Below are 42,737 nucleotides of genomic sequence, written 5' to 3' on the forward strand. Positions count from 1 at the left end.
ATATAGCAATCCTAAATAGGTTGTGAAAAATCAAAAGAGAGACTTAATATCAATCATGGCGAAATCGTTGGTGTGCGTTTAGCGAAGCCATGCCGCAGGCTTTGCATCTTGCTCGCTACTAATACCCAATTTAAATGCATGACAGCTTACCTAAACGAAAGTGATATAATAGAGTATTATCATTATAAAAACCATATCAGAATCATGTTTAAAAAACTTCTATCCAGAGTAGGAATTGGTGCCGCCACCGTTGATACTCGCCTATCAGTAGCGTCTTTGGTTCCGGGTGAAATGCTCACGGGAGATGTTCATATTACAGGTGGAGAGTCTGACCAAGAGATTGATGATATTTACCTCTACGTTGAGACGGAATACAAACGGGAATATGAGGATACAACAACGACAGAAACCTGCGAATTGGTCAAGTATTGTCTGAGTGAGCGCTTTGACTTACAACCCCAAGAAACCAAAGTTATCCCCTTTTCTTTCCCACTTCCTTATGAAACTCCACTGACCCTGGGATATCAACCCGTTTATGTGCGAACTGGGTTGGATATTTCTATGGCAATTGATCCTAAAGACACTGATTATATAGAGGTGCGTCCCCATCCTTTAATGCAATTGGTGCTGGAAGCTTGTCAAAATCTAGGGTTTCAACTTCACAAAGTTGATTGTGAGTATAATCCTTATTTCAGTGGAAATGTTCCCTTTGTCCAAGAGTTTGAATTTCGACCGATTGGTCAATATCAGGGACAGTTAGATGAATTGGAAGTTGTGTTTTCACTCCAGTCAGATGATTTATTAGATGTTTTCTTAGAAATCGATAAACGGGCGCGGGGTTTTGGTGGTTTTCTACAAGAAGCCTTTGATATAGATGAACGTTATGCCCGTGTGCAAATTTCATCGGATTATTTGACCAGTCCGCTAACGGATGTTGAGGCTATTTTAGATAGTACGATTCAAAGTTATTTAAGTTAAGACAAGAAGGCAGAGGGCAAAGGTTTAAAGCCTTTATCGGTGAAAAACCTGCCTAATAGCGAGAGAGGCTCAGCGAGCGAGACGCTCGCACTACTCTTCCCTCCTGCCTCCCGCCTCTTCCCCCCACCAAAAGTTTTTTACTGCTACGTAGTCGTTTGAGCCATTACGAATGTCCTAACACTACTGGCGATAGCTATAATTTCTTGACTCATCGGACAAGGAAGGTGTGTTTGCTGGAGGGCGTCGAAACTGGGTTGCTTGTTCATAAGCGTAAGCAAATCCCAGCAATTCTTGCTCAGTATAAGGAGCGCCAAAAAAGGTCAATCCTAGAGGTAATCCCTGCTCAGTAAAGCCCATCGGTACAGAAATTCCTGGAAAGCCAGAGACGTTAGCTAAATACCCTGGTGTATAGGGATCGTCTACGTTGCACTGGTAAGTTGGATCATTTTGTATCGTGTATAAAGGACTAGCCGGACAAAGCATCGTCGGGAAAACGATCGCATTAAGCTTTTGAGCTTGCATAATGCCCAGAATCTCTTGACGGACTTGGGGAAACTCAAAATGGATGATACTGAGGTATTCAATATCAGCTAATTCTCGGTGTTCTAGCGATTCCTTAAAGCTGTGAATGCGACCAGGATTTAATGCCTGCATTGAATTAGCAATCTGATTAGACAAGCTCAAAGAAATCATGCTCTCTAAGTTGTCGGGAAACGAAGGGTTAAGAGTCTTAAGATAGTTTTCGATCTGCGGTTCAAATTCCGCCGCCGTCACCTTCTCCATTAAAGACCAAAGATTTTCTAGCTTGGGTGAAAAGTCTACAACTTCCACCGTTGCACCGAGTTCCCTCAGCTTAGCAACCGCCGCCTTGGTTAAGGCGTCTACTTCTGGGTTTCCCCCTTGGAAATCAATAGCCACCCCAATTCGAGCGCCGTTCAAAGCCTCTGCCTTGAGAAATGGGGTGTAATCCTGGTGTGACTTGCCTTGGCTTTCTAAAGTACGGTAATCATTGGCATCAACGCCTGCCATAATGCCAAGCGCGATCGCAGCATCTCTCACCGTTCGCGCCATGGGTCCGGCGGTATCGAAGGAAAGGGTAAGAGGGATAATGCCATCCCGACTGACTAGCCCTTGAGTCGGCTTGATACCCACAATACCAGTAACTGCTGCCGGACCGCGAATCGAGCCGGATGTATCCGTTCCCGTTGCCAACATCGCGAAGTTAGCCGCGATCGCAGCCGCACTACCACCACTTGAGCCGGAAGGATTGCGACTTAAGTTATAGGGATTTAAGGTTAACCCGCCTAAAGAGCTATACCCAAGCCAGCCATCCGATGAAGCGAACTCGCTCATGTTGGCTTTGGCGAGAATAATCGCCCCCGCTTGCCGTAGCTTCTGGACTGTAAACGCATCGTCTGGTGGCACAGAGCCTTTGAGCAAAACCGAGCCTGCTGTAGTTGGCATATCGGCTGTATTATAGTTATCTTTGAGGATAATCGGGATTCCGTGCAACGGGCTACGCTTGCCTTTCTCTTGCCGTTCTCGATCAAGTTCTTTTGCCTCAGCCAATGCATTGGAATTGATAGAAATTAGCGCATTAATCCCAGCATTTTTATCCTCATAAGCTTGGATGCGGTTTAGATAGAGTTGCACCAATTGCTCAGACGTCAAGTGTCCACTATCAAACGCTTGGTTAACATCCGATACCGTTGCTTCCCTCAGTCGGAAGGTTTCAGCTATTGCCGACAGGGGAAACCCGCTGAAGCCAATGACTGACAAAATAGCAATGGCTTGATTCGTGAGTTTTGATAAGTTGGAGGAGTGTTTTTTCATTCATTGTCGTTTTTTCTTTCGCTGAATATTACCATAAGTCGTCGGATTTTCATTAAAATTAACGGTTGAGATTAGGGAACAGGGAATAGTAATGGGTTCAGGCATTGTCTCTAGGACGGTAAATCCTCATTCTCCAACTAAACTTACACAGATGGTTGTTCCCTTACCCGGAATACTTTCAATGGTTAATTCTCCCCCATGTAATTGAGCTAAACGCTGGGCGATCGCTAACCCTAATCCTGAGCCTTGTTGTTCATAGAGTTTGCGCTCAAACTGCATGTAGGCTCCCAGATTGGCGATTTGCTCCGATGTCATCCCCCGTCCCTGATCAGTAATGGTGAGAATGACCCGATTTTGCTCGACGCGATCGCAGATGCTGACGGCTGTTCCTGGTGGGGAAAATTTAAACGCATTATCAACCAGTTCTTCGATCAATTTCCGCAGATTTGCTTCCGACATATAAATCTTGGTTCCTTGCAGGTTTAACTCTAAATCTGCTTCTCGATCGACTTGTTTGGCTTTCTGATGAACGACCTCAAAAATTAGGGGTTGACTGTCCGTTTTGACCTCACGACTTTGTAGTGCTTGCAGCCTTGCTGGATCATTTGCCATTAATTCCAGTTCAGCATAGAGTAAGAAGTTCTTAGTCAGCCGATATAAACGTTGACTTGATGTGTGAATATCTTGTACAATTTCCAGAGCTTCATCTCGGTCAATATCATCGTATTCATTAATAAAAAAGCTAGATGACGCGATAATTCCATTTAGGGGTGTATACAATTCATGGGGAAGAGAGTGGCAGATTTGACCGCGTAACTCATCCAACTTCTTTTGGGATTGTCGTTCCAGAACACCCTGTTTCTCAAATCGCGCCGCGATCGCTCTTAGCAACGCCTCTCTCGTAAACGGTTTACTTAAATAATCATCTGCGCCGGATTCCATCCCCTGACGCAGATCCGCTTTGGCGGATTTAGCGGTAAGAAAAATAAACGGAATGGCTTCAGTGGAGAGATTTTGGCGTAGCTGTGTTAACACTCCATATCCATCCACTTCTGGCATCATAATGTCACATATAATTAAATCGGGTCGTTGCTGTTGTGCCAATTGGATACCAGTTTTACCATTTTCTGCCAAAATTACTTCAAAATCTTCTGCTGATAACAGTTCATAAATGTTCTCTCGAATACCTTCTTCGTCTTCAATAATTAAAATTGTACTCATTCATCTCACCTTTTAAAATTTTCTACTTTTATCAAAAATCCGACTTCAACAATCAATGATCAAATACCCAGAACTACAGTAAACGTTGTACCCACACCGACTTGGCTCTCAACGCTGATTGTACCTCCATGCATATCAACTGCTTTTTTGACAATGGATAGTCCCAAGCCTGTCCCGGAAATATTTCCCACATTTGTGCCGCGATGGAATGATTCAAAGAGGCGTTGTTGGTCGGCTTGAGAAATACCTATTCCTTTGTCTTTTATGCGAAAAATTAATTCTTTACGGCGACAAATGAGTTCCAGACAAACCGGACGTTCAATCGGGGAATACTTCAGCGCGTTTGATAATAAATTGCCGAGGATATGGCGCAGTAGTTTTTGATCAAGGGAAACTGGAGCCAACTGACCCTGATGGGTAAAGCATAACGAATGTTGGCGACCAATTCCCTGTTGAAACTCCTCAACCAACTGTTGACAAAATTGCCGCACATCCATCGGAGCGGGTTTAAAGTCTAATTTCCCGGCTTCGGCTTTACCCAACAAGAGGATATCATTCAGCATCTGAGTGATATGATGCACATTCGATTGAATTCGCTCAAAATGAATCTGTTTTTTCTCTTCTGTAAACTTCGAGGAATAATATTTAAGTAATTCGGTAGAACTGAGAATTGTGGTTAAAGGGGTGCGAAACTCATGGGAGGTCATCGAAATAAAGCGGGATTTGAGTTCATTGAGTTCCTGTTCCCGTGCTAAGGCTTGGCGAATCTCCTGTTCGGCTTGCTTATACTCGGTGATATCTTCGGCAATTCCCACAATCCGATAAACTTGTCCAGACGCATCATAAACCGGAAACGCGCGATCGCGAATCCAACGCTGTTCACCTCCCGGCTGGATAATCCGATAGTCTTCGTGATACTCCCCCCTAGCCTGTTTCGCAAACGCCGCTATCACCCGTTCTCGATCCTCTGGATGAATCGTTTCGACAAAGGATAAAGGATTGTCATAAATACTTTCACAACTACGACCCCAGATCTGTTGATAGGCTGGACTAACATATATCATCTGAGACTTTGCCACATCTGTAATCCAAAACACTTCATGAATGTTCTCAGCAAGCTGGCGAAACCGTTGCTCACTCTCCTGTAGCGCTGCTTCTGTGTCCTTGCGATCGCTAATATCTTCGATCACACCGACAAAATAGTCCAATTCCCCTGTAGACTTTCGCACCAATGAACCCGTGAGATTCACCCAAACGATTGAGCCGTCTTTGCGAATGTAGCGCTTCTCCATGGAGAATGTCTTAATCTCACCCGCTAACAACTGGTTAACGTAATGTTTATCTCCATCAACGTCATCGGGGTGGGTAATATCCACAAAGGTTTTCGTCAACAATTCATCCAGCGTATATCCCACGATATCGCAAAAGGTTTGATTAACCCGCAAAAAGCGATCGTCCCATCCGGTATGAGTAATTCCTACCGTCACCTGTTCAAAAGTTGAGCGGAATCGTTCTTCACTGGCTCTTAGCGCCGCTTCCGTTTGCTGACGTTGGGTAATATCGCGACAGATACAAATAAAATTACCCTCTGGAGTCAACGTTAGGGAGACTTCCTCAGCAAACGTACTCCCATTTTGACGTAGCGCCACCGCTTCACCGCGCCAATACCCCTGTTGCTGCAAAATGGTAAAAATATCGCGCTCAAATCGCGTGATTTCCTCTGGAGGATACAGGTGTCGCCAAGACTTCCCCAGCAACGCTTCCGAGGTATCATATCCAAACAGTTGAACATGGGCGGGGTTTAGATAAGTATACTCCCCCTTAGCATTAAGAATCGCAATTCCTTCTGTGGTGGCTTCAATCGCTGCTAACTTTTGTCGCAATTGGGTTTCTACCTGTTGACGTTCGGCAATTTCATGCTGTAATTTTTGGTTACTTTGCTGCAATTGAGTCGTGCGTTCTTCAACCCGGCGTTCTAGTTCTTGTTTCACCTGTTGCAGTTCTAATTCCACTCTTTTACGTTGGATGAGTTCCGTTTGCACCTGCTCAAATAGACTAGATTGTTGAATCCCAATTCCTACCTGTACAGCTAACTGTTGCAGTAACTCAATTTCTGACGTTTGCCACTGTCTAGGTGCATGACACTGTTGAGCCGTCAGCAGTCCCCATAATTCATCGTCTTTAATGATAGGAACCACTAAGTTGGCGCGAACTTGTAAGCTGGCTAAAAGTTCAACATGACAAGGGGTGAGTCCAGCGGTATAAATATCGGCTGTGGCTTGGAAACGACCGTTTTTGTAAGACTCAACACTTGTTTTTTCAAAGCAGGGATCATGAACAACCACGCCAGACAGGGACTGCCATTCAGCACCCACCGATTCCACCATCACAGTACCACTCCAGTCAGAGTGAAATCGATAAATTAGTACCCGGTCAACTTGAAGCCATTCTCGTACTTCTTGCAGGGTGGTTTTGAGAATGTCTTCAAGGTGCAGAGATTGACGAATTCGCGACGATATCCTGTAAAGTAGATGTTCTTTTGCTGAGTGTTGAGTGTTGATTGTTGACCCTTCGCCACCCTGATAGGGAACCTGGTTTGTAGGGGCGGGTAATGAAACTTTCTTTTCGCTATTGATGGTATCGTTTGTACAAAACCCGCCCTGACTGAGTGTTAACTGCGACTGGGTATCAGTTTGAGGAGTCAGTTCAGCATTAGCTGGAGAAATAGAGGGCAAAATTGGATTGAGAAACGAGAAGGTTTTGCTATTCAGGTTTATCGCCCGCAACAAGCTGTCTTGGTCAATCATTCCCTGCCATTCTCCCTGATTCCCTAAGACGATCAATTGCTGAGTGTGCCACTGTTGCATCCGTTGATATGCCGTACCTAAAAAATCATCAGCACGAATACTAAACCACGCCGAACTCATTAGCGTTTGGGCATCAAGCTGTTGAAAATCTAATGGTAATGTTTGAAACTGAACAATATCGTCGGCTGTAACAATTCCCATGGGAATAGGGGATTGACGAAACGATAAAACAGAGGAAAAGTCTAAATCTGTAACCGTCTCCCCTGTTCCCTGTTCCCTATATCGAACAATCACCACGTAACCAACACCATGAGTTGCCATCAACTGAGCTAACTTTTGCACTGGTGCTGTAGGAGGCGCACAAATTACCTGAGTTGTCATCACTTCAGCCACAGAATGTAACCCCATTACATCCGTCATTTGTAGGAGGTGGCGCATTCTCTGGGGGGTGACAATTCCCAAAAGATAACCACTCTCATTGAATATGGGTAGATGATGAATACCATGTTGCTGGAACAAGTTGAGGATGATTGTTACATCTTGACAGTCTGATGCGTTTAGAGTGACTAATTTCCGAGTCATCACATCAGCCGCCGTCAGTGCGTCTAAATTTATATCCAACGCGGCTAACCGGACAAAATCTTGCTCTGTCAACAAACCCAGCAGTTGCATTCCCTGCATGACTAAAACACAACTGGTTCTCGCCTGCTTCATCAAAGGCCAATCGGGTAAGGGATGGCAACTTTTGGTAGACGTGTCTGATAAACCGAGGCTGCAATCACATCCAGCTTCTTGAGCAATCAGACGGATAACCTCACTCAAGGTTGTATCAGGTGCAACACTCAAGGGATAAGGATCAATTACCGCCTCTAACGGTAATGACGAGAGGGAGAGGTTTAGGAATGACATGGCAAACGTCAGGAGTGTAACGATAGAGGAGTCTGGGGTCTTACCTTTTATCAAATGTCAAGTCAACGTGATTTGGCATCCGTAGGTTTACGGACTCTGAGAACTTGATTATTCTCATTCACCGTATTTTTTCTGAGGTTTTGTCATTGGTGATTTTCACCTCTGCTCCCCTGCAATCCTGCTCCCCTGCCTTCTTATATGTCCGAGGAATTGCGGAATCAGAAAATTATCAGCCCTATTTTTTTGTGTAATTTCCCTGAGGAAAAATAAGGCAAATATCTCTAGGATTGATTTAGAGTCAAGGTGATGTTTTATGCGGGTTCATCAACATTCTATTTTATTGGCAGAGGTGAAGCAACTGGTTGAGCAACTTCCGCTGGAAGACAAGGCTCAATTAGTTGAAAATTTGTTAACCGGAACTGACTCACCAGCGATTTTTGGGTGCTTGGATTTATCGAATTTGTTTTTCGCGATCGCGAGTTGGATTGCTACACGAGAACTATAAGCCGAACCATGAGTAAGACCCCTTTTTCAGACCCCTTTTTTGCCCAAATTCCTGGGGAAACACTCCAGACATTCACACCAGAACAGTTAGAGGCGATTAAATATGCCTTTAGTCCCCGCCCTTGGCAAACGCATCCGGTTGATATCCGCTTAACTTTGCCGATTCCTGGATGTCGCTTTTATCTCGTTTTGCTAGGCGGACGGGAATCGCGTTCTCCTCAACGGCGGCGTACTGAACGTTATCAATTTCCGCTATGGACGCCTGCCAATATTGTATTGATTACGGCTTTTTTTTCGTTACTGCTAACCTCCGGCTATGCCACAGTTTCAGTCGTCTTTGCTTCGTTCAAATCCTTTAGTCTTCCCACTACGGCTTATCCTGCCAGTCTGCCCTGGATTACTAACTCAGAACAGTGTCAAAAAAACAATAGAACCTGGTCAGAGGGGCAATGTTGGGACAGTGACCACAATCCTCTATTTTAATTCAATCTTGGCGTTAAAATATTAAGGTTTATTTGGGTAAATAAATTTTTTATAAAAACTACATTAGGAAAAACTAGCCGTTTATGAAGCAGTCAAAACCCGATCCATTCATTGAACAATTTTTCGCTCGAATTCCACGGAAAACTGCTACTACCTTTAATCAAGCTCAACTGGAAATACTCAAACAAACTTTCGGGAATCGTTCATCGAAAAAACATACTGTTGATTTGCGGTTATCGATGCCATTTCCCCAAGGAGGCTTTTACTGGGTGCTATTGATGGGGAGGGAAAAACGTGGTCGAGATCGCCTTCAGCAAGAGCGGCGGAAACATCCCCTCTGGACGGTTGCCAATGGTTTAGTAATTTCCGGATTTGTATTGATGATTGCCATAGCTTTACTCGGTACAGTTTTTATTTTGGAAGAGCGGGCAGACATTCAGATTAACCCAGAGGTTAACAACTTTGTCAAGGAATAAATCAACGCAGGTTTGAGTATCGACAGCTTTTTCCCGTGAAAAGGACTGAATTCGTGGGTGGAGGTGATGGAACCATAGGGAGATGTGCCAGAATCACGCCTTCGGTAACCTAAACTTAAATTCGATTTAAAGAGAGAATAATGGTGGAGAATTCCCAAACACACAATCAGACAACTCCGGAAAATGAAGCCAATCTGGATGCGATCGCCACTGACGCCACCAACGCGATTAACCAACTCCCCACAGTCGCCCAGACTCAGCTTCCGGGAACCAAAGAACTCCTGAGACGATTACAGCGAATTATTGAGGCGGAGGATAACTTATCTCCCCAAGACAAAGCCCAAGCCTTAGAACAGGTGAAGATACTCGCCGAAGCGGGTAAGAATCCCCAAGCGCAACAGAAACAGGAACAAGCCCAAACCGCCATGAGAATTTTACGCGGGATGATTGCCGAATTACCCAACGCCCATGACTTTCTGGAAGAAAGTACGCGGATATTACCCCAACTAGCGTCTATTTTTGGTGTTAAATAGGGTTGGCTGAATAAGTGGTGAGGTGAGGGGGAGATGGGGGAGTAGAGACGTAGCATGAGGAGTCTCTACATTGAGACGTAGCATGAGGAGTCTGGGAGATGGGGAAGCCGCAGTACATTTTTGCTGATCCAGATACCAGGATTTTCAGGATCTAGGTACCAAAACCTGGCACTTTGCCCAACTATTGTGTCCTTGATACTAACCGTTATTTGCCTTGACCCCAAAACTGAGGAAACACACCCCGAACAGGTGCGGTGAATACTACTCCAATAGGGTATTGAACCGAATCTCTCTACCTCTTGAGTTTTTGTATTCTAAAAACATGGAAAGAGGTGGTTCTACAAAACCCATGAAATACTCACTTCGTTTTTAGAGGGTTATACATTATGGCACTGATTCGTTGGGAACCGTTCCGGGAAATTGATTCCTTACAAAATGAAATGAACCGTCTGTTTGACAGCCTCACACCGACAAGCCGTTCTGAATGGGCAGGAAACTTTGTTCCCCCCGCCGAAATGCACGAAAATGGGGATGCGGTTTACCTCAAACTCGAAGTTCCAGGCATAGACGCCAAAAATCTGGACGTGCAAGTTACCGCAGAAGCCGTCTCCATTAGTGGTCAACGCCAAGCTGAAACCAAGACTGACCAAAAAGGTGTCACGCGCAGTGAATTCCGCTATGGCAAATTCCAACGAGTAATTCCTTTACCGACTCGAATTCAGAACGATAAAGTGGAAGCCGATTACAAAAATGGCATCTTGATGCTAACTCTACCCAAAGCAGAAGCCGAAAAAACCAAAGTGGTCAAAGTTAACATCAGCTAATCTTAGCCAAACACTCCTATGGGCGCACCGACATGCGCCCTATTTCCCTGAAAAAGCTATTGTTGAGAATGGCGCTAAGTAATCGTTATGGCGTGACCCAGCTAAAATGGTGCATTAGTATCGGGGAAAACGGATCTAATAATGAGAACACCCCGTCAGGGACGCGATCGCTCTCCAAATATCTGGATGAGTCCTTGCACTTTGCCCGGTGAAAAAATCCTTAAAACCATTACCAACTATACCTTCTACATTAATGCAGCCAGCCCTAATTATCACACCATGACCGCCCCACTGCTAGCTGGACTCGCCGCCATCGCCCCGGAATAGACTAAACCGCGCTGCGTATCCAGGGTGATAATCGCACCATCCCGAATCCGCTGGGTGGCATTTTTCACCCCAACAATCACCGGAACTCCCAAACGCATCCCAATCACCGCGGCGTGACTGGTTAAACTATCTTCCTCCGTCACCACTCCGGAGGCTTTACGCATGGTATCGACAAAATCGGCACTGGTTGACGGAACCACCAGGATTTCACCGGGACTAAAGTTGTTCACCTCTGTCGCACTATACGCCACCCGCGCTAAACCACTCACTGACCCTTTGCCAATGCCAATCCCTTGACCCAGGACAGCCGTGACTACTTCCACTTTAATTAAATCCGTGGAACCCGGAACCCCTTGCAATGTCCCCGCCGTCATCACCACCAAATCGCCCTCGGCGACAAGCTGTTTTTCCTGGGCGACATTAATCGCGGCTTGGAATGTCTGACCCGTTGACGGTAAATCCAACACCAATAGCGGTCGAATTCCCCAAACCAGTTGCAATTGTCGGGCTACATCCACATGGGGTGTCACCGCCAGAATTGGAGTCGAGGGGCGAAACTTGGAGACATTTCGAGCCGTAGATCCCGTTTTAGTTAGGGTCATAATTGCACAGGCTTGTAACTGTTCAGCAATTTGACCCACCGCCTGGGATATCGCATTGGGAATTGAGCGGCGCGTATCTTCGATGTTCCGCACAATTTCCTCTTGTTCGATACGGGTGGCAATTTTTGCCATCGTGGATACCGCTTCTACGGGATAGTTACCCACGGCGGTTTCATTGGACAGCATTACGGCGTCAGTCCCGTCTAAAATGGCATTTGCCACATCAGAAATCTCTGCACGGGTAGCACGCGGAGAGTTGACCATGCTATCCAGCATCTGGGTGGCGGTAATCACCGGAATTCCCAGACGATTGGCGGTGGTAATCAGCCGCTTTTGTAAGATAGGCACATCCTCAGCCGGTAATTCTACCCCTAAGTCACCCCTCGCCACCATTACCCCATCGGCGAGGGAGAGGATAGCGTCCATTTGTTCAATGGCTTCGTGCTTTTCAATTTTGACAATAACGGGGACATCTTTCCCGGCGCTGGTAATCAGTTCTTTGATCTCCAGCACATCTTGGGGATTACGCACAAAGCTAAGGGCGACCCAATCAACCCCTTGGTCTAAGCCAAACATCAAATCCCGACGGTCTTTATCGGTGAGGGCGCGAATGGAGAGGTAGACCCCTGGAAAGTTGACACCTTTGCTATTGGAAAGTTTACCACCGACAACGACCCGACAATGTAAGGTTCCTTTCTCGCGATTAATCTCTTCTACCCGCATCTCCACTCTGCCATCGTCGAGGAGAATCGTGGCACCATTGGGGACTTCATCAGCAAGGGGTTGATAGGTGACAGAACTGATCTCCTGAGTGCCGATTAGGGGTTCACTGGTTAAGGTGAAGCGATCGCCTCGTTCTAGTGTAATCGAACCGTTCTCAAATTTGCCTAAGCGGATTTTTGGTCCCTGTAAGTCTTGCAGGATACCTACAGGTTGATTCAGTTCAAAGGCGGTTTGGCGAATCAGGCGAATACTACGCTGATGGTCATCATGAGTGCCATGGGAAAAGTTTAGCCGCAACGTCGTGGCACCTGCTTTAATCAGATCTCTGAGTACCTCTGGATGACTGGTAGCAGGACCAATCGTGGCTACAATCTTGGTTCGACGCCGGGATGTGTACAGTTGCATAAGCAGAAAAGGGGATGAGTCAGTAGGTGGGAGTAACGTTAACGGCGAGAATTGTCATTTGTCATTTGTCATTTGTCATTCGTTATCGCGAGAAGCAAGTGATGTCCTTTGTCTTAAATGGAATAGCACTGAAATAAGCATTTGGGGAGCGCCAAAACCCTTTATCTATCGTAGGGTGGGCATTGCCCACCAGCCTTAAGTCAGTGACATTCGTCTTAAATGGGTCAGCGACAGTCGAGATAAATGATTGTATCGCTGTCCTTTGTCATTTGTCATTGGTCTTACGGGTAAGGATTAGTGTAGAGAGGTTCCCTGGTATCTGTCTATAGGGTTGATTGAGGAGACTCGAAGGTGACAGGTGTCTGACAATCAACCGGGGGTGAGGGTTGGCTGAACGATATCCCTAACACCATACCAGCAAGAATTAAGAACATGAGCCAGGATTGGCGGCGTTGGCGTTCATCGGATTGCGTCTCCTCATCCATTAGCCAATTCCACAGTAGGAAGCAAAGACTGACTCCAGGTTCGAGGTTGGATTTGAATAACCAGCCGATGAGATTAGGAATTAGGAATTCAGCTAATAGCCAGAGTTTCTTTTTCCAGGTTTTGGATGTTGGGGATTTCATGGCTTGACCTCGTTAAATCTGGGGTTATGAGGTCTAGTGTGGCGATTGAACAAATAGATTGAAAACTGCTAGTAGATAGGAATAAAAAGTAATTTTATTGCTTGGGTTGGTGGTAAATTAACGATAATCATCTACAAATAGATTGAAATATATAAATAGATAGAAATAATTGGAGATAGGTGGAAATAGTAGATTTTACGTTGGAGAAACAATTCTTATGCCTCAGCTTGGGGCAATGTGTGAACAAGATAAAATTAAGTTTGATACTCCGGGAAAAGAAGAGTTTCTGGGGATTGTGGTGAATCGCTGGTTAGAGTTTCCCTGGTTAAAACCGAATATTGATATATATTTTGCTGCTGATAAACCTAGATAAAATAAATGAAAAATTAGCCTATACTTTAACGGTATGGGCAAGGGAAGGATTAGCTGAAATTGATCCAGAATTAGCCGAGCCTATTGCTAAAAATATTTTCTATTTCAGTAATTTAGTTATACGGTTTCCCTTTGGTAATATCGCCAGTAATAAAGAAATCGCCATGGCTGGGTATCAAGCAGTGACTACTCTTATTACCCAGTCAGACTTTCCCCAACAATGGGCAATTACTCAACACCATCTGGCTATCGCCTACTATGAGAGAATTCGCGGGAATAGGGCAGAGAATATAGAACGGGTGATCGCACATCTTCATAACGCCTTACTTGTCTATACTCAGTCAGATTTTTCCCAAGCTTGGGCAGCCCTTCAAAACAATCTAGCGGCTGCCTATTGTGAGAGAATTCGTGGGGATAAGGCAGAAAATATAGAAGTAGCGATCGCACATTATCATAACGCTTTACTTATCTATACTCAGGCAAAATTTCCCCAAGATTGGGCAGGTATCCAAAACAATCTGGCGGCTGCCTACAGTGATAGAATACGCGGGGATAGGGCAGAGAATTTAGAAGCCGCGATCGCACATTATCAGAACGCTTTACTTGTCCGTACCCAGTCCGACTTTCCCCAACAATGGGCAATGACTCAAAATAATCTAGCTATTACATACTCTGATAGAATACGGGGGAATAAGGCTGAGAATATAGAAGACGCAATCGCCCATTATCATAATGCCTTACTTGTTTATACTCAGTCCGACTTTCCCCAAGAATGGGCAGGTACTCAAAACAATCTGGCTCTTGCCTATAGTAATAGAATACGTGGGGATAGGGCAGAGAATCTAGAAACCGCGATCGCACATTATCATAACGCCTTACTTGTCTATACCCAGTCAGACTTTCCCCAAGATTGGGCAATGACTCAAAATAATCTAGCTCTTGCCTACAATAATAGGATTAGGGGGGATAATGCAGAAAATATAGAAGAAGCAATTACACATTATCATAATGCCTTACTTGTCTATACCCAGTCAGACTTTCCCCAAGATTGGGCAATGACTCAACACAATCTGGCTTTTGCCTACCGTGATAGAATTCGTGGGGATAGGGTAGAGAATATAGAAAAAACAATCGCATATTTTCATAACGCTTTACTTGTCCGTACCCAGTCAGACTTTCCACAAAAATGGGCAATGACTCAAAAGGATATAGCTACTGCATACTGTAAGAGAATTCGGGGGGATAAGGCAGAGAATATAGAACGTGCTATAACTTATTGTAATAATGCCTTGCTTGTCTATACCCAATCAGACTTTCCCAAAAATTGGGCAATAACTCAACACACTCTAGCTACTGCCTACTGTGATAGAATTCGCGGGGATAGGGCAGAGAATATAGAAAACGCAATCGCACATTTTCAGAAGGCTTTACTTGTCCATACCCAGTCATACTTTCCCAAAAATTGGGCAATGACTCAAAACAATCTGGCTTTTGCCTACTATCATAGAATTCGGGGTAATCGGACAGAAAATATAGCAAAAACAATCGAACATTATCACAATACTCTGCTTATCTATAGCCCCGATAAATTCCCAATTGAGTGCTTCCACACTAGCCAAAATTTAGGTAGCATCGCCTGGGATAATCGCAATTGGCAGCTTGTTATTAAAGGCGACAAAATAGCTATTCAAGCTATCGAAAAAAGCCGAAACTGGGTCATGGATGAAGAACGCCGCCAAGAAATTATGGCGGAGTCTATTTATATCTATGATAGGATAGTGAAAGCTTATCTGAATATCGGTGAAATTGGCAAAGCTTTAGAATATACCGAACGTTTCCGTTGTCAACGATTAGTTGAATTGATGGCGAGTGATGTGCTTAACCCAGGGGGAGAAATTACTCCAGAAGTCCAAGAATTGTTAATCGACTATGAGGAATTGCAACAGCTGATTAATGCCCTACGGTTTAGTTTTCAAACAGAAGCGACGCCAGCATTAACGGGAAGTCGTCGATTGCCGGATGGGGATGAATTAGCAGCAAATCAAGCAGAAATTCAGAGATTAGAGGCACAAAAACAACAAGTTTGGAAACAATTACGTCGTTATGATCCCGTATTAGCGGGACAAATTCAGGTGGAACATCTGAATTTAGACCAGATGCAGGAGTTAATCCCAAATGATAGATGGAGTGGGACGAGTTTAAACTATTTGAACGCGAAGCGCAGGTTCTCAAAGCGCTGAATCATCCCCGTATCCCGAAACATCGGGATTATTTTTCCTTAGATGAACAGATGGGTCAAGGGTTGTGCTGGTTTTGTTTAGTACAGGATTATATTCCCGGTCAATCGCTTCAGCAATTACTTAATCAGGGGAAGCATTTCACACTCGCTCAGGTACGTTCCATTGCGATTCAAGTTTTAGAGATTTTGAGCTATTTACATGGGTTGAATCCACCTGTACTGCATCGCGATATTAAACCCAGTAATTTAATTTTTCAAGAGAATGTCGATATGGCTCAAGGTGCATCTGTCTATTTAGTTGATTTTGGTGCCGTCGCTGACCCCACCGTGGTTGAAGGAGTCACGTTTACGGTTGTCGGTACAGCAGGTTATGCCCCCACAATTTTGGGGTAAAGCAGTTCCCGCCTCAGATTTATATGCCTTGGGCGCTACATTAATTCATTTATTAACGGGGACAGCACCCGCTGATTTACCTCAGCAAAATTTACGTATTCATTTTCGCGATAGGGTCAGTTTAAGTCCTAGTTTTGTAAATTGGCTGGAATCCCTCACTGATCCAAGTTTGGAGCGGCGATTTAATTGTGCGTCTCAAGCTATCTCCACGCTCAATAATCTTAATCGATACTATTTATATAAAAATCATCGTCGCATTGATCGAAATAAAGTTTTGGTTAAACCATCTTTAAAAATATTCTGATCATGGATAATTAAAATATACATTGTACTAGGTATTGCCGCGTCGCTCGTGATTCCATTTATGATGTTTTTTAGTACAATGATAGGATTTTGTATGCAAGATTGTCGAGCCGGAGAAGGAATTCTCATGTTTTTAATGATTCCTTTTTTTATTGTGACATCAGTGCTAACCTGCAAAATAATAGCAGAATCATTTAAAAAACAAGTCAAATGAATTAAACATTATTTGATTAAAGCAGGAGGTAAAAATATGAAAAAAACAAAATATATTTTAAATAAACGCTATCAACTCCGAGAAAAAATTAGCGACAGATCAAGTCGTAAAACCTGGCTATCATTTGATTTATTCTCCGAATATAAACAACAATTAGTCATTGTTAAATTACTACCCTTTAGTCCCCAGATGCAGTGGGAGCATCTCAAATTATTTGAACGGGAAGCTCAAGTTCTCAAAAATATCAATCATCCCCGGATTCCTCGCTATCTCGACTATTTTTCAGTGGACGAGGAAGATGGTACTGGATTACGTTGGTTTGCCTTAGCACAAGAATATATTCCTGGTCAGTCTTTGCAACAGTTGCTTGATCAAGGTAAACGTTTTCCCGAACATCAAGTCCGTTACTTTGCTGAAGAGATTCTGACTATCTTGCGGCTGCGGGGAAGTCTGATCGTGCCATGGAAATCGCTGAAACCATCCAATCGTACTATGGCAGTAGGGAGAAAATGTTACACGCGATCGCGAACTATGAAAATTCTCAGTAAGTAACACCAGTCAGGTTTACATTACCCTAAGCCTCTTCCTTCTGAAGGAGTAAGCAGTTAGTATAGACGAATGGCACGCTCATTAAGCCCTGAATTCAAGCCCTGAACTAAAGTACTCGAAGAGAAGCTGCTCCTTGTCTACGGGCTAAGAGCTTAAACCAGTTAAAACTGGTTCAAACGCTTGCCCAGTAAGCTTTAGCTTACTTGAGCTTTGAGCCGGAAATTTATTTCCAGGCTCTTAATGTTAGCGACATTCTACTAAGAATAGATTGCTACTAAAAGTTTTATGGAGACATTAGTGTGGCAGTAAATGAAAAAGCTATATGCGAGTTTCTCTTCTCAAATATAGGACATATAAATCTCAAACACATTGGTATACTTCAAAAAATAGGAATTCCTGACAAAAACTATCATGGTTATCGTCTAGCAGAATCTCTAAGTGATATATCGACTCTATCAACAACAGATTCGAGGAAAAAAGCAGATATTTATCTGAATAGTAAAGGGGTTTCTCTCAAACAAGCCGGGAGTTCATTTTCATTTAATCGCTTACAGAGAGCTAATCTGATTCAAGTCTATTCACGGTTAGGATTAGCTGCTCCTCAGACAATCTTAACTCAGCTTGATCAAGAAATTCACCGATTCCATCAAGGACTCCTTTCAAGCAGAGATCGCCCTTGGCATAATTTTTTCTCAGAAAATGATTTCAAAACACTTTTAAAATTTTTGATGATGTTAGGGAGTCCTAATTTAGGGATGTCACAACACCCAGCCGAATTAATTTTAGAAGCGCCAGCAACTCAGATCAGTCGAGATACTATCAAAATTTATTCTTTTGATGAGTATTTCAATTGTTACAAGGAAAGGTTACACATAGCCATCAGGCGACAATGGATAGGACAAACAAGTAAGAGCGAACATGGGAGAGCAATCAGTCTTGCCAAAAAGCCAGATAACGTGCCTTGGGTTTTTGACGACGTAGTTGGAACTCCAAGAGGAGGATGGAGAAATGATATTGATGAAGCTGATAGGAAAACTGTCTATTTTTTAATGATTGAAAAGAAAAAATAGGTGGCGCGATAAAAATATAACGCTTAACAATGACAATAGTTCATGACTGACTATTGACTACCGTCATGAACCTGCCAATCGTCTATCATCCCGACTACGTTACCCCCCTTCCACCGGGACATCGCTTTCCCATGTCCAAATTCGGCAAACTCTGTGAACTCCTCCTCGCCGATACTATTGTCACTCCTGAACAAATCCACACTCCCAACCCCCCACCCAGGGAATGGATTCAACTGATCCACACCCCTGACTACATCCACGCCTACTGTAACGGTACACTTGACCCGAAAGCCCAGCGCCGGATTGGATTACCCTGGAGTCCCGGCTTGGTGACGCGAACCTGTACGGCGGTTGGCGGGACAATCCTGACGGCTCAACTTGCCCTGAGTCATGGTATTGCTTGTAATACGGCGGGAGGAACTCATCATGCGTTTCCCAGCTACGGATCAGGCTTTTGTATCTTTAATGATCTCGCGATCGCGACTCGTGTCCTCCAGACTCTGGGATTAGTCCAAAAAATCCTAATTCTTGACCTCGATGTTCATCAAGGAGATGGTACGGCGTTTATTTTCCAAAATGACCCCACTGTGTTTACCTTCTCCATGCACTGTCAGGTCAATTTCCCCGCCACTAAACAAAAAAGTGATCTTGACATTCCCCTCCCGGTGGGTATGGATGATGATGCTTACCTACAAACCTTAGCCCACTATCTCCCCGATATCCTTTCTGACTTCCAGCCTGACTTAGTTCTCTATGATGCTGGAGTAGATACCCACGCCTGCGATCGCTTTGGTAAGCTAGCCTTAACCGATACGGGAATTTACCGCCGTGAAATGCAGGTACTCAGCACCTGTATCGCCGCAGGCTACCCTGTCGCTACGGTGATTGGAGGCGGCTATGGAAATGACATGAAGGCATTAATCTACCGTCACTCTCTCCTCCATCGTGCAGCTAATGATGTTTATCGTCATCAGACGTAGACGTAGGGTGGGCATTGCCCACCTTAAATACGGTTAATGATGTTTATCATCATCGGGTGTGAACAGAACAGGGAATGGAAGCTTTGACATCGATAGGACGCAAATTGGAGGTTCTGGCGTTACCTGTAGGGGCACGGCATTGCCGTGCCCCTACCTACTGATACACTTGAAGAGTTAAGAGGTTGCTCTACCCAGCTCGAGGAGATACTGTGCTGCTATCGAAAGGCTTTGAAATTGAAATGTATACTGGCACTCCCCAAGGGGAAATAGTCGGTCTTTCTGATCGGATTGTGGCATCCTTGGATGGCTTCATGCGGGAACCCGATACCCGCAATGTCGAATATACCACCGCTCCTTTATGCTGCTATGATCGCCTCTTATGCGCTTTGGTCCGTCCGCGCCAGCAACTCCGCGCTTATCTGAAAACCTTGGGAAACTACACCCTGATTCCCGGCAGTACCCTTTCTCTAGGGGGGAGCGATCGCTTCTACCGCTCCGACCCGCAAAACCCTTATCATGACTACATTGAGCAAACCTATGGCAGTAATGTGGTCACCGCCAGTGTTCATATCAATGTGGGCATTTCTGACCCAGAACTGCTGATGCAAGCCTGCCGTTTGGTACGGGTAGAAGCCCCCTTATACCTGGCGTTAAGTGCATCATCTCCCTTTCTCGACGGACAAGCTACAGGATATCACTCCACGCGCTGGGCGATTTTTCCCCAAACGCCGTCTCAGGTTCCCCTATTTGAAAGCCATGCTCATTTTATTGAGTGGACAGAAGCCCAACTCGAAGCCGGAACCATGTGTAACGTGCGCCATCTTTGGTCATCGGTTCGTCCCAATGGTAATCGACGCCCCTATGATTTAAATCGTCTGGAATTGAGAATTTGTGATTTAATGGTTGATCCGATTGCCCTGCTGGCGGTAACTGCCTTACTGGAAGCCCGTTTAACCCAGCTTTTAAATGATCCGAGTCTTGACCCTCTCTACGGGAATCACGTATCAACTCGCGCTGCTGACTTGGTCGCCCTAACTGAAGCTAACGAAATGGCGGCTGCCCATTCTAGCTTAGATGCCCAACTCACCCATTGGCAGGATGGCAGAACGATTTCGGCACGGGAATGGATTGATGAACTGTATCAGGAGGTTTTACCTATTGCCAAAGCTAAAGGCTTCAGTTGCTTCCTCTCGCCCCTGAAAAAGATTCTCCGCCAAGGGAATACAGCCGGACAGTGGTTACAACTGCAATCTGTCGGCTTTGACACGCAGCAAATTCTCAACAGAGCCATTCAAGACATGACGGAACAAGAAAACGAACTTGAAGATAAGTTGTGTCAGGCTTTGGTGGCTTAATAACCAGGAGGGATGATTTGTCAAGACTGTTCGGGCGAAAAATTAAAATATCTAATCAGGTTCTCCCCAAAAGCTGATATTAAAAAAACATATACTATCACAATTTCCAATGGGTCTAATCCAATTCATTCAGTCTGCCTGAATGTTTAGGGTAGGATTGAAAAGAGGTTTGAGGTTTTATGCTTAGGCTTGTCTTAGTTTGCCCCCAAATTCCGCCCAATACAGGCAATGTCGCCCGTACCTGTGCCGCTACCGACACGGAGTTACACCTAGTTGGACCCTTAGGATTTGAAATTAGCGATCGCTACCTCAAGCGAGCCGGACTTGACTATTGGCCCTATGTCAAGTTTCACTACCATGAAACCTTGGAGGCATTTAATCAGGTTTCCCAAAAGCTGGGAGGGCGATGGATTGGTTTCAGCACTTCTGGGCAATACAGTTATGTTCAATTCCAATTTCAACCCAATGACTGGCTGTTATTTGGCAGCGAAACTCAAGGGCTATCCCCATCCGTTTTAAACCGTTGTGGCGCAACTGTGGTTATTCCCATGACAAACAGGAGTGTTCGCAGTTTAAATCTTTCCGTCAGCGCGGCTTTGGGTTTGTTTGAAGCACGGCGTCAATTGGGATACCTGATCTAGGAAGACCATTCCCTGATAACGTTCAAGTATTTAAAACGAAGAAACTTCCACCTTCAGCAGCCGCTAATTCCTGAGATTTGGCTTGACCTGAAGCATTTAAACGTACAACAAGATACTACATTTATGTATACTGCCGTATATATAACTTTATTTAATCGGAGCAAGGTTTAATTAAAATTAATTAAAATTTAACAAGTTCCCCCTTTGTGCAGATGGCATGTTCTTGATTTATCTCTGCTAAAAAATTAATGACGCTGAATTCAGCTATCTAGAATACGGAAAAGCCACTCCTTTGATAAGAAATTTATATACAGAAGAGTCCTGCCCAATCGAGGCGGATTGATAGATTTTAATCATCCCAAGTCGGTTAACTCAGGAGCCTCAAACCCTATCTCCGCAAGAGTAAGCGCGATTTTAGCAGAGGGGAAGTCACCGACAACAGTGTTCCTAACCCAGGAAAGCTTGGGTAGACTGTACGGTTGTTCTTTACCAAAAATTCACGTAAAGTGCCGTCTGTAATCGTTAACTGCTAAACTATCGGTTGCTAGACTATGAGCTTGAGCTCTATACAGTTGCTAAATCCTGGGATCACCGGATAGTCTGGAAGGCTGAGAAACCAACAAACCGATTTTAGAGTTCGGTTTGAAACTCTAGCCCTCTTCCGGAGAAAAGCCTGTCAAGTCTGTATGTTCTATGCACAACCCTTGGCAAAAACCGCCCGACTATCAACCGTGTCTCGTTTATCAAGTATGAAAATATATTCGTCCAGAGACAGCGAGTTATGGCTTCATAAAGGGTGAATCGAGCGGTGATCGTCAACAACTAGAAATTTATCCAGTCAGATTAGCTTGTCTAAATCAAAAAAGCAGGGTACTCTTGCCTAAGTATGTTCACTGTCCGTGATCTAAATCACATTTTAGGGTGAGATCCCTCATTGACTGGGAAAACCATTTAGGAACTGTTAAGTGCTCGTCACACACTAGGAGGTCGTTTTTGAAACGGACATTTACGCAGAAGGTTAAACAGGTTCCTTCGTGTGCAGCCAACTCCGCCCACTCCTTTGAGGCTTTGTTAAAGCTTTCTGGGGAGAAGCCGCCAGTCGGCGCAACCATTCCGACCGAAGGCAACCGCAGAGCTAGGACTTCTGCTGCCATGATTGGATTGGCAATTTCCATGGGAGCTTCCAGCTTGTTGTTACCCCAACAAGGTGATGAAGCCTTAGCCTTGGAACCCATTGCCTCTGAGCCAACGCTGACAACTTTGCCTGTTGGCGTGTCAACGCCTGCGTCTGTGCCAACAGAAAGCGAACCAGACGTTGCCACTCTCTCGAAACCGCCGCAAGCTACACCAGCTCCAACCCCAGCCCAATCGCCAGCCCAATCAACACCGGTCGTACAACACAATGTACAGCAAGGGCAAACGCTATGGGAGGTTTCGCAAACCTATAAAGTAGCTCCAGAAGCGATCGCGGCGTCGAATGCTGTCCAACCCAACGCCAATCTTGCAGTTGGACAGCAGCTAAAAATCCCGACTGTGAACGGTATCGTTCACGAGGCTAAACCGGGGGAAACGGTCGAATCCGTATCCAAATCTTACGGAGTCGAGCCAAATCAGTTACGGAACTCTACCGAGATATCCGCATCCGGTCAGCTTAAAACGGGTGAATCGGTAACCGTTCCGGGTCAGGTCGATGACCTGCTCAAGGCGAGACAAGATGTTGCTGTTGATCATTTAAAACACAAACGGAACCGCTTAAATAACAGTCTGGCGGAGTTGAGGTCTGAGGAGTCCATCAACCAAACAGCAACAGCAGCGACGCCATCCGCGTCAGCAACCCGTCTCCCAGGGGCAGAACAGAAACCCACTACCCCAGGGTCAGCCGCGACGAATCCTAACAGTCCTATTGGTATCCCAGTTCCCACTCCGGAAATTGCGGCATCACCGACAGTAGACTCAACGGCGGTCAATCAATCTCAATCTCCCGTCGTTATTCCCGTTCCAACACCAGAAATTGCCGCCTCACCGACGGTGGACTCCCTAGGGGTCAATTCATACCAGTCACCCGTGGTGATTCCGGTTCCCACTCCAGACTCCGAAGCCGCCTCAGGTTCCAAGTCCAAAGCGGCTAGCTCATCAGAGTCCTCCGTGGTGGTTCCAGTTCCCACTCCAGACACAGCCGCATCTCTGGCGATTGAGGAAAATACACCGAAGCCATCACAGTCATCCGTGATGATTCCGGTTCCTACCCCAAGTCCAGACCATTTGACCTCACAAGAGGTATCGGAAGACCAAAAACCGATCACCTTTCCCAATTCAAAGCTGGAACCCATCACGACGCCAGAAATCACGGCTCAACCCCCAACACCGCAGCCCGTGGTGATGGAAACGGTGGTAGCCAATAGAGAGGCGACGAATACTTACGAGGTAAAAGCAGGAGATACGGTAGACGCGATCGCACGTCGCTATGGTTTATCCCGTTCTGAATTAATTCAAGCGAACGGCTTAAATAATCCCAATCTGATTCGGGTCAATCAACAACTCACCATTCCCACGCCGCCATCGGCTGAGTCATCCGAGCAAAGAGTAACGTTTTTACCGGGTATTAAGGAGCAATCAAACAATTCAGTTACTCGCTCAGTACAACCGGACGTTGAAGCACCCAGAGTCATTGTTCCCACCACAGCAACACCCGCCTCACCGATTACCCCAACAGTACCAACATCTCAACCGCTAACCGCTTCATCAACTGTTCTTGCTCAATCCTCTGTTGGTGAAAATGCCCCAACCAATACCCCGATCGCGTTAGAGGCGAAACGGAATCAGCCCGCTAATGCCGGGGACAACCCCTACGTTGAACGTTTGAGGGCGGATATTCTGAGAATGCGGGCAGAATATCGCCGTCAGCAAACCACGGGTCAGACCAGTTCACCGAGGGAAGTGGTGGTTCCATCTGCGCCAGTTGCGCCGAGTGTAGCTGAGCAATCAACACCCGTTAGGGTCAATCCGGAATTCAATCCGCCGCGGTATGAACAGGAAACTCAAGCCACTTCAGTTCCCATCGCCGTACCGCCACCTGCGGCCACCCCATCTGAACCGAAGGAGCAGGTTGTAGCCGCCGCCCCAGCCCCACCAGCAAGTTATAACCCGATGCTGCAAACCCCGGTTGGGACAACGGTTGCACCTCAATTGCCTCCTCTGTCCCCTGCGGATATGTACTTGCCGGACAGCCCTGCCCCATTTAATGGCTATATTTGGCCCAGCAAGGGGGTTTTAACCTCTGGCTACGGGATGCGTTGGGGACGCATGCACAAGGGGATTGATATTGCAGCTCCGATCGGTACACCTATTGTGGCAGCTGCTTCTGGTGTTGTCGTCACCGCGGGTTGGAATTCCGGTGGCTACGGCAAATTGGTGGAAATCAAACATCCCGATGGCAGCTTGACCCTCTATGCCCACAACAATCGAATTTTGGTGCGTCGCGGTCAAGAGGTTGACCAAGGGCAACAAATTGCGGAAATGGGTAGTACGGGTTACAGTACTGGTCCCCACTTGCACTTTGAGGTTCATCCACCTGGACGCGGAGCCGTTAATCCAATGGCTTTTCTACCCAAGAATCGGTAGTTGATTCTCCCAGCCACACAAGTGTGTAGAGGCGTTGCCTGCAATGCCTCTTCTGGCTGGACACAGTTCAAATGGTGGACAATAGATTGTAGGCAACCTAATCTAGGGCTTTAGCCCTGACTACGAACCAAGTCTTTCGGGATCGGCGAAACCCTGGATATACCGTAGGGTGGACAGTGCCCACCAGCATACCAGTCAGTGGCATTCATCTTGGATAGATGTTGGCAAAAATGCTTGTGTTCACGTAAGCTTTATGCTAAATTAGGGAGGCTGTGAAAAAAAACGGCTCAGTAGCTCAGTGGTTAGAGCAGGGGACTCATAAGCCCAAGGTCGTTGGTTCAAATCCGACCTGAGCCATTTGTTAGAAACCTTATAGAGTAAGCTTTTCGGGGGAATAGCCTTGGTTACGGTGGGGTTGTTCTACCGAATTTTTATGAATTGACTATTGACTTTGACTATGAATCGACTCTGATTAGAGCTTAGGTGTTCATAGCCGTAGTTACAGTATTTTATCGATTTGACTATTGGGTTTGAGTTAAATGACTGAAAGTCCTATCCTAAAAGATTTTCAGCCATCGATTATCTATTACTTAACCGTAACGACTCATCACTACCCGGCAAAAAAAGGACTTGGTTGCCCTTACTTGGTGCTATTCTAGATATTGCCTGTGTCACCCTGAGTCTTTGCCTTGAATGCTGAGAGGTTGGTCTTTTTTTTGTCATTAGGTACACTTAGTAACCCTCACCAAGTCCATAAAATCAAGACTCTGAGCAGGATATAGCCTACTCAGGGTATTCTTATGGGGTGTCTAAGTCCTATTTTCCCATGCCTATTGACCGCCAGAAAAACAAGCAACTCAAGGTGACGATACCAAATGACCTTCACAGGAAGCTGAAAATTATCTCTGAAAAAATAGGTATTCCGATGGCTCAGATGCTATTGCAGTCAGCAGTAGAAAAGTATAGAGAGGAGTTGAAGGAACTTGAGCAAGAAGAATAAAGCAATTATCTCCTAACTTGCTGATAATTTAGCAAAATAACTCCTATAGCTTTATTGGTTATAGGATTTTTTAAACCTCTCAACCTGCACTGATGGAGCTTGATTTGCATTAAACGGATGTATTTAATTCGATTTTTGCATAGAAACATGATACTTTGCATCAATCAATACAAAAAAAGCGGATAGCGCCGATAAGGTTAACCTGAGATTAACCAAGACAGGATAAAACCTCTGGAAGAAGCAATTCCAGGGACAGTTTTCCTGTTGACGAATCTCCCAAAAAACTCTATTTGGTGTGAGAGACGAACGTGAATCAAGCTAAAGTTTCTAGGATTGCCTTACTTAATGTTCCGACAATTTTAGGGATAACAATTTGGCTGTCTACCGCCGCGATCGCAGGTGAACCAACCCCATCAACCCAAAGTATCACGGATCATAATACCCAACAGCCAAGTTCAATTGCCCAAACGCCCCTGAATCTAAATATTCCGGTTCCAGATGCGGCGCTGGAGACGGATGATACATTAAACCCATCAGCGACACCGGAAACCCCTGTACCCTTCCTAGGATTGGACGCTAGGGAAAATCAGGGAATGGAACAAATAACCAACGTTTCCCAACTGCGAGATGTTTCTCCTGGAGACTGGGCGTATGAAGCCTTGCGATCGCTAGTTGAACGGTATGGCTGTATTGCTGGATATCCTGATGGCACATTTCGGGGTAATCGGGCGATGACGCGCTATGAATTTGCCGCCGGATTAAATGCTTGTTTACAGCAAATTGAGCGTTTAATTGGCAACGTTCCCGATAACATTGAAGAATTGCCCACTCTACGACGTTTAATTGAAGAATTTGAAGCAGAACTTGCCACCTTAGGAGCGCGGGTTGATAATTTAGAAGGTCGAGTGGCGTTTTTAGAAGACAATCAATTTTCCACAACCACAAAACTATCAGGGGAAGTTATCTTTGGTTTGGCTGATGCGTTTGGGGATGAAGTTGGTGATGATGTAAATACCGTTTTTCATGATCGCGTTCGCCTCAACTTCCTGACTAGCTTTACAGGCAAAGATATGCTGCAAACTCGTCTCCAGGCGGGTAATGCAACCCCATTACTAGCAAGAGGTGGTGTAACTTTTGATGATGGATCAGGGTTTAGTCAAGAAGGGCGCTTTACCTACGATGGGGATAACGGCAATAATGTGATTATCGACATCTTGCGCTATCGCTTTCCCCTGGGAGACAAAGCCACAGTGCAAATAGTGGCAAACAATGGCTTACACCACTACTACGTGGATACCGTTAACCCCTTCTTAGAAGGTTTAGCCGGGGGTTCTAATGCTATTTCTCGCTTCGCTGAACGGAATCCCATCTACCGAATTGGACCCTTTGGCGCCGGGGCTGCGATCGCGCTGAAACCCAGTGATAATATTAGAGTAGATTTGGGCTACATTTCCAACACCGCCAGTAATCCTGGAGAGGATAATGGCTTGTTCAACGGGAATTATTCCGGAATTGCCCAAATCGTTTATGGCAGTCGGTTTAAAATTGGATTAACCTACGTCCATGCTTATGACGATGGCAGTTTTAATGATGGAGATGATGCCAGACGCTTTCTGTTAGGCGGAACAGGTACAGCCTTTGCTAATCTCAATCCGGCTCAATTAGCAAATGTAACCAATTTGTCAGCCGATACACTCAGCACTCCAGTTGTCAGCAACTCTTACGGAATAGAAGCCTCCCTCAGATTTAGTCCTAGCTTTTTGGTTAATGGCTGGGTTGGTAAAACTGATGCCCGTTTAATTGGATTAGGCGATGCTGATATTTGGAATTTTGCCTTAGGTTTAGTTTTCCCCGACTTAGGGAAAGAGGGAAGCTTTGCCGCCGTTGTTGCGGGTGCAGAACCGACACTGAGAGGATTAGACGTTCCCGGAGGAACTAACGACTTTAATCGAGACTTTGCTTATCACATCGAAGGGTTCTACAAATATCAAGTGAGCGATAATCTCTCGATTACACCGGGTATCATTTGGTTAACCTCTCCTAACCAAAATTCAGATAACAGCGATGTGGTTATTGGCACGGTAAGAACCACCTTTACTTTTTAAAAAAGAGTCGCGACGTCTTAAAGAAGACAGGCTCTAAATGTAGGGTGGGCATTGCCCACCTACAGTTTCAGTTTTACAGAAAGGACAAAGGACAAATGACCAATCACTTCTTCGCTGTACTCGCCGACGGTAGCGAATGACCCGCATTCGGATCGAAGGAAGGAAATGGTGCCGTTCCACCTAAATACGTGGGTAAAATTCCATCCCATTTCTTAATCATTTCCTCTTGTAATTCTAACTCTCGCAAACGAATCGTTAAAGGGGAAACGGTTGAAGCTTTAATCCGAGACGCTTCAGCTTCTCCCCTCGCTTCAGCAATTTTCCGCTTAGATTCCGCTTCTGCAACTTCAAGCTGTGCTTTGGCGGCTACGGCTTGCTGTTCAGCTTGGAAACGAGCGGTTATTTGGGCTTCAATGGACTCGTCAAATCGAGGCTTACTGACAAAACCCACAGAATCAAACGTAACGCCAACAGCACCAAATTTATTGTTCAAGCAAGTTTGGACATCTTTGAGTAATTGTGCCTGCTTGTTTCCCACAATTTCTTCAGGTTTCAAGCCAGTAGCTGACTGGTTAAAACAATTACGGGTTTCGCTGCGAACTAAAGTGGCTTTAAACTGTTCCGGATCTTTCAGATACTTCCCGTAAAAGTCTTTAATTTTCTGGGTGTTGAAAAAATACGACAGGGAGACATCCGCATTAACCGTTGTACCACCGACACCAAAGCTGATGCTTTCATCAACTGGAGAGCCTTCTTCCGTTGAAGCCGTTAAGATATAATACTGAACGTGGTCTGGAAAAACGACGATTTCTTCAGTGTAGCCATTATACCAAACCTTTCCTGTACTAATCGTTGCATTTTGGACGCCACGATTTTCACCATAAAGCTCGACTTTTAGTCCGACATAGCCAGCAGGTATCCGCTTAACACTGCTTCCAGGAACCGCACCACAACCCGATGCAATAATTGCTAAAGCAGCCGTTATTCCAGTAAGGTTAAAGGAACGACGATGTAGATTTTTCATGGTCTTTAAGAGTGAGTAAACGTATCTGAAGTGCCAATCCTATTCAGCACAATCTTTGGGAGGTTACAAGACAATAGTTAAATCATGCCATTCTATGTGTCTCTACATATCGTGCAACTGATGAAGAGATAAAATTGCTAATTTCTTCAGTTGACATCCAAAAGTTCAACCAAGGAAATATCACAATCTGGGAAAGCTTCTTTTATCTGCTTGTGTCGAACTTGAGCATTATGAAGTCTTGCGGCGACATGACTGACAGAAACTCCCGGTACAACAAGTAATCCGACGACGTAATAACTGACGCCTAACCAAACTTTTTGATCACTGGGAGAACTAACTAGATTCGCGGCATTACCTAAAATCCAAAAACAGAAGATAAGTTCGAGTGTTCCTATTGCTATCCACTTTGTTAGGGTTTTCATGAGTTTTGAGGAAGATAATCAATTCTAGTATTCGCCTAAAGTAACAGCGGTTATGCTGTCCTCTTGAACAACCAGAAACAATGTTTAATGTAATTCTTATCTCAATTATCTCTACTCATTCATACACAACGAACAGATGTGTATGAACACTCACAAGTTGGTATTGCGTCCACAGGCGTGTATCGGTATATTCCCCATGCTTCACCTCAAATGTCACAGGATGGATGTTAGGGAATAGGCAACAGGGAATTCTAGAAAGAGTAGGGGGACGACATGTCGTCCCCCTACAGATGGTGGTTCAATGGTAAAGCAAGCCTAACGGAAGTCGTCAATCTAAATGCTGATTAATTCGTCTTGCCCGCGCAGGGATTTTCTTTCGCGGCACAAGGATTAGCCTTACTCGCACAAGGGTTCTCTTTCGCAGCACAAGGATTAGCCTTACCCGCACAAGGGTTCTCTTTACCCGCACAAGGATTCGCTTGAGTTTCCGTCCCGCCTTCGGGTCCAGGTTTAGCGGCACAGGGGTTACCACAGCCCGTTGCTAGCCCCAGACCTAGAATAGAGGCAATGGTAAGTGTGGCAATGTAGTTAACTTTCATTCTCTTCTGGCTTCTGTGATATAAGGATTACTACGTCATCGCCCGGAAGTTTGCCTGGGCTTAGCCAATACTTAATCTCACAAAGCTTAAGTTACCCTTAAAAATAGCTTGGGATTTGCTGAGACTGTGGTCAAAGGTGGCTGGTCGGATTAGGGAGGTTTAGGACAAACCTACATTTTCTCAGGAAAAACTCAGGTTTTCTCTTAATGGATTTGTCAAAATTGACAGTATGGTGAAACCTGAACAAAAAATAATTGCCGCTGATTATACTCTAATTGTAAAATAAATGATGCAAAGTAGTGATTGGTTAGTAACAGATAATGGAGACTGTCTAGCTTGTAATGTCCAAGAAAGTGAAACATCTACAGGATATTATCGACTTTATCGCTTTCTCACCGATGTAGAAGATATTCTCGAATCCATGAAAGATGATCGCCAACGCCTAGAACAAATTCGCCCCTTAGTCCGCCGTTTACTGACAAGTTCCTACTGGCTACAGGGTGAATATCGCGAACCGAATCCCGATACAGGCTGGTCTGTTTTGATGCTGTATGATGAACCAGAGTTTCCCTTAACCGTGCAGACTGTGGTTTGGTTACCCGGACGAGTCTCTCCGATTCATAATCATGCGGCTTGGGGAGTGGTGGCGTTAATCAGTGGTGAAGAAAAAAATACATTTTGGCGCCGGACGAGGGATTCAGAATCTCGCGATCGCATCGAAAAGGTAGGTGAACAGGTTCTGGTTCCTGGCGATATTATCAGCTTTATGCCTGATGGGATTCACCATGTAGAAGTAATGGGAGAGGAACCGACGATTACATTTAATCTTTATGGAAAAACAGATTATGATAAACGATTTGAATTCGATCCGATTACCCACACAGCTAAAAACTTCTAATTTCCTTAGCTTATATTAATAGAAAACCTAATTGAATGATGCATAAGAAAATCTACGTTGTGGACTCAATTGAACTCAGGATTCTAGTTTTATACGGTTCAGTGCGAGATACTTGACAACCTTTATTAGTTGGAACAACGGGAAGTTCAATATTAAACTCTGTTCCTTTTCCCAGTTCAGAAATGCACTCGATAGTTCCCCCATGATTCTGAACAATAATTTTTTCGCTAATAGCCAACCCTAATCCTGTGCCTCTCCCGATAGGTTTAGTGGTGAAAAAGGGTTCAAATATTCTTGCTTTAACGTCCGCTGGCATACCTGAACCATTGTCAATAAGCCGTATCATTACGGATTGATTTGATGTCATTTCTGTGTAAATTGTAATAATTCCAGGAGTTATCTGATTGTGCAGAACATCAATCGCATTACTCAAAAGGTTCATAAATACCTGATTAATTTGCCCTCCGTGACACTCCACTAAAGGTAATTCGCCATACTGCTTAACGACTTTAATCTGAGAACATGTATTATTGAATGGCACGAATGGATTGAATTTTTTTCTGGTGCTTTATGAATTTTTCCACCATGGATAAATTGCCTCCGCATGATTGTCTCTAATTAATGAAATGCGTGGTTGGGTTGGGGTTAATGTCTAAAAAAGCAAATTTTCTATAAGTGTGGCTATTGATAGGATCTGTTTGGCTTTAATTCTGGGAAAATGTATTGATTTATCCAAAATAAATCTCAATTAGAACTGGGCGAGTAACATCCGCATTATAGCCCAGGCATAAGGTTTACCAATCAATATTATGCATTTAATGCAATCAAAAAATTGGTTACGGCATAAAAAAGAGAGGATTAATTCTTAATCAAAGGAAGGCTAAGACGTTTGCGGAAATCTTTTCGTCCCTCAACGGCACGACTGACAAAGGGGACATTTTGTCAAGAGAAGGAGCAGATTATGAATTGGCTGAGATTTTGGCAAAACTGGATCTACAATATACGTTCTCTAAAATTTGGCTGGTGATTACCGATGAAACCGCCAAGTTCTAATGGTGTCGCGTTTAGGGAGGATTTCTGGATTTGCCCCATCCACACGAGGATAGGAGTTCCGAGCAAGAGATAAGTTTTACTAATTATTGAGGTTAGCGTTTATCTTTGAAGTTAATGAGTCAGAGGACTTAAAAAGACGCGCCATGGCACGTCTGTACATGAGAACCGCTAACTGAGGTTACTGATATCAATGTTCCCCCAGTTGCTGTGAGCAGAATTTAGAGGTTATCGCTGTGTCTGATTCCCCGACAAGTTTAATTGTGGCAGAACCGAAAGCAACCTATCAATCCGGTGGTGATCAGAGTCGCTGGGTGGAGACGCTGGTGGATTGTCCGGGACTCGAGGGACTGTTGACGTATCGCATCCCGGCGGATTTGTCCGTTAAACCGGGGGATATTTTAACAGTGCCATTGAATAACCGGCAGGTGGGTGCGATCGCAATTCGGTTACTGGCTTCTCCCCCTGCTGATGTGCCATTGGCGAAAATCCGGGAGGTAGAGGATGTCATCTGTACGGGGTTTTTTGAGAACTCCTATTGGCGAGTATTGGAACGAGTGGCGCAGTATTATTGCACACCCCTGATATCTGTGGTTCGGGGGGCGTTACCGCCGGGATTGTTGATGCGATCGCAACGGCGAGTTCGTCTGCATCGAGAGGCGATTCCTGATGGTGCAGATACGTTTGTCGGTCAAACGGCGCGTCGGATTTTAGCACTCCTAGACGCCCAACCGGACGGAGATTACAGCGTAGCCTATCTACAACGCCAGGTGAAAGGGGCGCGTCGCGGGGTAAAAGATTTACTTAAACGTGGCTGGGTGGAAAGTTATTTGAAACCGCCCCAACCGTCTCGCCCGAAGCTGAAGAAAGCTGTCACTCTAGTCGCGGATCGCTTTGAACCTGATGTCACCGAACGACAACGGGAAGTGCTAGACGTACTGCGGCGTCGGGGTGGGGATATGTGGCTGAATGAGTTGTTGCAAGTCTGTCATGCTACGTCTTCTATTGTTAACAAGCTGGCAGAAAAAGGGTATGTGGTGGTTGAGTTGCGGGAAATTCTCAGAACCTTGGATCAGCCGAATGTGGCAGATGATCGCCCCAAGGTGTTGACAGATACGCAAACTCATGCATTAAAAAAAATTCAGAGTTTGGATGGGTATAATCAAGTCCTATTACATGGGGTAACTGGATCGGGGAAAACCGAAGTTTATCTGCAAGCGATCGCGCCGTTGTTAAGGGCGGGAAAATCAGCGCTGGTGTTAGTTCCAGAGATTGGGCTAACCCCGCAACTCACCGACCGATTTCGCGCCCGCTTTGGTAAAAAGGTGAATGTGTATCACAGTGGGTTATCCCATGGGGAACGTTATGATACCTGGCGACAAGTCCTAAGTGGAGACCCCCAGGTCGTCATTGGGACGCGATCGGCTGTTTTTGTGCCGTTACCCAAATTGGGTCTAATTATATTAGATGAAGAACACGACTCCAGTTTCAAGCAAGACAGTCTTCCTCCCACCTATCATGCTCGTACTGTAGCCCAGTGGCGAGCGGAATTGGCAAATTGTCCTCTGGTTTTGGGTTCAGCCACTCCTTCTTTGGAAACCTGGGTTACTGTCAATGGTCAACAAGCCAATTTCAACACAGACGCACCATATAAAACCTATTACCTTTCATTACCCGAACGCATCCAATCCCGCCCCTTACCTCCTGTGGAAATCGTGGATATGAGACAGGAGTTAAAGCAGGGGAATCGTTCTATTTTTAGCCGTTCTCTCCAAGATGAGTTACAGCAGTTGCAAAAAAAGCAGCGACAGGGGATTTTATTTATTCCCCGTCGTGGACATAGTACCTTTGTCTCCTGTCGCAGTTGCGGCTATGTGATTGAATGTCCGGACTGTGATGTTTCCTTGTCCTATCACTATGCTTATGAGGGGGCAAATCAACTCTTACGTTGTCACTATTGCAACTACACAACCGCCCATCCTAATAATTGTCCCGAATGTGGTTCACCTTACCTCAAGTTTTTTGGTAGTGGCACACAACGGGTGGAACAGGAGTTGGCTAAGGCGTTTCCTGATTTACGGGTAATTCGCTTTGATAGTGATACCACCCGTAAAAAGGGGGAGCATCGAACCCTGTTAACTCGTTTTGCTAATCGGGAAGCGGACTTATTAGTGGGGACGCAAATGTTAACTAAGGGGTTAGACTTAGCGGGAGTCACCTTAGTCGGGGTTGTATCTGCTGATGGACTACTACACTTATCTGATTATCGGGCAGCAGAACGAGCATTTCAAAGCTTAACTCAAGTCGCAGGTCGGGCGGGTCGGGGGGATGAACCGGGTCAGGTGATTGTCCAAACTTATTCACCTCAACATCCGGTGATTCAAGCGGTGAAAACTCATGGGTATGAGGTGTTTACCGAGGCGGAATTAGCACAACGGGAATCGTTGAATTATCCTCCTTATGGACATCTGATTTTATTGCGATTGAGTGGGTTGGAGGAGATGGACGTTGAGAAGGCGGCGGAGACGTTAGCGGATTGGTTGAGTCAAGCGGGTTCCGGGTATGAGATATTAGGACCGGCGCCTGCGGGGATTATGCGAATCGCCCGTCGTTATCGGTGGCAGATTTTGCTCAAGTTTCCGCCAGATGTAGCGGTAGGATTACCGGATGTGGCGGCGTTGCAGCGGATTTGTCCGCCGGATGTGAGTTTGACGATTGATGTTGATCCATTGAATATAATGTAGGAGGTCATTTGTCCTTTGTCATTCGTCCTTTGCCCTTCTTAATTCAGCAAGCCCTAAATATTGTAGGGGCGACCCGCCGCACACCGCTAAAACCACCCACCGATTAATTTTATCGGGTCGCCCGACATCGGATATCGGTAATGATCTGACACCATGTATAGCAGTTCGCTCTCGTGTATTTACAGTACAAGTGTTCTAAAACCCTCCTGATAAGGTATACATCTCGCTTCGTGTAAATATACCAGCGCGAAGCGCTATAGCAATAAGAACTCTTCTGTCTTCTGCCTTTTGCGATAAGGTAGAAGTTGGCACTCCAGGTACGCAGAGGCATTTAAATAAAATGCCAACTACGCCGAATTTTCCAACACGGCAACGGGCAAAGCTTCAGGAAATACCTCAGGAGAAAACATTTCCCACAATACTTGGAAATAGGGTAAAACAAGCGAAATTTGCTGCTGAGAAAGACGTTTACCAAATTCCAATCCTAACAGATGAATCATTTGCCGAACTAATTCCCACCCTACGTTTAAAGTAGGGTAGAGCATGACACACAAGGGAAACAATTCCTGTTGGATGGGCGCAATACTTTTTTCCAGAACACAAAGCCACAGGTAAATCTGGAACATTTCCACATCTCGAATACTAGAAGATTTTACCGTAGAATCCACTAAGCTACCACTATGACAGTGATAGTTCGGATGTAAATCGCTAATTCGGGTGGCAATTTGTTGAGCAATCAATGCTTGATCCGGTAATATTTTCCTTAGAGAAACCAGCGCTAATGATTGATGATCATAGTTGGCGGCAGTTTTGTATAGTCGTTGTAAGGGCATATACAGACAATCATCAATCACCTGGAAATAAATACTCACTGTAGCTTGTTCTTGAGGTGACAGTGATTTCAGTAGCAACTGACCACTATAGTGAAACTGCATACTAACAAACGCAATCACTCTGGGATCAATGGCTGTATAATTGTGTCGAATGTGACCTAAATCTGATGATAAAAATAAACATAAACGTTCGGGGTTGACTTGATCGGCATAAGCCAGCAAGACTTTCTCATAGACTGAGTAGGTGTCTTTCGTAATTTGCCAAGGATCAATTAAGCGATAATTAATCCCTTGGCGTTTGATTTGTTGGCAGAGTAAGGCTTCGGTTTTTGTCCAAGCTTGAATCGTTACCGATCGCAAGGAATCAAGCAACCGCTGTGCTATAACGGCTCGTAATCCTGGAGAATTCGACTGCCACGTTTTGTCTGATGTACTGTGTTGTTGGACATACTTTTTTGCCCAGAGTTTGGATAGCTTTCTTGCAGTCGCGATCTTCGCCGTCTGCGACGGTTGAGAATTACCTCGCTGATCCTGTGTACTCATGACACACCCCTTGTCTAGAACGTCAATGCAGTCCGTAAAATGGCGGTAGCGATAAAGCCAACAGTAAAAAAAGGCTGGTTTGGTAGCTAATGTGACAATTTTTAATTAAGTCGGATGACTAAATCGGTGTTCTAGCACGCTGGCTCACCAATAGCTGTTTGTTCCTTGCTTTCCAATTCCCCAAATCTACTCACCAGTCAAAGGATAGTCTTTTTTGAAAAAATTCTCAATAGTTACTTTATTTAGGGGGGAGCAGGGAATGGGGGAGATGAGGAAACTAGGGCAACAAATGACAAATGACATAAACAAATGACGAAACTAAACTGAATGCTGTGCAATCCAATCCTGCAAAATGGGATTAACAACCTCAGGGGCTTCATCTTGGGGACAATGACCTAAACCGTCTAAGGGGACAAATTGTTCGACAGCGGGAAAATTGACCCATTCTTTTGCCTCCGCGATGGGTTCCCAAGGATCATCGGTTCCCCACAAAATCAGTGTGGGACACTGTAACCGGGGTAATAAGTCTTCGGCTAGAGGTCCTGCGGAATAGCGGGTAAATGCGATAAACACATCAGCCGCACCCACATCAGCCGCCGGTTTCATCAGCAAGTCGATTAATTCATCAGTCACTGCCTCGGATTTGCGATACGCTTGCAATAAAATTTTACGCACCACCTGTGGCTTCGCCAGTTGAGCAAAAAAGAGTTGTCCTACCCACTTAATCCCCAGTAACTGTTGTACCATGGGTGCACCGATGCGACGATGCCAAGGTAACGTCACTCGTTTGCGATCATGCAGCATCCGCAGGGAACAGTTGATCAGGGTAACGCCCAATACCATATCTGGACAATCCACAGCCGCTTGCATCGCTACAATACAGCCAATTGAATTCCCCACCAAAAACGCCGGAGTCTCTACGACTTCCCGGCAAAAATCAATGACTTGTTGTCCCCAGGTTTCAAAGGTATACTCTACTTCAAGTCCCGGCATCGGTTTGGCAGAGGCTCCAAAGCCAATTAAGTCAATGGCATAGCATCGACAGGATTCGGCTAATACGGGTAAATTCTTACGCCAATGTCCGCAAGACGCGCCAAAGCCATGCACCATTACAACTGATGGTCCAGAATTGCCGTGGACTTGATAGGCAATGGGAAAACCCCGCCATGTCCAGAGGTGAGTATCAAGTTCAGGGCGTTTGGGCAGAGTGGAGGAGGAAAAGGTCATGACGATTCCAAGAGTACAGGTTTACTGTTTATATTTTGTAATAAATTAACTCAGACCTTCTGGCGGAATATCTCTACTTCTTCTCCAGCACTAACCCCTATGACTAGACTGACGTTCTAGAGACGCGCTATGGCAGGTTTCTACACTCAACACTCTATCTTGTGTAAAAATTAACATTAAGAAATTCTTTGGTGCGTCCCCTATGTTGGTGCAAACGTCTGCTGCTGTTATCCCGTTCCTGGGATCGGAAATTCAGGCATCCTACAAAGCGTCACGAGTAGTTATTTTGCCGATTCCCTACGAGGCAACCACAACCTATCGTAAAGGCACAGAAAATGGACCCGATGCGCTCTTGGAGGCGTCAATCCAGCTCGAATACTACGATGATGAGTTGGAACGGGAAATTTGTAAAGACGCTAGGATTTATACACCTTCCGCGATCGCAGATACTAGAGGTGGACAACGGATTTCTGCCCAAACCATGCTGACAGATACTCGCGATACAGTATCTGGGCTTATCGATGATGGTAAATTTGTGATTGCGATTGGGGGTGAACATAGCATTACCACGGGAATTGTAGACGCCTACCGCCAAAGGAGTAGCGAACCCTTTACCATAGTGCAAATAGACGCCCACGCAGATTTACGCCACGAATACGAAGGCTCAATTTATAACCACGCCTGTGTGATGCGTCGGATTGTGGATATGGGACTACCGACATTACCCGTAGCCATTCGGAGTCTTTGTCAAGAAGAAGCGGACTTAATTAAACAAAAATCCATCCCCGTAATTTGGGCGCGACACATTGCCCAAAATCCCCACTGGATAGACGAAGCGATCGCGACTATCCCAACTGGACGAGTATTTATTACCATTGACTTAGATGGCATTGATCCGGCTTCAATACCAGGGGTTGGCACTCCCGAACCGGGTGGGTTGAATTGGTATGCACTCACAACCTTTTTGCGACGATTGTTTGAAACCCATCAGATCATCGGTTGCGATGTGATGGAGTTAGCCCCCGTGGTTGATTCAGTGGTCTCCCAATTTAGTGCCGCTAAACTGGTTTACAAACTCATCGGCTATCAAACTCTGGCACAAAGGTGGTAGCGATGGCTGAAATTCACTGCCAGATCCAGGATGATCGGCAAACGGGAACGGGAAAAAGGAAAGAACAAACACATTGTCAAACACACACCTTAACACGATATGAGTCTGAAGGAAAAACAAGGCACACCCATTGGCAGTTATGCTCCCGATTTTGAGCTTTTAGGCATTGATAAGGATGTTCACCACCTATCCCGGTATCTAGAAAAGTGGCGAGGAGTGGTAGTAATTTTCTTGAGTAATAACTGTCCTGACTCTGCCGCTTATGTAGACAGACTCAAACAACTGCAAACCCGATTTCGGGAACAGGGATTTATCCTGATTGGCATTAACTCCAATGATGCTAACCAATCTCCCGAAGATAGTTTTGGTCAGATGCAGCAGTTTGCGAGTAGTAGAGGGTTGAATTTTCCCTACCTGTGGGACCCAACTCAGGATGTGGCACAAGGATTTGGAGCTTCAAAAACCCCAGAAGCCTTTGTGATTGATGAACAGGGAGTCTTGCGCTACAGGGGTCAAATTGACGATAATAGCCAACATCCCGAAGCCGTCAACGAAGCTTACGTCAAGAATGCGATCGCCGCGTTACTGGCTGGGGAAACTATCTCACCCAAATCAACTCCCACCTTGGGTAGTCCCCTAGTATGGCGTCGCTAGGGAGCAATGTAGAGACTCCTCATGCTACGTCTGGGAGCAAAGAAGCAATTAAACGTTCGTCACGGTCACGGTCACGGTCACAGCACTCTGTCAGAATTATCGGTAGACTGTTATCGTATGGGCAAGGCAATAGTCAAGAAAGAAAGAGTCGTAGCATGGGGATGAAATACCGACGGGTTTTACTAAAAGTGAGCGGTGAAGCCTTGATGGGCAAACTGAGCTACGGCATTGATCCAGGAGTCGTTCAGGACATCGCTGCTGAAATAGCCGAAGTAGTGGCAAGTGGCATCCAAATGGCAATCGTCGTCGGTGGTGGCAACATTTTTCGCGGTTTGAAAGCGGCTGCAGGCGGAATGGATCGGGCAACGGGTGATTATATTGGTATGATTGCCACAGTCATGAATGCCATGACTCTACAAGATGCCTTAGAGCAAATGGGAATACCTACCCGTGTACAAACCGCGATCGCGATGCAAGAAGTGGCAGAACCCTATATCCGTCGCCGTGCCATTCGTCACCTAGAAAAAGGGCGAGTGGTCATTTTTGGCGCAGGTTCGGGGAATCCCTTTTTCACCACGGACACGACGGCAGCTTTACGAGCCGCCGAAATTGATGCGGAGGTGATCTTTAAAGCCACTAAAGTCGATGGGATTTATGATTGTGATCCCCAACTAAATCCTAAGGCTCGCCGTTATCATACGCTGTCCTATAACTACGTCCTCGCTCAAGATTTGCGGGTGATGGATAGTACGGCGATCGCCTTATGTAAGGAAAATAATATCCCAATTATGGTATTTGATTTGACAGGGCGGGGAAATATCCGCCGTGCTGTTCAAGGAGAATCTGTCGGAACAATTGTGGGAGGTTTTTGTGAAGTTAGCTGACGCTGAAAGCCAAATGAAGAAAGCCGTTGAAGCAACGCAACGGGCTTTTAATACCATTCGTACTGGTCGGGCGAATGCCAGTCTGTTGGATCGAGTGATGGTGGAATACTATGGTAGTCCTACCCCCCTGAAGTCTCTGGCAAGCATTAATACGCCAGATGCTACAACGATTACGATTCAACCCTATGACAAGAGTACGCTGACTCTGATTGAAAAATCGATTTCTTTATCGGATATCGGCTTAACTCCCAATAATGACGGTCAAGTCGTGCGATTGAATATTCCTCCCTTAACGAGTGAACGCCGCCAGGAATTTGTGAAGATGGCGGGTAAGTTAGCCGAGGAAGGGAAAGTCTCTATCCGAAATATTCGCCGTGATGCTGTTGACTCGGTTCGTAAACAGGAGAAAAATAGCGAAGTTTCTGAAGATGAGTCCCGTGATCTGCAAGACCAAATTCAGCAATTGACGGACAAGTACACGGCTAAAATTGATGAATTGTTAGTTGCTAAAGAGAAGGACATTACCACAGTTTAAAGATTAGGGCAACATCCGATTGGAGTAAAGTTGCAGCAGTAGTGCGGGCATCTTGCCCGCTTCCGCAGTCTGATGGGGAAGATGAGGGAGATAGGGAAGGAAAGGACAAATGACGAATGACAAATGACCAATGACCAATGACCAATTCCTCAGTTTCTTGGTAAACTATGTCAGGGGTTCAAACTTAAACTATTACAGTAATACCTCCTAACCGCATTCGTGAGTTTCTCAATCCATAAAGCCTAATGTTTGACTGCATTATCGTTGGGGCAGGTCCTGCAGGGGGAACCGCCGCCTATCACCTCGCCAAGCGAGGGCGTTCGGTACTGATTCTAGAAAAAGACTCGTTACCCCGATACAAGCCCTGTAGTGGTGGTGTGTCCCCAAGCGTGCAACAGTGGTTTGATTTTGATCTTGCACCTGCGATCGCTCTCAATGTAAGCCGAGTCCGCTACACCTGGCAAATGGATGATCCGGTGGAAGTCAATCTCAAAAAACAAAAACCTGTTTGGATGGTGCAGCGAGACGTTTTCGACCAGTTTTTGATTGAACAGGCAAAAGAGCAAGGCGCTCAACTGCAAGACCAAACCACTGTCACGGGTATTGAATTTAAAGGCGATCGCTGGCAGGTTAACACAACCAATGAACCGATGGCAGCCCGTTACCTGATTGCGGCGGATGGTGCTAACGGTTCTATGGCAAAATGGTTAGGCTTTAAAGATCGGCCCCTGCGGATGGCGGTGACGCTAGAAGCCCCTAATCCCGCCCCGACAAGCAGTGATCCAACAATCCATTTTGACTTTGGGCAAGTGAAAAATGGCTACATCTGGAATTTTCCCAAAACCGATAGCTATTCGGTTAGTGTGGGGACGTTTAAGGGGAATGACAAGCAGGATTTACAAAAGATAGGCACGAAGTATATTCAGCAACTCAATATTGATCCAAAACTCTGTCAGGTTCACAGTCATCCAATGTGTTTGTGGGATGGGAACCAAAAGTTACACGGGCAAAACTCGCTATTGGTTGGTGATACCGCTTGTTTGGCTGATCCGTTTACGGCTGAAGGTATTCGTCCCTCTATCTTTAGTGGTGTCAAAGCAGCAGAGGCAATTGATGCGGCTTTAGGCGGTCAAACCAACGCCCTAACCCAGTATACCCAGGTGATTCAGGATGAATGGGGTAACGAGATGGTTTGGGCGAAACGTTTAGCTGGAGCCTTCTATGGTTTTCCAAAAATCGGCTATAAGGTAGGCGTGAAGCGACCTTCAGCGACTCTGATTATGCTGCAAATTTTATGCGGGGAATTGAAGTATTCAGAGGTGGCAGGTTTGGCAATTAAACGTTTGAGTGGCGGATTCTTCTCACGTTAGGGTTGTCATTTGTCATTTGTCATTTGTCATACTCGCTTCCTTGAGAAGCAAGCTACGTCATTCGTCCTTCGTCATTTGTGGAGTTGGGTCAAGTTTAGTTAATTTCGTGGTTTGAGCTGAAGCATTATCGGTAAAACCACCCGTGTCAACTTAATATAAACCGTAGGGTGGGCATTGCCCACCAGCACCAAAAATCCCACGGTCAAGTGATCCGTGAGATTTCGTCACCTCGAAAAAGTTTTATGAGAAAAGTCCGGCTAAGTTATGCAAATCTCTATCTTGAGAGGCTGCATATCTTAGGAAGTGAAGCGTTAGCTTAGAGAAGCGCGACTGCGATCGTAGCTAGTCCGGAAACTAGAATTTGGTTTGCCTTGAATAGAATCCCAATGGCTGATGTTATCAACATCTAAACCGACTTCATTAGCTGCTCGATTGAGCATGGATTGTTGTCTGTTCTTGACGGCGTGATGATGACGCATCATTAAGGCTCTGGCTTGTTCTTGAGTAGACATTTGTTGATTCTCCGATTGCTTTAGTGAGATTTGATTGAGTTTTTTCTTCTTAAAACTTTAAAAGTTTAGCTTAGGGAAGCACGGCTGCGTCCGTAACTGGTACGGAAACCGGAATTGGGTTTGCCTTGAATTAAATCCCAATAGTTGACGTTATCAACATCGAAACCGACTTCATTAGCTGTCCGATTGAGCATGGATTGTTGCCTGTTCTTGACGGCGTGATGATGACGCATCATTA

Annotated in this window: 37 protein-coding genes, 1 tRNA gene and 1 pseudogene; 27 read left to right on the top strand and 12 right to left on the bottom strand. The window is 45.3% G+C overall.

Features of this window, described 5'->3' with window-relative positions:
- Positions 1 to 204 precede the first annotated feature (204 nt).
- Positions 205 to 978 carry a sporulation protein gene (locus tag ACLFWI_RS02070; protein ID WP_446411520.1) on the top strand — a complete coding sequence of 258 codons (774 nt, stop codon included), beginning with the start codon at positions 205 to 207 and terminating at the stop codon, positions 976 to 978.
- Between the two features lie 180 nt (positions 979 to 1,158).
- On the opposite strand, the gene ACLFWI_RS02075 is transcribed toward ACLFWI_RS02070, so the two are convergent.
- The 3 genes from ACLFWI_RS02075 to ACLFWI_RS02085 form a co-directional block, all read right to left on the bottom strand.
- Entirely contained in the window at positions 1,159 to 2,811 is a 1,653-nt protein-coding gene (locus ACLFWI_RS02075) for an amidase family protein (protein ID WP_446411521.1), read from the bottom strand.
- 126 nt (positions 2,812 to 2,937) lie between these two features.
- Positions 2,938 to 4,032, bottom strand: a complete 1,095-nt coding sequence (locus ACLFWI_RS02080; protein WP_446411522.1) for a hybrid sensor histidine kinase/response regulator — start codon at positions 4,030 to 4,032, stop codon at positions 2,938 to 2,940.
- Between the two features lie 59 nt (positions 4,033 to 4,091).
- Positions 4,092 to 7,748: a PAS domain S-box protein gene (locus tag ACLFWI_RS02085; RefSeq protein ID WP_446411523.1), complete on the bottom strand. Its 3,657-nt coding sequence runs from the start codon at positions 7,746 to 7,748 to the stop codon at positions 4,092 to 4,094.
- Positions 7,749 to 8,061: 313 nt separating this feature from the next.
- Here ACLFWI_RS02085 and ACLFWI_RS02090 point away from each other — a divergent pair, with 313 nt between their 5' ends.
- From ACLFWI_RS02090 to ACLFWI_RS02115, 6 genes are all read left to right on the top strand, one after another.
- Positions 8,062 to 8,253, top strand: a complete 192-nt coding sequence (locus ACLFWI_RS02090) for a hypothetical protein (RefSeq protein WP_446358159.1) — start codon at positions 8,062 to 8,064, stop codon at positions 8,251 to 8,253.
- 8 nt (positions 8,254 to 8,261) lie between these two features.
- Positions 8,262 to 8,735 (top strand): hypothetical protein, encoded by a 474-nt coding sequence (locus ACLFWI_RS02095; RefSeq protein WP_446411524.1) that lies wholly within the window; start codon positions 8,262 to 8,264, stop codon positions 8,733 to 8,735.
- Between the two features lie 83 nt (positions 8,736 to 8,818).
- Positions 8,819 to 9,211, top strand: a complete 393-nt coding sequence (locus ACLFWI_RS02100; RefSeq protein WP_446411525.1) for a hypothetical protein — start codon at positions 8,819 to 8,821, stop codon at positions 9,209 to 9,211.
- A 140-nt stretch (positions 9,212 to 9,351) separates the two neighbouring features.
- Positions 9,352 to 9,744 carry a hypothetical protein gene (locus ACLFWI_RS02105; RefSeq protein WP_446411526.1) on the top strand — a complete coding sequence of 131 codons (393 nt, stop codon included), beginning with the start codon at positions 9,352 to 9,354 and terminating at the stop codon, positions 9,742 to 9,744.
- A 386-nt stretch (positions 9,745 to 10,130) separates the two neighbouring features.
- Positions 10,131 to 10,568: an Hsp20/alpha crystallin family protein gene (locus ACLFWI_RS02110; RefSeq protein ID WP_446411527.1), complete on the top strand. Its 438-nt coding sequence runs from the start codon at positions 10,131 to 10,133 to the stop codon at positions 10,566 to 10,568.
- A 141-nt stretch (positions 10,569 to 10,709) separates the two neighbouring features.
- Positions 10,710 to 10,895 (top strand): hypothetical protein, encoded by a 186-nt coding sequence (locus tag ACLFWI_RS02115; RefSeq protein ID WP_446411528.1) that lies wholly within the window; start codon positions 10,710 to 10,712, stop codon positions 10,893 to 10,895.
- On the opposite strand, the gene pyk is transcribed toward ACLFWI_RS02115, so the two are convergent.
- Entirely contained in the window at positions 10,841 to 12,625 is a 1,785-nt protein-coding gene (gene pyk / locus ACLFWI_RS02120) for a pyruvate kinase (RefSeq protein ID WP_446411529.1), read from the bottom strand. The genes ACLFWI_RS02115 and pyk overlap by 55 nt on opposite strands.
- 323 nt (positions 12,626 to 12,948) lie before the next feature.
- Positions 12,949 to 13,251, bottom strand: coding sequence for a hypothetical protein (locus ACLFWI_RS02125; protein WP_446411530.1), 303 nt, complete (start codon positions 13,249 to 13,251; stop codon positions 12,949 to 12,951).
- Positions 13,252 to 13,468: 217 nt separating this feature from the next.
- Here ACLFWI_RS02125 and ACLFWI_RS02130 point away from each other — a divergent pair, with 217 nt between their 5' ends.
- The 12 genes and pseudogenes from ACLFWI_RS02130 to ACLFWI_RS02185 all read left to right on the top strand — a co-directional run bounded on the left by ACLFWI_RS02130 (position 13,469) and on the right by ACLFWI_RS02185 (position 28,093).
- Positions 13,469 to 13,624 carry a hypothetical protein gene (locus tag ACLFWI_RS02130; RefSeq protein WP_446411531.1) on the top strand — a complete coding sequence of 52 codons (156 nt, stop codon included), beginning with the start codon at positions 13,469 to 13,471 and terminating at the stop codon, positions 13,622 to 13,624.
- On the top strand, positions 13,602 to 15,863 hold the full coding sequence (locus ACLFWI_RS02135) for a hypothetical protein (protein ID WP_446411532.1): 2,262 nt from the start codon (positions 13,602 to 13,604) through the stop codon (positions 15,861 to 15,863). The genes ACLFWI_RS02130 and ACLFWI_RS02135 overlap by 23 nt, the downstream gene beginning before the upstream one ends.
- Positions 15,806 to 16,475 (top strand): annotated as a pseudogene (locus tag ACLFWI_RS02140) (serine/threonine protein kinase); the annotation flags it as partial. The gene ACLFWI_RS02135 and the pseudogene ACLFWI_RS02140, both read left to right, overlap by 58 nt.
- A gap of 333 nt (positions 16,476 to 16,808) precedes the next feature.
- The gene (locus ACLFWI_RS02145; RefSeq protein ID WP_446411533.1) at positions 16,809 to 17,324 is read left to right on the top strand and encodes a protein kinase domain-containing protein; all 516 of its coding nucleotides are present in this window, start codon (positions 16,809 to 16,811) and stop codon (positions 17,322 to 17,324) included.
- A 296-nt stretch (positions 17,325 to 17,620) separates the two neighbouring features.
- Complete coding sequence (locus ACLFWI_RS02150) at positions 17,621 to 18,391, top strand: hypothetical protein (RefSeq protein ID WP_446411534.1); 771 nt, start codon at positions 17,621 to 17,623, stop codon at positions 18,389 to 18,391.
- A 65-nt stretch (positions 18,392 to 18,456) separates the two neighbouring features.
- On the top strand, positions 18,457 to 19,371 hold the full coding sequence (locus ACLFWI_RS02155; protein ID WP_446411535.1) for a histone deacetylase family protein: 915 nt from the start codon (positions 18,457 to 18,459) through the stop codon (positions 19,369 to 19,371).
- A gap of 209 nt (positions 19,372 to 19,580) precedes the next feature.
- A complete protein-coding gene (gshA, locus tag ACLFWI_RS02160; RefSeq protein WP_446411536.1) occupies positions 19,581 to 20,726 on the top strand; it encodes a glutamate--cysteine ligase in 1,146 nt (381 codons plus the stop codon).
- Between the two features lie 179 nt (positions 20,727 to 20,905).
- Positions 20,906 to 21,367 (top strand): tRNA (cytidine(34)-2'-O)-methyltransferase, encoded by a 462-nt coding sequence (locus ACLFWI_RS02165; protein ID WP_446411537.1) that lies wholly within the window; start codon positions 20,906 to 20,908, stop codon positions 21,365 to 21,367.
- A 993-nt stretch (positions 21,368 to 22,360) separates the two neighbouring features.
- Positions 22,361 to 24,988 (top strand): peptidoglycan DD-metalloendopeptidase family protein, encoded by a 2,628-nt coding sequence (locus ACLFWI_RS02170; protein ID WP_446411538.1) that lies wholly within the window; start codon positions 22,361 to 22,363, stop codon positions 24,986 to 24,988.
- A gap of 284 nt (positions 24,989 to 25,272) precedes the next feature.
- A tRNA-Met gene (locus ACLFWI_RS02175) sits at positions 25,273 to 25,345 on the top strand.
- A gap of 469 nt (positions 25,346 to 25,814) precedes the next feature.
- Positions 25,815 to 25,988 carry a hypothetical protein gene (locus tag ACLFWI_RS02180; RefSeq protein ID WP_446406293.1) on the top strand — a complete coding sequence of 58 codons (174 nt, stop codon included), beginning with the start codon at positions 25,815 to 25,817 and terminating at the stop codon, positions 25,986 to 25,988.
- Positions 25,989 to 26,296: 308 nt separating this feature from the next.
- Entirely contained in the window at positions 26,297 to 28,093 is a 1,797-nt protein-coding gene (locus ACLFWI_RS02185; RefSeq protein ID WP_446411539.1) for an iron uptake porin, read from the top strand.
- Between the two features lie 103 nt (positions 28,094 to 28,196).
- On the opposite strand, the gene ACLFWI_RS02190 is transcribed toward ACLFWI_RS02185, so the two are convergent.
- From ACLFWI_RS02190 to ACLFWI_RS02200, 3 genes are all read right to left on the bottom strand, one after another.
- Complete coding sequence (locus tag ACLFWI_RS02190; RefSeq protein WP_446411540.1) at positions 28,197 to 29,117, bottom strand: SPFH domain-containing protein; 921 nt, start codon at positions 29,115 to 29,117, stop codon at positions 28,197 to 28,199.
- A gap of 146 nt (positions 29,118 to 29,263) precedes the next feature.
- Entirely contained in the window at positions 29,264 to 29,539 is a 276-nt protein-coding gene (locus ACLFWI_RS02195) for a hypothetical protein (RefSeq protein ID WP_446411541.1), read from the bottom strand.
- A gap of 344 nt (positions 29,540 to 29,883) precedes the next feature.
- On the bottom strand, positions 29,884 to 30,138 hold the full coding sequence (locus tag ACLFWI_RS02200; RefSeq protein ID WP_446406289.1) for a hypothetical protein: 255 nt from the start codon (positions 30,136 to 30,138) through the stop codon (positions 29,884 to 29,886).
- Positions 30,139 to 30,427: 289 nt separating this feature from the next.
- Between ACLFWI_RS02200 and ACLFWI_RS02205 the strand changes: the two genes are divergently transcribed.
- Positions 30,428 to 31,036: a cupin gene (locus tag ACLFWI_RS02205; protein WP_446411552.1), complete on the top strand. Its 609-nt coding sequence runs from the start codon at positions 30,428 to 30,430 to the stop codon at positions 31,034 to 31,036.
- A 52-nt stretch (positions 31,037 to 31,088) separates the two neighbouring features.
- Here the strand turns inward: ACLFWI_RS02205 and ACLFWI_RS02210 are convergent, their stop codons facing one another.
- Positions 31,089 to 31,577 (bottom strand): sensor histidine kinase, encoded by a 489-nt coding sequence (locus ACLFWI_RS02210; RefSeq protein WP_446411542.1) that lies wholly within the window; start codon positions 31,575 to 31,577, stop codon positions 31,089 to 31,091.
- 745 nt (positions 31,578 to 32,322) lie between these two features.
- Between ACLFWI_RS02210 and priA the strand changes: the two genes are divergently transcribed.
- Positions 32,323 to 34,830, top strand: a complete 2,508-nt coding sequence (gene priA, locus ACLFWI_RS02215; protein WP_446411543.1) for a primosomal protein N' — start codon at positions 32,323 to 32,325, stop codon at positions 34,828 to 34,830.
- A 347-nt stretch (positions 34,831 to 35,177) separates the two neighbouring features.
- Here priA and ACLFWI_RS02220 read toward each other — a convergent pair whose 3' ends face one another.
- Entirely contained in the window at positions 35,178 to 36,206 is a 1,029-nt protein-coding gene (locus ACLFWI_RS02220) for a hypothetical protein (protein ID WP_446411544.1), read from the bottom strand.
- 318 nt (positions 36,207 to 36,524) lie between these two features.
- The gene (locus ACLFWI_RS02225) at positions 36,525 to 37,433 is read right to left on the bottom strand and encodes an alpha/beta fold hydrolase (RefSeq protein WP_446411545.1); all 909 of its coding nucleotides are present in this window, start codon (positions 37,431 to 37,433) and stop codon (positions 36,525 to 36,527) included.
- 202 nt (positions 37,434 to 37,635) lie between these two features.
- Between ACLFWI_RS02225 and speB the strand changes: the two genes are divergently transcribed.
- The 6 genes from speB to ACLFWI_RS02255 all read left to right on the top strand — a co-directional run bounded on the left by speB (position 37,636) and on the right by ACLFWI_RS02255 (position 41,987).
- Positions 37,636 to 38,544, top strand: a complete 909-nt coding sequence (gene speB / locus ACLFWI_RS02230) for an agmatinase (RefSeq protein ID WP_446411546.1) — start codon at positions 37,636 to 37,638, stop codon at positions 38,542 to 38,544.
- Positions 38,545 to 38,643: 99 nt separating this feature from the next.
- Positions 38,644 to 39,198, top strand: coding sequence for a thioredoxin family protein (locus ACLFWI_RS02235; protein ID WP_446411547.1), 555 nt, complete (start codon positions 38,644 to 38,646; stop codon positions 39,196 to 39,198).
- 21 nt (positions 39,199 to 39,219) lie between these two features.
- Positions 39,220 to 39,363 (top strand): hypothetical protein, encoded by a 144-nt coding sequence (locus ACLFWI_RS02240; protein WP_446411548.1) that lies wholly within the window; start codon positions 39,220 to 39,222, stop codon positions 39,361 to 39,363.
- A complete protein-coding gene (gene pyrH / locus ACLFWI_RS02245) occupies positions 39,354 to 40,082 on the top strand; it encodes a UMP kinase (RefSeq protein ID WP_446411549.1) in 729 nt (242 codons plus the stop codon). The genes ACLFWI_RS02240 and pyrH overlap by 10 nt, the downstream gene beginning before the upstream one ends.
- Positions 40,069 to 40,617: a ribosome recycling factor gene (gene frr / locus ACLFWI_RS02250; RefSeq protein WP_446411550.1), complete on the top strand. Its 549-nt coding sequence runs from the start codon at positions 40,069 to 40,071 to the stop codon at positions 40,615 to 40,617. The genes pyrH and frr overlap by 14 nt, the downstream gene beginning before the upstream one ends.
- Positions 40,618 to 40,862: 245 nt before the next feature.
- On the top strand, positions 40,863 to 41,987 hold the full coding sequence (locus ACLFWI_RS02255) for a geranylgeranyl reductase family protein (protein WP_446411551.1): 1,125 nt from the start codon (positions 40,863 to 40,865) through the stop codon (positions 41,985 to 41,987).
- Between the two features lie 311 nt (positions 41,988 to 42,298).
- On the opposite strand, the gene ACLFWI_RS02260 is transcribed toward ACLFWI_RS02255, so the two are convergent.
- Positions 42,299 to 42,499 (bottom strand): hypothetical protein, encoded by a 201-nt coding sequence (locus ACLFWI_RS02260; protein WP_446377270.1) that lies wholly within the window; start codon positions 42,497 to 42,499, stop codon positions 42,299 to 42,301.
- Between the last annotated feature and the right edge of the window lie 238 nt (positions 42,500 to 42,737).

It is taken from the genome of Coleofasciculus sp. (genome assembly GCF_046539235.1).
Classification (GTDB): Bacteria; Cyanobacteriota; Cyanobacteriia; order Cyanobacteriales; family Coleofasciculaceae; genus Coleofasciculus.

What these genes read in the sequence shown, in the direction of transcription:
- ACLFWI_RS02070 (WP_446411520.1), top strand. Translation starts at nt 205, where the DNA reads ATGTTTAAAAAACTTCTATCCAGAGTAGGAATTGGTGCCGCCACCGTT.
- ACLFWI_RS02075 (WP_446411521.1), bottom strand. Translation starts at nt 2,811, where the DNA reads ATGAAAAAACACTCCTCCAACTTATCAAAACTCACGAATCAAGCCATT.
- ACLFWI_RS02080 (WP_446411522.1), bottom strand. Translation starts at nt 4,032, where the DNA reads ATGAGTACAATTTTAATTATTGAAGACGAAGAAGGTATTCGAGAGAAC.
- ACLFWI_RS02085 (WP_446411523.1), bottom strand. Translation starts at nt 7,748, where the DNA reads ATGTCATTCCTAAACCTCTCCCTCTCGTCATTACCGTTAGAGGCGGTA.
- ACLFWI_RS02090 (WP_446358159.1), top strand. Translation starts at nt 8,062, where the DNA reads ATGCGGGTTCATCAACATTCTATTTTATTGGCAGAGGTGAAGCAACTG.
- ACLFWI_RS02095 (WP_446411524.1), top strand. Translation starts at nt 8,262, where the DNA reads ATGAGTAAGACCCCTTTTTCAGACCCCTTTTTTGCCCAAATTCCTGGG.
- ACLFWI_RS02100 (WP_446411525.1), top strand. Translation starts at nt 8,819, where the DNA reads ATGAAGCAGTCAAAACCCGATCCATTCATTGAACAATTTTTCGCTCGA.
- ACLFWI_RS02105 (WP_446411526.1), top strand. Translation starts at nt 9,352, where the DNA reads ATGGTGGAGAATTCCCAAACACACAATCAGACAACTCCGGAAAATGAA.
- ACLFWI_RS02110 (WP_446411527.1), top strand. Translation starts at nt 10,131, where the DNA reads ATGGCACTGATTCGTTGGGAACCGTTCCGGGAAATTGATTCCTTACAA.
- ACLFWI_RS02115 (WP_446411528.1), top strand. Translation starts at nt 10,710, where the DNA reads ATGAGAACACCCCGTCAGGGACGCGATCGCTCTCCAAATATCTGGATG.
- pyk (WP_446411529.1), bottom strand. Translation starts at nt 12,625, where the DNA reads ATGCAACTGTACACATCCCGGCGTCGAACCAAGATTGTAGCCACGATT.
- ACLFWI_RS02125 (WP_446411530.1), bottom strand. Translation starts at nt 13,251, where the DNA reads ATGAAATCCCCAACATCCAAAACCTGGAAAAAGAAACTCTGGCTATTA.
- ACLFWI_RS02130 (WP_446411531.1), top strand. Translation starts at nt 13,469, where the DNA reads ATGCCTCAGCTTGGGGCAATGTGTGAACAAGATAAAATTAAGTTTGAT.
- ACLFWI_RS02145 (WP_446411533.1), top strand. Translation starts at nt 16,809, where the DNA reads ATGAAAAAAACAAAATATATTTTAAATAAACGCTATCAACTCCGAGAA.
- ACLFWI_RS02155 (WP_446411535.1), top strand. Translation starts at nt 18,457, where the DNA reads ATGAACCTGCCAATCGTCTATCATCCCGACTACGTTACCCCCCTTCCA.
- ACLFWI_RS02165 (WP_446411537.1), top strand. Translation starts at nt 20,906, where the DNA reads ATGCTTAGGCTTGTCTTAGTTTGCCCCCAAATTCCGCCCAATACAGGC.
- ACLFWI_RS02180 (WP_446406293.1), top strand. Translation starts at nt 25,815, where the DNA reads ATGCCTATTGACCGCCAGAAAAACAAGCAACTCAAGGTGACGATACCA.
- ACLFWI_RS02190 (WP_446411540.1), bottom strand. Translation starts at nt 29,117, where the DNA reads ATGAAAAATCTACATCGTCGTTCCTTTAACCTTACTGGAATAACGGCT.
- ACLFWI_RS02195 (WP_446411541.1), bottom strand. Translation starts at nt 29,539, where the DNA reads ATGAAAACCCTAACAAAGTGGATAGCAATAGGAACACTCGAACTTATC.
- ACLFWI_RS02200 (WP_446406289.1), bottom strand. Translation starts at nt 30,138, where the DNA reads ATGAAAGTTAACTACATTGCCACACTTACCATTGCCTCTATTCTAGGT.
- ACLFWI_RS02205 (WP_446411552.1), top strand. Translation starts at nt 30,428, where the DNA reads ATGCAAAGTAGTGATTGGTTAGTAACAGATAATGGAGACTGTCTAGCT.
- ACLFWI_RS02220 (WP_446411544.1), bottom strand. Translation starts at nt 36,206, where the DNA reads ATGAGTACACAGGATCAGCGAGGTAATTCTCAACCGTCGCAGACGGCG.
- ACLFWI_RS02225 (WP_446411545.1), bottom strand. Translation starts at nt 37,433, where the DNA reads ATGACCTTTTCCTCCTCCACTCTGCCCAAACGCCCTGAACTTGATACT.
- speB (WP_446411546.1), top strand. Translation starts at nt 37,636, where the DNA reads ATGTTGGTGCAAACGTCTGCTGCTGTTATCCCGTTCCTGGGATCGGAA.
- ACLFWI_RS02235 (WP_446411547.1), top strand. Translation starts at nt 38,644, where the DNA reads ATGAGTCTGAAGGAAAAACAAGGCACACCCATTGGCAGTTATGCTCCC.
- ACLFWI_RS02240 (WP_446411548.1), top strand. Translation starts at nt 39,220, where the DNA reads ATGCTACGTCTGGGAGCAAAGAAGCAATTAAACGTTCGTCACGGTCAC.
- pyrH (WP_446411549.1), top strand. Translation starts at nt 39,354, where the DNA reads ATGGGGATGAAATACCGACGGGTTTTACTAAAAGTGAGCGGTGAAGCC.
- ACLFWI_RS02255 (WP_446411551.1), top strand. Translation starts at nt 40,863, where the DNA reads ATGTTTGACTGCATTATCGTTGGGGCAGGTCCTGCAGGGGGAACCGCC.
- ACLFWI_RS02260 (WP_446377270.1), bottom strand. Translation starts at nt 42,499, where the DNA reads ATGTCTACTCAAGAACAAGCCAGAGCCTTAATGATGCGTCATCATCAC.